Consider the following 43,633-nt stretch of genomic DNA (forward strand, 5'->3'; position numbering starts at 1 on the left):
GCAGGAAAAATTATATGCTGACGGAAGTCAGTCCTTGCTGGTGGTATTACAGGCTATGGATGCAGCAGGGAAAGACAGTATGATTGAGCATGTTTTCGGAGGAGTGAATCCTCAGGGATGTAATGTAACCAGTTTTAAAACACCAAGCTCCAAAGAATATTCTCATGATTTTTTATGGAGGCATTATCTGGCACTGCCACAGAAAGGAATGATCGGGATTTTCAACCGTTCTCATTATGAAAGTATTTTGGTTTGTAAAGTGCATCCTGAATATAATCTGAGTGAAAAGACATGGTCTTCCGTAAAAGATTTTGACAGCAAATTCTGGGAAAACAGGTATGAGAGCATCCGCAATTTTGAAAAGCACCTTTCACAGAATGGAACAACCGTTGTCAAGATTTTTTTACATGTTTCTAAGGATGAACAGAAACAAAGACTTTTAGACCGAATTGATGAACAGGAAAAAAACTGGAAATTCTCAGCCGGAGATCTTCCTGAAAGAGCGTTGTTTGGCCAATATATGGAAGCTTATGAGGAAGCCATCAATGAAACATCAAAAGATTATGCTCCATGGTATGTAATCCCGGCAGACAGTAAATGGTTTGCAAGAGTAGCAGCTATTCAGATTATTATTGATACCCTGGAGAAAATGAATCTCAAATATCCTACTCTTTCCGATAAGGACAGACAGGAATTACAGGAATCCAAAAGACAATTGGAAAGTGAATAAAATAGGGTTGGATGATGGAAGCGTGAAGACGGAGATTTAAAATCATTACGTTTTGAGAAACTTCATTCTTCAAGCCTATGACTTCCAGCTTAAAAAAAACCACGAGAAAATCTGTAAGCCGGATTCTGTACTTCCGAAGAAGTGCCTGTTATTTATCTACGTATTACATTGCTGCAATACTTGAGCTGATTACCCCTCGGCTTTCAGGACGAGCCGCCCCTATTTTCATTGCTGAAAAGAACCGATATACTTATCATTGCACCGCAAAGAGTTTACCTGGTTTCACTACAGCCGAACTGTACCTGCTTTCTGTTGCACTTGTCCTACCCTCACGGGTGACGGATGTTATCCGCTTTGCTGCTCTATGGTGTCCGGACTTTCCTACCTCCCGTAAAACGGGAAATCAACAAGCCGATTTTCTCGCGGAGGCAAAGGTACACAAATTTTGTGGTAAAAAGGCAAAACGGTAAAATGGCTAAATGGTCTTAGTACTGAGTAAACGATATAGATATATCAATACTATTCTTGCGTTTTTTTACCTTTTTACTATTTTACATGATAATTTTCCCCTAATTACCAGTTTATTATTATCTTCGTGCCATTATATATCTATGGATTCCAGAGAAAAAGAATTTGCGCAGCTTATCAAAGATAATCAGGGACTGATTATTAAAGTATCGCGTTTGTATACCAATTCTCTGGAAGATGAAGAGGATCTTTTCCAGGAAATCGTGTTACAGCTCTGGAGAAGTTATGATTCTTTCAAAGGAAACTCTAAAATTTCCACATGGATGTACCGTGTAGCGCTCAATACAGCCATTACCCTCTTTAGAAAAAAAAGCAAAAGTCTTCCTACCAATGAGCTTGATATCAACCACAGAGATTTTGTGGAAGATGATGACGAAAAACAGCAGCAGGTATCACTTTTGTATACGGTAATCAAGACTCTTCCTAATGTAGAAAGAGCCATTGTCATGATGTATCTTGACGATCTGCCTTACAAGGACATTGCAGAAAACCTCGGAATCACTGAAGTTAATGCACGTGTAAAAATGAACAGATTAAAGAAAACCCTTAAAGAACAGATGGAAAAATATGCCTGAATTTGATTTAGATAGCTTTAAGAAAACATGGCAGGAACAACCTGTCCAGCCTAAATATGACAACAAGGAGATTCTTCAGATGTTGAATAGAAAATCACGTAATTATGTGAAGTATATTTTCTGGATCAGCGTTATTGAATTCCTGTTCTTTTCTGTATTTGGGTTGTTCTACTTTTTTCAGGAAGAAGAGTCGGAAAGTTTTCGTAAAATGCTGACAAGATTGGGTGCGCAGGAAGCTCCTGAAGTAGAAAGCAACTTCGGCCATGCCTATCTGGCTATAAAAATCTTAAGCTTGTTGATTACAGCTTATTTCGTCTTGAAATTCTATCAGAATTACCGGAAAATAAAGATCGAGGAAAATCTGAAAGGGCTTATCACACGAATCATCAAGTTCAAAAGAACGGTGAATGCCTTTATTCTGATCAGCATTGTATTGCTGCTGCTATTCACTTTTGTGCTGATCGCTTTTATATTATATATATTAGATTCCCAGAATATACAGCCTACCAGCTCCAGTCTCACCATCATTATTGTTGGAATTACTGTCAGCACACTACTGGCAGTATCTATGATCTGGGTTTATTACAGACTGGTATATGGTACTATTATTAAAAAGCTTGATAAAAATCTTAAGCAGCTTAAAGAGATAGATTCTCAGGAAAATTAATATACATAGGCATAGTTCGGGATATAATCAGTAATTTTATTCCACCAAATCTTAAACTATGCCCTTATCTTATGTGTATGGAACTTCTGACGTTTCATTATTAGGACAGACCATCGGAGCCAATCTTAAAAGTACTGTCGAAAAATACCCTCACCAGGAAGCACTTGTCTGCGTTCATCAGAATTACAGAGCGACTTATCAGGAATTTTACAATCAGACCACAGCTGTTGCAAAAGCTTTATTGTTTTTAGGAGCAAAAGCAGGTGACAGAATCGGGATCTGGTCTTCCAACCGTTATGAGTGGGTACTTTTACAGTATGCCACTGCCAGGATAGGAACTATTTTAGTGAATATCAATCCGGCTTACAGAACTCATGAACTGACCTATGTACTCAATCAGTCCGAAGTTCGTTTTATTTTTTCTTCTTTAAGCTTTAAAACCAGCAATTATAAAGAAATGGTTGAATATGCAAAAGAAGTTTGTCCAACCCTGGAGCATGAAATATTCTTTGATGAAAACTGGGAATATTTTGTGAATAACGGCCAGGAAATTTCAGACGAAGTACTTCACAGTTTTGAAGAACATGTACAGTTTGACGATCCTGTTAATATCCAATATACTTCCGGAACAACCGGTTTCCCGAAAGGGGTCACACTTTCTCATCATAATATTCTCAATAACGGTTATTTTATCGGGATCAGATTAAAATATACTGAGAAAGACCGCGTCTGCATTCCGGTACCCTTTTACCACTGCTTTGGGATGGTTATCGGAAATATGTGCTGCACAGCTCACGGAGCCTGTATGGTAATTCCGAATGACAGCTTTGATCCGGAGATTACTTTAAAAGCTGTTTCAGACGAAAAATGCACTTCTTTGTATGGCGTGCCAACCATGTTTATTGCGGAACTGGCAGTAAAAGATTTTGACAGCTATGATTTTTCAAGTTTAAGGACCGGTGTTATGGCTGGTTCCGTATGCCCTCCGGAGATTATGAAAAAAGTGGAAAGCCTGATGAATATTAAAGAAATGAGCATCTGCTATGGGATGACGGAAACTTCACCAGTATCTACTCAGACTTTAATAGGAACACCGCTGGAAAAACAGGTCAGCACTGTAGGAACCGTTCAGGATCACCTTGAGATCAAAATCATTGATGAAAACGGAAGGACTTTAAAACGTGGAGAGCATGGTGAACTTTGCACCAGAGGATATTCTGTCATGCTGAAATACTGGAATGATCCTGAAAATACAAAGAAAGTACTGGATGATGCCCGCTGGATGCATACCGGAGATATGGCTGTAATGGACCAAGACGGTTATATTACCATTTCAGGAAGAATAAAAGACCTCATCATCCGTGGCGGAGAAAATATTTCGCCTAAAGAAATTGAAGACTTTTTATATACGTATACCAACATTCTGGATGTTCAGATCATTGGAGTTCCGAGTGAGAAATTCGGGGAAGAAGTAATGGCCTGGATAAAGGTGAGAAAAGGATTTACCATCACGGCAGAAGAACTTCAGGAATACTGCAAAGGAAGGATAGCCCACTATAAAGTTCCGAAATACTGGAAATTTGTAGATGAATTCCCAATGACCATTTCCGGAAAAATAAGAAAGGTGGAAATGAGGGAAATTTCAATGAGGGAGCTGGGCCTGGAACATGTAAAACAGGGCTAAAATTAAAAAACAAAAAGCATTTCAGTCTGAAATGCTTTTTTATATTTTAAAGTTCTTTTCTTAATCTTGCGACAGGAATATTGAGCTGTTCACGATATTTTGCAATCGTTCTTCTGGCAATATTATAGCCCTGCTCTTTCAGGATCACCACCAACGCATCATCTGTTAGCGGCTTTCTTTTATTTTCTTTACTGATCACTTCCTGAAGATGGGTTTTGATCTCTTTGGTAGAAACTTCTTCTCCATCGTCATTGGTTAAACTGTCTGAGAACAGATCTTTAAGGTATACAATCCCGTTAGGCGTATCAGCATATTTGCTTTTTACCACCCTTGAAATGGTAGAGATATCAAAACCTGTAATATCAGCAACATCTTTTAAGATCATCGGTTTCAGAGACTTTTCGTCACCTGTAATGAAATAGTCCTTCTGGAACTTTACAATCGCTGTAATCGTTTGTAATAAGGTATTCTGGCGTTGATTAATTGCATCAATATACCATTTTGCAGCATCCAGTTTTTGCTTGATAAATAAAGCAGCCTGCTTGTGTTCCGATGAGTTTTTATCATGGGAATAGGTTGTCAGGATATCTTTATATTCTTCAGACACTCTTAAAGTAGGCGCATTTTTGCTGTTCAGCATAGGAATTACCTGCCCGTCTTTCACCTGAATTACAAAGTCCGGAATAATTTCCTGATTGATCGTAATTGTCTGGGTATCAAAGTTTCCTCCAACTTTCGGAGATAATTTTGAGATTTCATCCAGCGCATCTTTCAGATCATCTTCTTCAATATCATATTTCTGAATGATCTTGTTATAGTGCTTATTGGTTAAGGCATCAAACTGATGTCTTAAGATATTGGCAGCCAAAGAAACGGCTTTATCAGAGCTTACTTTCTTTTCGATCTGCAGTAAAAGACACTCCTGAAGACCTCTTGCTCCCACTCCCGGCGGATCCAGCTTCTGAACATAATTTTCAAGGATATCTTCCACTCTTTCTTTAGTGGTATATATTCCCTGTGAGAAGGCAAGATCGTCAACAATTGATTTGATCTCTCTTCTCAGGTATCCGTCTGTATCTAAATTTCCGATAAGGTATTCTGCAATCTTAAGATCTTCCTCACCGATATTCACCAGGTGAATCTGTTCTGTAAGATAATCATATAAGGACTGTCCTTCCGTTAAAAGACTCTCATTATCAAATTCTTCATCATCCGGAGAATAGTTGCTGGATGCGGTTTTATAGCTAGGTTCATCGTCATAGATATATTCGTTGACGTCGAAATCTGTCTCAATGCTGTCTGTACCCTCATCCTGATAAGCGTCTTCAAGGGAAGAATAGTCATCTTCCTTAGAATCTTCTTTTGCAATTTCCAAAGCTGGGTTTTCTTCCAACTCTCTCTCCAACTCCTCTTCAAATTCAAGAGTATGAAGCTGAATAAGCTTCATCAACTGAATCTGCTGAGGGGCCAGCTTCTGTCCTAATTTGAGTTGTAAGTGTTGTTTAAGCATATTCTTATTTGGCGTTTTAACATAACATATTCTACGAATTTAATAAATTTATTTGACAAAAAACACATTTAGCATGATTTTTGCATTACTTGTCCTAATATAATAAACTATTAAAGAATAAAAAAAGCCTTAACTTGTGATTAAGGCTTTTTTTATTGTTCTAGAATTCAGCACTTTTCGGTGTTCTAGGGAAAGGAATTACGTCTCTGATATTCGTCATTCCTGTTACGAAAAGAACCAGTCTTTCCAATCCTAAACCGAAGCCTGCATGCGGCACAGAACCGAATTTTCTGGTATCAAGATACCACCAAAGTTCATGCTCATCTACGTGCATATCTGCCATTTTCTGTTTTAAGACATCTAATCTTGCCTCTCTCTCTGATCCTCCGATGATTTCACCGATACCAGGGAAAAGAACATCCATAGCAGCAACGGTTTTGTTGTCATCGTTCAGTTTCATATAGAAAGCTTTGATTTCTTTCGGATAGTCAAATAATACTACCGGGCTTTCAAAGTGTTTTTCAACAAGGTATCTTTCATGCTCAGACTGAAGGTCTGTTCCCCATTTTTCAACAGGGTAAACAAATTTTCCTTTTTTATTTTCTTTAGAGTTCAATAAAATTTCGATCGCCTCCGTATAGCTTACACGCTTGAAACGCTTCGCTACCACATTCTGAAGTTTTTCGATAAGACCTTCTTTTGCTCTTTCTTTTTCCGGTTTTGTCTTTTGTTCTTCCGCAAAACGGTTATCCAGGAACTCAAGATCATCTTTGCAGTTATCCAATACATACTGGATCACATATTTTAAGAAATCTTCCGCAAGGTCGATGTTATCTTCAAGGTTGTTGAATGCTACTTCCGGCTCAATCATCCAGAACTCGGCAAGGTGTCTTGTCGTGTTGGAATTTTCAGCACGGAAAGTAGGTCCGAATGTATAAATTCTTCCCAATCCCATAGCTGCAGTTTCTCCTTCAAGCTGTCCTGAAACGGTAAGGTTTGTTTTTTTACCGAAGAAATCCTGTGCAAAATCAATTTCACCTTCTTCAGTTTTCGGCATGTTGTTCAGATCAAAGTTGGTTACCCCAAACATTTCACCTGCACCTTCTGCATCTGCTCCTGTAATGACTGGTGTGTTGATATAGAAAAACTGATTCTGGTTGAAGAATGAGTGAACAGCAAAACTTACTGCGTGACGCACTCTGAACACCGCTCCGAAAAGGTTTGTTCTGAATCTTAAGTGAGCCTGCTCACGAAGTTTCTCAAGACTGTGTTTCTTAGGCTGAAGAATTGTACTCTGAAGTTCTTCTGTAAAGTTATCTCCTAAAATAATGATCTTTTTAGCAATAATTTCCACAGATTGTCCTGCTCCCTGGCTTTCCACCACTTCTCCTACCACTTTCAGGGAAGAAGCCGTACTGATATTCTTGATGATTGCTTCATCAAAATTTTCGAAATCAACAACTATCTGCAAATTATTAATCGTAGAACCATCATTAAGCGCAATAAAGCGATTAGCACGGAAGGATCTTACCCATCCGTAAACAGTAATGTCATGATGTAATACTTTCTTGTAATCCTTTAGGATTTCTTTGATCGTTTGCTTTTTCATTTGTTGATGATAAATTTTTTATATAAAAATTAATGTCTGCAAAGTTACAAAAAAACAGCGCAACTTGATGATTGCGCTGTCTTTAAAAATCATTTAACTGGTATTTAAACTCTCCGTTCAGGAAATTCACCTTCTCTTCTTCGAACTCTTCTTCATTTTCAGGTACATTTCCACTCAATATTATCCTGAACTTCAATAAAATCCGGAATACCCGGAATGAACACTTCACTATCACTTTTAAAAAGAATAAAATATGATTTTATTCTGAGTTTTCATGGAATTAGTTATTGAAATGGTTATTAGTTTTTAGGTGATACGTTCGTGGTCATTACCGGGGCTTACATCCATTTTTAGACTATACTATACTTTTAAACTGTGGCGGATTCACCGGATTTATACTGTTTAATGATTTTTAAATGATCACTACACTTTATATTCTCAATTTCTAAACAAGTACTCCATTATTTACATTTAATTTTCTGGTTATTATTTCTGTTTTTATCCTCATTTGTTATTCATTTTTCTGATAGAATTCCAGACCTGAATTTTAAATAATCAGGAGTTTGAAACTGATATCTTGTATTGTGCACATACAAAATAAATGGTTGTGTTTTTACCTGAAGCAAAGATGCAGGAAGTGGAAGAATGATACAAGTGAATGGTTTATAGATTCATAAATTTATATACCTAAAAACATGAATTTATAAACAATAAATAATTAAAAGCCAGTTGATTAAATTAATATGAAGACATATTTTCAATTTCTTTCAGATAGATAGAAAGTGGTGTTCCGGTTCTTTTTTTAAAGGCTAAAGTGAAAGCCTGTTCATTATTATACCCTAATTCTTCGGCGATAAAAGGAATTTTATAAGACCTGAACTTTTTGTCATTGGCCAGTCTGCTGATGGCATAATCAATACGAAGATCATTGAGATAGGTTGCAAAATTTTTCCCTTTGTAAGTATTGATAATTTCTGACAGATATTTTGAGTTTGTTTTTATTTTTTTGGCCAGACTTCCCAACGTGATTCCTTTATTCAAAAACTGATCATTGTTTTCAAATATTTCAAGTTCATGTAAAATATTCCTGGCAATATCTTCAGAAATAGTTCTTGATGCTTTATCTTCTGTATTTTCTGTGAGAAGAGGTTCTGATAAAATTTCCTTTTTAATTTCCCCGTCACTTTTTTTCCCTACCCTGTTTTCATTAACGGATTGAATAAGATCCTGAGCGATCTTTTTATAGTTCTTTTCAGATTTTTTATATTTAAAATAAACGTTTATAAACAGCAAATGGGAAATCAACAAAAGACTCAGCACGATATAAAAGAGGCTTTTTCTTTTTGTAAGTTCATTGGTAATATCTTCTTTCTCCTGCTGCAACTCCGGAGTATCATATCTTCTGGGAAGCTCTCTGGAAATATACCTGAACTGAGTATACAGCACCTGATCCACTTTTAAAAAACGGTCCACATAATACAGCTGTTTTTCTTTATCATTATTTTCTTTATAATAATCAATCAGGTAAGTGTAAACATCTCTCAGCTCGGGATAAATATAATTCGTTTTAAGAACCAAAGAATCGATCCTGTGGAAAAATCCTGCTGCTTTTTCTTTTTCCTGAAGCCCGGCATAGGATTTTCCCAGATATAAAAGAGTGTAATTCTGGTCTCTTTTATCATTAGTATTTGTAAAGAAATATTTTTCGCACTCCAATAAGGCATTAATTGCTTTCTTATAATTTTTCAAATGCAGATGATAAGATCCCAGCAGCCCAAGGTTCTGATGATAGCGGTAAGCATCTTTGTTTTTTTGGGAATCCAGCATACCCTCCTGTATCAGCACATAGGCAGAATCCATTTTATTGATCTCTATATAGGCGTCTGCCAGATTCAATTTAAGGGATTTCTTTTCATCTTCATTCATATAATCGGTATCATAAGCATAGTGCCTCAGTACTTTTGCTGTTTCCTGATGTTTTCCGATATAATTATTCAGGTAGGCAATATTGATATGTGCCATGGCAATCTGCCTTTTATTTCCCTTTTCTTTTGCATATTTTAATCCCAGGATATAATTGTTTAATGCAGCCTGGAGATTATCAGTCTTGAAATACAGGTTTCCTCTTAATAAATAGGTTCTTGCGGGATAGGTATTTTCTTTGGAATTCCTGGTGATCTGTTGTAAGCTGTCAAGATATTTTAATGCATTGGGTAAATCTTCGTCAAAATGAAGCATAACATATCCTTCAGCAATATGATTAACCGCTTTTTCAGATTTTGCCTTTTTAAGATAACTTTGTGCAATAATTTTACTGTTTCCCTCTCCCACACGGTTACTATAGAATTCTTTTTCCAATTCCTCATAAGTCCGTTGTCTCAGGTTATTTTTTTCTATACTTTGGGCTTTTGCATGAGAAAACACCATTCCCATAATCAAACACAGTAGTAAATATTTTATTTTCATCAGTCATCCTGGCTATATTACAAAAATATTATTTTTCTTCAGTAGATACACCACAGCTTTTGCTTTTTTCGTGTATTTATCCATATTTTCATTAGAAGTAATGGAAATTAATCAACAAAAAGAGAGAACAGCCTTAAAAAACTGTACCCTCTTCAAAAATTATTTCCATTCTACTTTACCTTCCATATAATATACCCTTCCGTTGTTTTCATAGAGAAGATCATATCCTTGAGAGGTCAGATAAAAATGACATACCTTCATTTCATTGTTTCTATCTCTGAATTGAATTACTGCAGGACACATTTTCGCCCTATCCATTTTCTTTACAATAAGATTAAAATTCTTCTGAATATTTTTCCTACTATACAAGGACAGCATTCTGTCGTCAATAAAGCGGACATATTTCAAAGATGACAGAGGATAGGTAATTAATTTAAAGGGCTGTCCTGCGAGCTTCGCAGCATTCTCATTGAAAAAATTTGTGATCGAAATACTGTCCAAGGTAATACTTTTCACCACACTTGATTCATACCTTTGCCCATCCTCAAATTCCATACTGTAGATGGCTTCCATTTTAATGGCAAAACCTTTCCCGGATTTTCTTAAATCTGTCAGATCTGTAAATTCTTTTCCTTTTTTAATGACAATCAAAACATTCCCTTCTCCAAAATCACACTCATAATATTTTTTATAATCGAAAGGTTCTTCAATATGGGTTTTCAAGGTATCATTCACTGTATTTTGTGAAAAAACACGTATTGACAGCATCAGTAAAAATAAGATCAGCGTATAATTTTTCATGGCTTGATGATGTAATGGTTAAAACTTATTATGGTGGCTCTTCTGCAGCGCCTTTTTTGTTTTCTGATTCTTAAAATTCCAGTTGATAAGAGGAAGCTTCCTTCTTCCGTTCTCATTCCAACCACCAATCTGGATGCCCCGGAAATCCTTACATTGATTATACAAACCGATCTGGATTCCTCTGCATTTCTGCCCGATATTGGCCAATGGCGCTACAGAAACACCTTTCATCTCGTGATGCACATTAAAAAAGGGAGAAACAGACATTCCATTGGTCACCGCATACGTATTGATATTACTCGATACATTAATTTCCAGTCCGTTTGTGACGGTAGGTTCCATATTGATAAGCGACAACTGCAGACCGTTAATAGTATTCATTTTTTTGCGGGGAACTACCACATAATCATTATTACCTGGTAATTGTAGGTTGAAAAGCATTAATGGCGGCAAGAAAATGCCCACAAAATTGAATCCCATGCCTAAGCCATTTACCTTTTTAGGCTTAAAATGATCTTCATCATCATAATATTTAAATAAAATTCCGTTGACATTTTTTACAGTCTTTGAGGGTGAAGCGGCAATCAGTCTTGGTTTCAAAGAATCTACTTTCAGGCTGTCTGAGGCATACATCAGAGTATTGACTAAAAGAACTGCTATTAATAAGATCCGTGTTTTCATAACTCGTTATTTTAAAATTACAGTTCAAAATTATCTGCTGAAGATCCAGTTCCGAATGTGAAAAAAAATTAAAAAAAACATCCTGTTTGCGAAAATCGCAAAATGCGGGTTGGAAGCAGGAAGAAGGGTCCTTTCGACATCCAATACTTCCCTTCTCCCAGCTTCAAGCTTCCAGCCTTCTAAAAACAAACAATCAAAAACTCTTTCCACAAAAAATACTACATTTGTGAAAATCACAAAACTATGCACCAGGAGGCTTTATTGAAGGAAATCCGAAGAAAAATTGGTGAGAAATCTTTGAATGATGAGATCGCCAACATTCTTAATATCAGTTATGATGCCGCTCACAGAAGAACTTCTATGAAAGCCAGGTTCAGTTTTGAGGAAGCACTGGAGCTCGCCAAATACTATCAGATCTCATTGGATCAGTTTCTGGGAACGGAAAATCAATTGGTTGTCAAAAGAACACAGCCTGTAAAAACTACGGAAGATCTTTTAAACTATTTTGAAAACTCTCTGAAGATTTTGAATGTTTTTCAGAACATTAACAATTCCAAAGTATTTTATTCTGCAAAAGACATCCCGTTTTTTTATACCATTTCAGATTCAATGTTATCCCGTTTCAAGTTTTATGTCTGGATGAATTTATTAAATCAGGATAAGTTCTTAAGCCCTTTCCATGAGTTTACTATGGAATACCATTCTGTAAAAAACGAGATGCTGAAAGATCTTTATGATAAACAAAATGTAACGGAAATATGGAATGACACTACCATTATGAGTGTATTGAGACAAATTTCGTTCTATTATGAAATGGGATTATTAAAGAAAAATGAAGTGGATCTTATTCTGGAAGACCTAAGAACATTACTGGAAGAACTGGAGACTAAAACACTGGAAAAAAATAATTTTCAGATCTATGTCAATGATTTAGTAATTTTAAACAACAGTATTTTATTCAAAAATAAAGAACAGTGTTCCTTTTTTGTGCCTTTCAGCATGTTTGGATATATGATGACCAATGATAAAATGACGTGTGAAGATTCTCTGAGCTATTTTGAACATCAGATCAAAAACTCAAGATCACTGAACGAATCCGGAAACAGAGAGAGGAAAATATTTTTTAATAAGATGTATGAGCAGATCGACAGATTAAAACAAAATTTATCATGAACAGTCTTCGTAGCGGCGAATATTTCGGGGAAACCAATCAAATGGTCAATTTGGAAGGATTGACCATCACCGATACGGAGTATACTCATCCTTACGTAGACTGGCACTATCATGAAAATGCTTATTTCACTTTTCTTCTACAGGGCACCATGACAGAAGGAAACAGAAAAGAAACCTACGGCTGTTCTGCAGGGACATTATTGTATCATCATTGGGAAGATCCGCACTATAATCGTAAACCGGATATTTTCACAAGAGGCTTTCACATTGAGCTTTCGCAAAGCTGGTTTGATCGGTTTGATATTCAGAAAAATAAAGTGGAAGGAAGTTTTAATATCAAAAATCCTGCTTTAAAACTATTGGTTTATCAGATGTTCAAAGAAACCAAAACCAATGATATTTCTTTTGATCTAAATATTAATCAGTTATTACTGCATCTTTTCAACCAGTTAACTCATCAGAAGGAAAATACAGAAAGAAAACCTTTGTGGGTAGGCCGGATCAATGAAATTCTGCATGAAAGCTTTACAGAAAATCTCAGTCTTACAGAACTTTCCAAAACACTGAACATCCATCCTGTTCATCTCAGCAGGGAATTTCATAAACATTTCCATTGCAATCTGGGGGAATATCTCAGAAAATTAAAGATTAATAAATCAATGGAACTTCTCAATTCACCTTCTTCTTTAACGGATATTGCTCTGGAATGTGGTTTTTCAGATCAGAGTCACTTTATCCGATGTTTTAAAGAAAATATCGGAATTACTCCTTTGAAATACAGGAATCTGTTGAAAAATCATTGAAACTTGATTGTTTGAGATTCTTCATTACATTTCATTGAGACTGACACGCGTTAAATAACATCATTCACGATTTGGATACATCATTCCCCGATTTGGATACATTTCCCTTTTCGTAAGTTTTCATCTTTGTACCATCATTTAAACAAAAAAATATTTAAAAATGGAAACAAAAAAAGTATGGTTCGTGACAGGAGCTTCAAAAGGCTTAGGATTCGAGCTGGTAAAAAAATTACTCTCAGAAGGATTTCAGGTTGCTGCAACAAGCCGTACCGTTGAATCCCTGATCTCCAACATTGGAGAAAGTTCAGAAAACTTCCTTCCGCTCAGCGTAAACATCACAAACAATAATGATATCAAATCTGCTATTGAAAAAACAGTAAACCATTTCGGACAAATTGATGTAGTGGTCAACAATGCAGGCTACGGCCAGATCGGAACGCTTGAAGAACTTACTGATGAGGAAGCAAGAGAAAATTATGCTGTAAATGTTTTCGGAACTTTAAATGTGATCCGAAACGCCATGCCTTATCTGCGTAAACAAAGGTCAGGAAACATTTTCAATATTTCTTCTGTCGGAGGATATTCTGCTAATTTTCCAGGCTGGGGAATCTACTGTTCTACAAAATTTGCGGTTGCCGGATTTACGGAAGCTTTGGCTGAAGAAGTAAAAGATTTCGGAGTTCATGCTACCGTGGTTTACCCGGGATATTTCCGTACCGATTTTCTAACTAAGGATTCTGTGAAAACGCCTGCCAATCCTATCCAGGCTTATGAAGCAGCGAGAAATTCGGAACAGGTTCACCTTAATGAAATCAATGGAAATCAGCCTAACGATCCTGAAAAAGCAGCGGATGTTCTGATTCAGATCAGTAAAGAGAAAAATCCTCCGGTACATTTATTATTGGGTGTAGGAACGATGGAATTTCTGAATAACAAAATTGATATTTTAAAGAAAGATGCTGAGAAATGGGAAAGCCTGACTGTTTCTACTGCAATTTAATAAAATAATCATGTCTTTCGACTCCGCTCAGGATGACATTTCTAATACTGAATGTTTTAATTTATATTCCTGAATTCAATATAAAATTTTAATGAGGTCAGTCTTAGCGGAGCCGAAGACTTTTTGAATCAATGTGTTATCATTTTGAAAAAACAACTAAATTAGCTATTATGAAACAACCTGTTCGTTTTAATTCTATATCCGATTTTCATGCTTTCTGCGGACTTCCGAATCCTGAGCATCCGCTGATCAGCCTGATCGATTACAGCAAGGTCCGGTATGTTGTGGAAAATGAAGAATTGAGATGGATTCAGAATTTTTATTCCATTGGTTTGAAAAAAAATGTTACTCCAAAGTTCAATTACGGGCAGCAACAATATGACTTTAACTCCGGAGTGCTCTGTTTCGTTTCCCCGCAACAGTATTTAAGCCTGGAAATCAATCCGGATATAGAAGCAGAACCTACAGGATATTTATTGCTTATCCATCCTGATTTTCTGTGGAATACTTCATTAACCCGGAAAATAAAGTCTTACGATTTCTTTAGTTATAAGGTGAAAGAAGCACTTTTCCTTTCTGATAAGGAAGAGAAAATTCTTGTTGATCTATTTAAAAATATCGAACGGGAATATATGGCCAATATTGATAAATTCACACAGGATCTGATTATTGCCCAGATTGAATTGTTACTGATTTATTCAGACCGCTTTTATGAAAGGCAGTTTTTCACCAGAAAAAAATCAAGCCACGAATTGTTATATAAATTTGAAGACATTCTTTCTCAATATTTTGAAAACGGAAACCTCCTTGAAAACGGAATTCCCACAGTGAAATGTATTGCCGGGCAGATGAATATTTCACCTAATTATCTTGGAACGCTTTTACGTCTTCACACCCGGCAAAATACACAGCAGCATATTCAGAATAAATTAATTGATGCAGCAAAAGAACGTTTAAGCACCACCAGTTTGTCTGTCAGTGAAATTGCTTATGAGCTGGGCTTTGAGCATCCGCAGTCTTTCAGCAAACTTTTTAAGCAAAAAACAAATCAGTCACCAGGAGAATTCAGAAAGCTTTTCAATTAGCACTGCTTTGTAATGATCATTATAAAAAAGCAATGTTAATTTCATTCTATTTCACTCTAAAGAAGTTTATTATTTTTGATTAAATACTTCTTTGATATGAAATCATTTCTACTATTGATCTTTATTTTTATATTTTGTCTACATCACGGGCAAAACAACAATATTGTCAATCCTGAAAAAATTGAAAATCCGGTTCAGAAAAAAAATAATGGAAGGATTCTTTTTCTTTCACAAAATACGCCGCTGGAAAACCTGAAAGATTCAGATATTCTCACTTCTGCGGTATTTCAGGAAAACGGAGATCTTGGTATTCATGCTTTTTTTGATAACTCGCTGATCAATTATCTTCATCAGCTTGAACCCGGCTGGACTATGGATGAATTGTTGAAAAAAGGAAATTATCAGTTCTCATTTTATGTAGACGGAAAACTTATTTATCAGGAAAATATCAATACAGGAGCGGGAACTTCCGACCATAAAAAATTCAAAACCAGCTTACGAATTCCTCTTCTCAGCAGCAAAAATGAAGATTCCTGGGGAAGGTATTTATGGATGCGTTTTTATATGGCTCATAACGGAATTGATGCGCTGACAGCAGGAAATCATATTTTAAAAATTGAAATCAGACCTTATATCAATACTTCTACGATCCAAACGGGATCAGTCATTGCAGAAGGACAAATCAATCTTACTGTTCCTGCTCAAAACACTACAGAGCAGCAAATCGCCATTCAACCTATTCAGTCCAATAGCGGTTGGAATATTTCACAGGAAAGAATCAATACGGAAAGCATCAGAACTCTGAATAAGAAAATTGCAGAAAACAGGTTCAAAAATATCACCGGAATAGCTGTTATAAAGGAAGGAAAATTACTCCTTGAAGAATATTTTAACGGATCCGGAAGAGATTCATTACAGGATACGCGCTCTGTGGGAAAATCATTTTCTTCTGCTTTAACGGGAATTGCAATCCAGGATGGATATTTAAAAAGTGAAAATCAAACTCTGAAAGAATTTTATGATCTTAAACTTTTTAAAAATTATTCTTCTCAAAAAGAAAATATTACTATAAAAAGCTTACTGACAATGAGTTCAGGATTTGACGGAAACGACGAAGATTCTGAATCTCCGGGAAATGAAGAAAATATGTACCCGACAGAAAACTGGGTAAAGTTTACGCTGGATCTGCCTTTGACAGGGAATAAAACCGGTAAAAACTGGTGTTATTTTACGGCAGGTGTTGTATTATCCGGAGATATTTTGGATAAAACAGTTCCAAAAGGTTTAAAAAATTATGCAGATAAAACATTATTCCAGCCACTCGGAATCACCAGCTATAAATGGCAGTTTACACCACAGCAAAAGCCTTCTTTGGCGGGAGGACTCCGTATGAGACTACTGGACCTTGCAAAATTCGGGCAGTTGTATCAAAATAATGGCGACTGGAATGGAAAAACGATATTGAGTAAGGAATGGATTAAAAAATCCTTCACCAACTATTTTCCTGATCATCCTGATTTCGAAGGATATGGCTATCTGTTCTGGAGAAAAGTCTACACATCCGGCGGCAACCGTTATGAAGCTTTCCAATCCAGTGGAAATGGAGGAAATAAGATTATTATTTTCACTCAGATACCAGTTGTCATAGTAATTACAGCGCAAGCCTACAACAAGCCCTACGCGCACCGGCAATCTGAAAAAATAGTACAGGATTATCTTTTACCCGCCTTAAAAATGAGTAATGAATAATCAGTAATGAGTAATGTAGAAAAGTGAGAAAGAATAGCTTATTGCTTATTGCTTATTGCTTATTGCAAAGCTATTCGTCTTTCTTTGAAGGAACCAGAAAAACATCAATAAGACCTTCAGGAAGTTCCATTTTGATGGTTCTTTCTTCTCTGTCTACCTCAAGAATCCAGTCTTTGATCATTGGAATAACCACTTCTTTTCCATCCAGATTGGTAATGAAATACACCTGCGCTGTCTGATCGTTCACAGATCTGATCACGCCACAGTTACTATCATTCTGATCAAGAATTTCAAATCCGATGATTTCGTGGTAATAGAATTGTTTTCCTGAAAGTTTAGGCAGTGAAGCAAGCGGAAGGTAAACACTTTTACCCAGCACCTGATCTACCATAGCTTCAGAAGAGTTTTTGAATGCAAGATTCAGAGCATCCAGTTTGCTCCATGATGATTTTTCAATAAAAAATGGAACCAATAATCCGTTGATTTCAACGAATATTGATTCCAATTTATTGTAAAGCTCGGGTTGGTCGGTATCCAATTTAAGGATAACGTTACCCGCAAGTCCGTGTCTGCGTGTGATTTTTCCTAAAAAATAGCAATCTTCTTTACGCATAACAGGGTTTGTTCTTAAGCTTCAGTGTTTTCTTCAGTTTCAGCAGCAGGAGCTTCTCCTTCTGCAGCTTCAGCAACAACTTCTTCAGCAGGTGCGTTAGCAGCTTCTTCAGCAGCTTTAGCATCAGCTTCAGCTTGTGCAGCAGCAGCAACTCTAGCTTCGTTTACTTTTACTTCAGCTTCTAAAGCAGCTTTCTTAGCATCAGCTTTAGCAGTAGCTAAACCTTCTACTTTACCTTGTACTTTAGCATCTTTAGCTTCTACCCAAGCATTGAATCTTTTTTCAGCTTCAGCTTCGTCAAAAGCACCTTTAGCTACACCACCTTGTAAGTGTTTTTTGTAAAGAGCACCTTTGTAAGATAAAATAGCTCTAGCAGTATCAGTAGGCTGAGCACCATTGTTTAACCACTTTACAGCAGAATCAACGTTCAATTCGATAGTTGCCGGGTTAGTAATTGGGTTGTAAGTACCTAGTTTTTCGATGAATCTACCATCTCTTCTAGCTCTAGAATCTGCAACCACGATGTGGAAAAAAGGTTTTCCTTTTTTACCGTGTCTTTGTAATCTGATTTTTACTGACATAATGTTTGAATTTTACGGGAACTCGTCCCAGTTAAATATTTAAGAGTGCAAAGATAGTAAAAAAGTTTGAAGTAAAAAGCTCCAGATGAAAAGTTTTAGAAATTCAAATTATTTTTTTAACTAATCAGCACAAAAGAGAGTACTGTTGAAAGAACAACAGAAATTAAAACAGCCATAAAAACAACAAAATTATCTCTTGTCTTTCCTGTAATCCCATAGATCACCAAATAGTTGATGATGTAAGCAGGCACCAGCAGAAAAAATGAAAACTGTCCGGTAGATGTAATTAATCACAGCCTTAAAAAAAAGACTCCCGGTAACAGAAGCTATTACAAGTCCTAAAAGGCTTTTGAAAATTATTTTCTCATCTATCTTATCGTTTTCTCTAACTTTTGAAAACTGATCAAATTTATTCAGAATAAAAATCTTCAAATCGCTGCTGCCAATTATTTCTGAAGATATATTTTCAAGGATAACATCCATCTTTTCTCCCTTCTGTACCCTTTTGTGTATTTCAAAAGAAATTCTTCCTTTTTCTTTAACTACTATTTTTCTGTATTCTGCTGCTTTTACAAATTCATCATAATTGAATTTCTGACTGATGGCCTCACGCAACTCATCATTGACTTTTCCAGTATGATCTGTCATATGAACATAAGCGGCATGCAGATCTTCCTCATTATAATTTCTGTAAATATTCTTCATTTCAGACTTCTCCCATATAGAAAAGCCCCAGACATTTCTGGTTTTCTTCAATAGTAAGAGATTCTTTCAGTTCGTCTACAATCTTGGGAGAACTCCAGTAACACCCGATATTATTTGCAGTGCAGGTAAGGTACATATTCTGAACTGCCATTGAAGTAGCTGCTATTTCTTCCCATTCCGGAACCATACCGCTGAAGTTGACAACAATGGAAACCACTACATCAGCTTTATTGATTTTGAAACCAATATCATTGTATTTTTTTTCCAGGAAAAGCTGTTCGGGGGTACTGGTTTTATAGATAGCCTGCATTTCTGCTGCCAGCTTAGTTTTTTCATCCCCTTTGAAGATTTTAAAACGCCATGGCTTGGTACGTTTGTGGTTCGGAGCCAATGTTGCTGCATGTAAAATTTCCTCCAAAACTTCCTGAGGAATTTCCGCATCAGTATAATCTTTCGGGAAAATACTTCTTCTCTCCTCTATAATTTCTTTTAAAATGGTTGCTTTACTCATACCTGCAAATTTACAACATGAAATTCAATCTTCATTTTAAAATGTTAAGGATGTACAGCCATTTTACGGTTTTTATACGCCTGATAATTGCTTACGATAAATGTTGCGGCAATGATTAAAGTAATCAGAATGCTCAGCCATTTTTCATAGACTTGCCCTTTTGCCGGGTTCAGCATAAATAACACAATAAAACTTATGGAATATACTACCCCGGCAATGATCCATCTGTTGTCAGGATCCGGATATTCCTTCACCGTACTTGCTTTATTGTAATTAAAAACAGGAAGCAGTTTATGTTGATCCCAAATGACCAATATCAGTACGGCAACCATCATTAAGGAGGTGATTATCCAGGTTCCCGAAAAGGAAAGACTGAGGGTAATAACCCAGATATTACTCAATATAGCCAGAAACATCAATGCTCCCAGTGTTGCAAAGCGCTGTGTCATCAGTAAAATTCCGGCTGCCACCTGTGCCAGTCCTAAAAAATTCCAATACAATCCGGATTGATATAAAGCTTCAAAAAAATATCCTATCGGGTTATCAGTTGAAATTCTGGTAAACCTCTCTCCCATAAGCTTTATTAGACCTGATGGGAAAAAAGCAGAGCCTACGAGATAACGAAGGTGAATAATGATCCACTGATTAATTCTGCCTTTTCTTAATTGTTCAAATTTCATAGTATAGTATTTTGCATAACAAGGTACTAAATAAAAATAAAACTTCAAATATAAATCTGAAGTTAATCCTTATCCTGATGAATAACTGTATGCTTGAAAAGAGATATCGCTGAATCTTATTTACAGTACCTCTACAATCTTCTGATGGATTTTATTCAGGGTAAACTCGTCTCCGGGTTTCATTCCCATCATTTTTTTTGCCATAGGACTTTCAGGAGAAATGGCATAAAACCGGTCTCCTTCAAAAAAGAACTCTCCTAATGACACTGAAATATAAAACCTTGCCTTGTTGGTAATGACCAGTGAGCCGAGCTGCACTCTTACAGTAGCTGTATTGAGAACTTTTGCCATATTCCTCCTAAGATCATTCAATGCTCCGAGCTGCCGCTGCATCTGATAAATTTCCTCCTGCATCTCTTCTCTCATGCTGTCATATTTTGGTGTCTTTTTAATATCGCGGCTCGCTTCCAGGGTAAATTCTATAAAGTTTTTCAATTTTTCAATTTTCTCTGCGATGGTGGTCTTCACAAAGTCTCTGATATCACTTTTTTCAAATACAATCTTCTCCATATAATCTATTCTTTATATAAAGATAATATTTTTAGAATAATATTTCAATGACTTAACACAAAATAACGCTTCCTCAATCAACATGATGGGTAAAAAGAATTTAATAAAAAAGCCCTGTACATTGTACAAGGCTTCCTATTATTTTTCAGCAAGTTTCTTCAAATCTCCCAGTCCCAGGCTAAACATTTTGTCCATATTACTGTCCATCATAGGCTTCATGATTTTCATCATGGTATTCAGCTCATTATCTATCATCCAGGTCACTTTTGTACCGCTGCCCTCAGGAGTCAGTATGATATTACTTTTAGCAGTTCCCTCAAAAGGTTGTATGAAATGAAGCTGGGTTCCCAGTTTTTCATTCGGGATAATTTCTGTGATAGACTGTTCTCCTTCACTGCCGTCACCTTTCCAGTGATAAGAGTTGCCAGGCTGGTTACCCGCACCTGAATAAGTGACAGAAAAATTTTTGATTTCTTTAGAAAAAGGATCCCAGGTATTGTATGCTTGTAAAGAGCTGGTATGCTGCCATACTTTTTCCTTTGGAGCATTAATGACAATTGATTTTTCATAGTGATAATCTTTACTGAAAGCCAGCATGGCAATGACAGCATAGATAAGAATCAGTACGATGATAATACCGATAATTTTTAAGAGTGTTTTCATAGTCTGTATATTTAAGGTTACTTATTTAATGATGACTTTTTAAATCTGTTCTCAAAATTAAATATTCCCACATCACTCCTTCTTTCCATATGACAAGATTAATTAAAGATAAGGTATTTTTGTCATACCACACCAGTAAGGCATTATTTTTGAGCGTTTCAGCTGTGATTCCCGATGAATCATTAAATTTACCTTATCTAAAAAAGATCAAAAAAATGAATATTTTAACAGAAAAATTTAACACTCCATATCATTCGGCTCCGTTCAACAGTATTAAAAATGAAGATTATCTGTCTGCATTTAAAGATTTAATTCAAAAATCTGAAGCGGAAATTGATGCTATTGTCAACAATCCTGATGCTCCCACATTCGAAAATGTTATTGAAGCTTTGGCCTATTCGGGAGAACAGCTGGATGTGGTTTCTAATATTTTTTTCAACTTAAATTCGGCAGAGACCAGCGATGAGATCCAGCAGATTGCCCAGGAGGTTTCTCCGATCTTAACGGAATATTCTTCAAAAATTTCTCAAAACGAGGCTCTTTTCAACAAAATCAAGAAAGTATATGATGAAAAGGGAAAATATAATCTTAACGAGGAACAGGAAATGCTTTTGAATGAGACCTACAAAGGTTTTGTAAGAAGCGGAGCTTTACTGAATGAGGAAGACAAAGAAAAATTAAAGAAAATCAGCATGGATCTTTCTGTAAAATCTTTACAGTTCGGACAAAATGTTCTGGCTTCTACCAATGCTTATTTTAAACATATCACCAATAAGGAAAATCTAGCAGGAATTCCTGAAGCCATCATGGATCAATATGCCGAAGAAGCCAAAGAAAGAAACCTTGACGGTTGGGTGGTCACGTTACAGTATCCAAGTTATATCCCGTTCATGACGTATGCTGAAAACCGTGAACTGAGAAAGGAACTGGCTTTGGCCAATGGTAAAAAATCTTTCGACGGTGGTGAATTTGACAATCAGAATTTGATTAAAGAACTTCTGAATTTAAAACAACAAAAAGCTGAACTTTTAGGATATAAAAACTACGCTGATTTCGTTCTTGAAGAAAGAATGGCCAAGTCTCCGGTGAAAGTTTTCGATTTTTTAAATGAACTTCTTACCAAAGCAAAACCTTATGCTGATAAAGAAATTGAAGAATTAAAATCTTTAGCAAAAGCCGACGGAATTGAAGAAATGCAAGGTTATGACCATGCATTTTATGCTGAAAAACTTCGTAAGGCGAAATTTGATCTTAATGATGAAGAATTAAAACCTTATTTTCCATTACATCAGGTTCAGGATGCTGTATTCGGGCTGGCTGGAGAACTTTTCGGACTGACATTTGAGGAAAGAAACGACATTCCGAAATATCATGAAGATGTAAAGGTATATGAAGTAAAAGAGAACGGAAATTACAAATCATTATTATATGTTGATTATTTTCCAAGAAAAGGAAAAAGAGCCGGTGCATGGATGACCAGCTACAAAAACCAGTATAAGCGAAACAGCGAAAATTCCCGTCCGCATATTTCAATTGTCTGCAACTTCAGCAAACCGACAAAAGATACCCCTAGCTTATTGACCTTCCAGGAAGTGACGACTCTTTTCCATGAGTTTGGGCACGCTCTTCACGGAATGATGGCGGATACTCAATATCCTACTCTTTCCGGAACTTCTGTGAAATGGGACTTTGTAGAACTTCCTTCACAGTTTCTGGAAAACTTCTGCTATGAGCCTGAGTTCCTAAAAACTTTTGCAAAACACTATAAAACAGGAGAAGTTCTTCCTGACGAAAAAATTGAAAAAATTGAGCAGTCGAAAAATTTCATGGAAGGTTACCAGACTTTAAGACAGCTAGGTTTCGGACTTCTGGACATGAATTATCACACTAAAGTGGCAGAACTGGAACATGAAAGTGTAAAAGAGTTTGAAGATAAATATACCAAAGCAACCACTCTTTATCCTTCGAATTCTGAAACAGCGATGAGCCCAAGCTTTTCTCACATTTTCCAGGGAGGATATTCGGCAGGATATTATTCTTACAAATGGGCGGAAGTTCTGGATGCTGATGCTTTCCAGTATTTCAAAGAAAACGGAATTTTCAATCCTGAGATTGCAGCCAAATATAAAGTATTGCTTTCTTCGGGCGGAACAAAAGATCCAATGGAGCTTTACAAAAGTTTCAGAGGCAGTGAGCCTAAAGTGGAAAGCCTGTTGAAAAGAGCATTTGGATAGGATATACCTTGAAAATTATGACAGAAGAAATCAACAAGTTAGAAGCTGTTTTTAATCAATCTTTAAAAACAGTTTTTGAACGTATAACTCCTGAAAAGATTGATGAAATTCTTGACAACAGAGATTCTGCAGAGTTTTCTGATGAATGGATGAAAGCCTATCAGGCAATTGAAGAAAAATCTTTAGATGAGGAAACAGAAGACAAAATAAGTGATATCCGGAAGGAAATTTTTATTTCCACCTTCAGAACCACCGGCTCTTCAGATCTTCCCGCTTATATTTCCGATGATTTTGGTTTGATCTGCTCTTACCATATTCATCAGATTGAAAATAGCTGGGTAACCAATTTGCTTTTCACTTATCTTCATCATCAGATTCCAGATGGTGAACTGCTGAAAACAGAGAAAACAATAAAAGAATTGATCCCATAGATCAGAAAACACAATAAAAGAACAGCGTTTGCTGTTCTTTTTGTTTTAAATTAGCCGCTCGAAAACCTCAAAATAATTCCTGATCCATGACCATTCAAGAACAAATCCAGGACTATATCAACAGTCAGCCGGAACTGAAACGCAATGATATGCAGGAACTCCACAACATTATTGTAGAGCTCATGCCGGAATGCCAGCTGTGGTTTCTGGATGGTAAAAACGATGACAATAAAACAGTTTCCAATCCTAATATCGGATATGGATTTTATACATTACAATATGCTGACGGAAAGACCAGAGATTTTTACCAGATTGGGATGAGTGCCAATACTACAGGAATTTCCGTTTATATTATGAATATCAGTAACAAAACTTACCTGTCAAAAACGTACGGAGAAAAGATAGGTAAAGCTGGTGTAACGGGATATTGTATTAAATTTAAAGCTTTAAAGGATATTAATATTGAAATACTGAAAGCTGCCATACTGGATGGACTCAAAGAATAACTTTTTTAATTCTGTAAAAAATAACCTATTTTTTCCAGGAAAGCTAAATTTGTACAGGAAGCGATCCATTTTGTAATTTTAAATAATGAGCACGATAAAACAAAGATTAGAAAACGTAAAAAAACTTCAGGCCAAAAGATGGGAAAACGAAGATCACTGGGATACTTTAAACGATCTGCTGATCAGGGAACTGGATGAAATCTTACTGGCTGAGCCTGACAACACTCCGGCTTTAATTAATATGGGTGCTGTTTATTCCGATATGGGAGAAAATGAAAAAGCACTGGAATATTTAAATACAGCATTAAATTTAGGTTCTGAAGACAAAAATCTGTTTGTCAACCTTTCCATTGTGCTTGTTTATATGGGAAAACATCAGGAAGAGTATCTTGAATATCTTGAAGAAGCTGAGGATAAAACTGAAGATCCTCTTACTTTTAAAGCATATTTTGATCCGCAATCCCTTTAAAAATCATTTTAATTACAATCATGTTACTGGCTATATTATTACCCTTTTTATCTTTTATCGTCCGGGGAAAAGTTTTCACCGGAATCATCTGTCTGATTTTACAAATTACCCTTATCGGATGGCTTCCTGCGGCAATCTGGGCTGTACTTTCTTTAAATAATGAAAGAGCAGACAAAAGAAATGACCGATTGATCAAAGCCATGCGGGAAAATAAAAGATAAAACTTACCAAGACTACACAAACACCTGATTTAAAATCAATTAATAAACATTATCTATTGTTTTTCAGTTTCTGATTTATAAATTTCATCAAAAAAAATTGCGAAACCGAAAAGTTGCACATATATTTGCAACCATATAGTTTCATTTAAAAATTATCACCTATGAGAAGAGATATTTTTCAGGCTATAGCAGATCCTACACGAAGAGCTATTATTGCACTGATCGCAGTACAGGCGATGACGCCCAATGCCATAGCAGAGCATTTTGATACGACTAGACAGGCCGTTTCAAAACATCTGAAAATTCTGACAGAGTGTGAATTGGTGACTCAAAATCATCAGGGAAGAGAAATTTATTACTTTCTAGAAATTGATAAAATGAAAGAAATAGACCATTGGCTGGAACAGTTCAGAAAGATATGGGAAAGCCGTTTCGAACAGCTTGACACGTTACTGGCAACTTTGAAAAGCCAGCAGAAATAAAGTTTAATACGACAACCAAACTATAAAAATATTAATATGAAACATCTTCTTCAGTTCGATTTCCTTGCAGATAAGGAAAAGAACACCTTAACCATCAGACGTGAGTTTATAGCGAACAGACAATTGGTCTGGGATTGCTACACGAAAAGTGACCTTCTTGATCGTTGGTTCGCCCCCAAACCATTTACTACCAAAACAAAATCTATGGAATTCCGTGAAGGTGGACACTGGCATTATGCAATGGTAGAACCTGACGGAAAAGAATACTGGAGCTGGGTTGGCTATCACAAGATCAGTCCAATTGATTCTTATACTTCAAGTGATGCGTTTTGCAATGAAAAGGGAGAAATCAATATAGATCTTCCCCAGGCAGAATGGACAGTAACTTTCACGGATAAAAATGAGAATACCCTTGTAGAAACAATTGTACACTATCAGTCCTTAGCTGATCTGGAAACCATTATCGAAATGGGAATGGAACAGGGAATGATGGCAACTCTTGAAAAACTTGACGAATTATTATTAACATTAAAACCATAAAAATGAGCCACAAAATCACAGTTTCTGCAGCCATCAATGCAGATGCACAAAAAGTATGGAATTATTACACCCAACCAGAGCATATCACCCAATGGAACTTTGCTGATCCTTCCTGGCAATGTCCTTCCGCTTCAAATGATATGAAAGTCGGAGGAAAATATGCCGCAAGAATGGAAGCAAAAGACGGAAGTTTCGGTTTCGACTTTGAAGCTGTTTATAATGAAATAAAAGAAGGCGAAAACTTTACCTATACCATGCCGGACGGAAGACAGGTACATGTTGACTTTAAAGAAAACAATGGCCAAACCCATGTAGATGTAGCTTTTGATCCTGAAAGCCAGAATCCTGAAGAAATGCAGAAAGGAGGCTGGCAGGCAATTCTTGATAATTTCAAAAAATATACGGAATCAAATTAAAAATTTTCAATTGAGAGTTGGTATAAAGCTGGATGTTTTACATTCAGCTTTTATTTTTAAGGGATCGGAAACCTCTCATCTCTGATATTGTCGTAAATTTATATTTCAAAATGTGAAATATCTGAGATTAATATCAGAAAGAACTACAATCCTTGTCAAGATTTAAAACCTAGAACCACAATTTTTTGAAGCTATGAAAGAAAATAAATACGATAATCCTTCATTTTTTGATCAATACGAGAAAATGCTCCGTTCTCAGATAGGATTAGAGGGAGCAGGAGAATGGCACACCTTAAAAAATATGCTGCCTGATTTTCAGGGAAAAAATGTTCTTGACCTTGGCTGTGGTTTCGGATGGCATTGCCGCTATGCGATAGAACACGGAGCAAAATCTGTAACCGGAATTGATCTTTCAGAAAAAATGCTGGCAAAAGCTATGGAAATCAATAATCTTAAAGGAATTCAATATGAAAGAAAAGCCCTTGAAGATGTTGACTATCCTGCAGAACAATTTGACATCATATTGAGCTCTCTCACCTTGCATTATATAGAATCATTCGATAGTAGCGTTCAAAATATTCATAAGTGGCTTGTTTCCGGCGGATCATTTATATTTTCGGTAGAGCATCCTGTTTTCACGGCAGAAGGCGGTCAGGATTGGGTATATGATAAAAATGGTGAAAAAACCTGCTGGCCGGTAGACCGTTATTTTGTGGAAGGAAAAAGGAACACTACTTTTCTGGGAGAACATGTCATCAAATATCACCGTACTTTAACTTCTTATTTAAATACATTATTAAAAGCAGGTTTTAAAATCAAAGAAATTATTGAACCTCAACCAGGCGAAGAGATGTTGAAAGAAATTCCGGAGATGAAAGAGGAACTCCGCAGACCGATGATGTTGCTCATTTCAGCTGAAAAATAATTTTCAACCAGAAATTTGAATTTATTTCTCTTAGAATCTGATGATCTATCAACATTAAAATCCAGTATCATTTTCTGTTTCTCAGTTCCGGAAGAACATGATCCGGAACTTTAAGAATACAGATCATTACCAAAATCAGACAGAGAATATTAATCAGCAAAGCAACAGAGAAAGCATTGTGATAATGTTGTGCATCAGGTTTTTCTCCAAGAAAATAATAGAAAACACTTCCTACAGCAACAATTCCGATAATGGCAGCAATCTGCTGAAAGGTATTATAAACACCTGAGGCATTGCCAATCAGCTTTTCAGACATTCCGGACAGGGCTATATTGGCCAGGGAAGGAATAACTGATCCTATTCCCATTCCATGTAAAAATAACAGCAGACAAAAAACAGGAAAATTCGTCTGCCTATTGAATAAAAACAATTGAAGGATTAGGATAACCATAATACAGCTAAGTCCTGCTATCAGGGATTTCTTTCCATACTTCAAAATCAGTTTTACAGAAACGAACGATGCCAGGATAAAACCTAACCCTTGAAAAACAATAATCTTCCCTGCATCCAACGGGCTGATCTTTAGTCCGTTCTGAAAGAAAAGGGATAAAATATAAAAATAGGAATCCAGCATAATAAAAAAGAAAGAAACCGCTATGATTCCTAGATTAAAATTTTTACATCTGAATAATTCAAAATCAATGAGATAAGAACGATTATTGTGAATTCTTTTCTTCTGATTTTTTATAAAAGTGAATAAAATCCCGCCAGAAATAATCATTAAAGAAACATTTTTGAAATGCAGCCCTTCATGCTCAGATGTGGTTAAAGCATAAGTAGCACAGAACAATCCTGCAGAAAGAATCAGAACACCCGCCACATCAAAGGACTGTTTCACAGGAATTTTAGATTCTTCCAATAATTTCAAGGTAAGAAAAACTGCCGGCAGGCCAATTGGAATATTGATCAGAAAAATGAGTCTCCAGGGTTCATCCATCATGCTCAGAGACGAAAAATAACCACCCAGAAACTGTCCCAAAACAGTTCCTATCCCAATGGTTATCCCGTACCCGCCCATCGCTTTGGTCCGTTCGTGATGATCAGGAAACAGAATCTGTATCATAGAAAGTACCTGGGGCGCCATCATTGCTGCACTGATTCCCTGTACAAATCTTGAAATAATCAACTGACCTGCTCCTGCAGAAAATCCGCAAACCACCGAGCTTATCATAAAAGCCAATAACCCGATCATATAGATCTTTTTTCTCCCGTACAGATCACCCAATCGCCCTCCTGTAATGAGTAAAGAAGCAAAACCGATAAGATAAGCTGCAATCATCAGCTGCATTTCTCCGTTGGAAGCCTGAAGATCACGCTGTATGGAAGGTATGGATACATTAATGATAAAAATATCCATAATTGTCAGCAACTGACCAAATAGCACTACCAATAATTTCAAATACTTACGCTTCATTTTTATATAGATATATCTATTTTCAATAATTTAAAAAATTAAGGTAATAAGCCCTGTATCATTTTTTTCACCTGATCAAATGAATCGTTCTGTCTGTTGATTGTGGAAGTAACAACCGCTCCTTCTATTAAAAGGAAAATATTTTCTGTTACTACATCCGGATCTGTCAGTTTTGTTTCTGCTGTGTATTCGTTAACGATTGCTTTAATCAGCTCTTTTTGTTTTTCTTTATGTTGTTTTGCAAAAGCAGAAACGGCAGGATTTCCCTCTCCGGTTTCAGAAACAATTTTAATGAAATGACAGCCTGCAAACTTTGAAGTCTGCTGGAGTTTCTTCCGGTAATCAATAAGTGCAAGAATCTTTTCTTTCGGGTCTGAAATTTTGGATGTACTGTTTTCAAATCCTTCAAACCATTCATGCTCTTCTTTAACAAGATAAGCCTGGAGAAGATCATTTTTAGAGGAAAAATGATTGTATAAAGACCCAATGGCAATATCAGCTTCCGCAATAATCTGGTTGATTCCTGTAGAATTATACCCTTGTTTGTAAAACAGATCTGAAGCAACCCTGATAATCCTTTCACGTACTTTTTCCTTTTTCATCTTGAAAATTTTTACAAATGTAGATAAAAAATAGATAAGTCTATCTATTTTTAAAATTGAGATAAAAATTATTTTAGAAGATCAATACAATCTGTTCAAAATGGAGGTTCTGTTTTTTACCCCAAAAGAATTGATGAAAATATGAATTTGCTGCAGCAGAGTTCGAAGACCCGGAAGGAAACAGAATTGCAATGCAAAAAACAGCACAATAGCATACCATTCATTGCATATTATTTTTTTTAATACAGTTGATGCATATTTTGTATATTTAAACAACCATTTGAAATCTAATTTGGTAAATAACTATGGCGGAAGAACTATATTTCATCAAGACCAATCCCACTATTGCCAAAATTAATTTGTACAATAAGCTCAGCCGTGAAGAAGAACATATTCTGAAATTTCTTCAGCCTGAAGCGAAAAACAGCCTTGAAACCATTAAAGAAAAAGTAAAAAGTTCTGTTGAAGAGCTTACTCAGGAAGAGCTTCTGCTTATTTTTCAATGGTTTCACAAAGTATATTCTTCAGATCACGAAGAGACCAAAACACAGCTTTTCATCAATGGTATTGATCTTTTTTATGAAATTCCAACAACCGTTCATGCCGAAAATTTCCTTCAGATCCTTTCCGATTATGAAAAACTGCTGAAACAGGACATGAATTATATTGTGGATGCTAAAAATTTCAATCAATTTCTGATCTACGGAATATTTCTGACAGAGATGATCAACAGAAAACAAAATTCTGATAATATCCTTTGTGAATATCTGAAACCGGATAACCAGTCTTTGTACCTTATGGCAGAAGACCAATGTGGCTTGAAAGATTTTGATCCTGCCATCATCCCGGATCTTCAGCATTACTTTACCGATCTTTATGATCTGACCAGATTTTACAAGGGATCTATCATCAAGCTTGAGCAGGAATAGAAAATTATGCGGTTTATGTAACATCCTGCATTCAATAATTGCCTTTTATAGTATTGAACCAGGATAAAAACTATAACATAGCCGGCAGTTTCCTTTTACGATGCGGAACTGCTTGCTTTTTTATGAAACTTTCTGACATCAGATTAAAGAACAGCAAAAGCTTTATGAACAACTTTACATCAGATACTCAAATCATCATCAGAAAAGGAGTCAGTGATGATCTTCCGGAAATGCTGCAGCTTTTTACGGCAACCATAGATGAAGTATGTAAAAAAGACTATGATACTCAACAGCTTGAAGCCTGGAAATCCGGGGCTCAGAATGAGGAGAGATGGATGAAAGTGATCCGTGATCAATATGTTTTGATCGCGGTCATAAAAAATAAGATTGCTGGTTTTTGTACGCTTGATCACGGAAATTATATTGATCTGCTTTTTGTACACAAAGATCATCAGCATCAAGGTATCGCAACCATGCTTTATCGTCAGATTGAAAAAGAAGCTTTGCTGAATTATGAAACAAAGGTTACTGCAGATGTAAGCAAAACGGCCAGACCATTTTTTGAAAAAGCAGGCTTTCAGGTTGTTCAGGAAAAAACGGTCTATGTAAAAGGAGTTCCTTTGACCAACTTTACAATGATCAAAAACCTCATCGTTTAATTTTCAGGCTTATGGAATTACATTCTGAATACAAAGAGTATAGAATTTCAGTCCCTCAGGAATTTGAAAATGTATTTACTCATTTTTATTTTGCTGAAAATACTTCCGAATCCTCCGTTACCAAGACGCTTTTACCTACTTATCAAACAATTCTGTTATTTTGTTTTGGAGAAGATGCTACGATGTCTACGCGGGAAAAAACGATGATAAGTGTGGACAAATGCATGGTATTCGGACCGGTAAGACAAGCTTTTGAATACACACTTCCCGCAGGATGCTCTATTTTGGTTGCCAATTTTAAGGATGATGCATTCTTCAGATTTTTTGGAAAAATATCTATTGAAAAATCGCTAAAACATCCGGATGAATTACTGGAAAAAAATTGTTTTACAGACCTTTGGCATCAGCTTACAAGATTAGATTCAGTCACAAAACGGGTAGATTACATTCTTGAATTCTGTAAACCTTATCTGCAGGATCGGGACATTACAGGACAGCTTTTGAGCAGTTTTGAGAATGATCTGTTAAATCCCGTTAAAGTAATTGCAGAACAGACTCAGCAGACAGAAAGAAACATCCAGCGAAAGCAGAAAGAGCAGTTTGGCTATTCTTTAAAAGAACTTACCCGCTACCATCGATTTCTAAAAGCTATACAATTCATTGAAAAGGAAACAGAAAGGCAAAACCCTGTCAAGTGGTTTACGATCATTGATGAATGTGGCTATTATGACCAAAGCCAGCTCATCCATGATTTCAGACATTTTATCAACATCTCGCCGGCTCAGTATTTAAAATTCCAGCAGGAAATCTGTAATCCCAGGTCCGGATAGACCGTTTCGTTTTCTTACAATTTTTGAAAAGAGCACTGCGCTACTTTTGTCTCATTAATCTTAACAATCAAAACAATGAGACATTTAATCATTTACGCGCACCCTAATGAAAACAGTTTAAATCATCATCTTTTAAACACAGTTGTTGAAACCCTTCAGCTCCATAACGAGGAAGTTGTTGTGAGAGATCTTTATACCATAGGCTTTGATCCTATACTTTCACTGGAAGACATGCAGGGACAACGTGTGGGAAAAGTTTCGGATGATGTAAAAACTGAGCAGGAGCATATTTCATGGGCAGAACAGATTACTTTTATCTACCCAATCTGGTGGACCGGACTTCCTGCGATAATGAAAGGATATATAGACCGTGTTTTCAGCTATGGTTTTGCTTACCGATATGACCAGGGTATACAGAAAGGGCTTCTGGAAGGTAAAAAGACGGTGATCATCAATACCCATGGAAAATCCTATGAAGAATATGAAAAAACAGGAATGGATAAAGCATTGACACTCACTTCTGACAATGGCATTTTTATCTATTCAGGGCTTGAAATTATCAGGCATTTATTTTTTGATAAAGCAGATAAAGCTTCTTCCGAAAATCTGGAAATCTGGAAAGGTCAGATTAGAAATCTATACTCTGAACATGTTCTTAACTATTAATTTTTTTCATGAAAACAATGATAGAAAAACAGAGAATAAGCCCTATTTTAAAGACTTCTTATCAGGTGACAAAGAAAATAATACAATACAGTTTTTACATCTTTATCCTGTATTTTATTTTTAAGGGATTTATGGCATGAAATTAGCTTCAAAAACCGCAAGTAAAATTGTTTTGAACCATTATTTTAAGCCATTAAGATTGATGGATGGTTAAGTTTTTCTTTTAAAACAAATCTTGTTATAACCCTGCAATGCGTCTTAATGGTTTAAATATTGGATCCTCAGGAATTCCCTGTATATTTGCATCACAATGAAACATCTGAACAGTATATTACGTCTTCCATTCTTCAGTGAATATTACACTCCGGGCTATCGTTCGGGAAGACTTTCTATATCTGTAATCCAATAAAAATAATCTAACGTATATATAGAGCCCGGACAGTACCTGTCCGGGCTTTTTTTCATTTTAAAACTATTCAACATGATTCATCCATTACAAGAAAATGTGGCTATCATCCTACCGGAAAACGGTCTGGAAGAAAAACTGGCTGTGGCCTCTAAAGAAAACAGAAAACTTTCCATCAAACTGGGATTTGATCCCACCGCTCCGGATCTCCATCTGGGACATGCGGTAGTATTGAAAAAGCTGAAACAGTTTCAGGATCTGGGGCATCAGATCATTATTGTTGTAGGAAGCTTTACGGCAAGGATTGGCGATCCTACAGGAAAAAATAAAGCAAGAAAACCTTTAAGTGCCGAAGATGTTCAGCATAATGCCCAGACTTACATCAATCAGCTTTCAAAGGTTATTGATGTAGAGAAGACGAAGATTGTTTTCAATTCCGACTGGCTGGATGCTCTTGATTTTTCTGAGGTCATTCAACTGCTTTCAAAAGTGACCGTGGCTCAATTGATGCACCGAAATGATTTTAATAAAAGGTTTACAGAAAATACGCCTATTGCCATGCATGAACTGGTTTACCCGATTCTTCAGGGTTTTGATTCTGTAAAAATTGAGTGCGATATCGAGATGGGAGGCACAGACCAGCTGTTCAACTGCACGATGGGAAGACAGCTTCAGGAGGTGCATCAAATGCCCGCTCAGATTGTCATGTGTACGCCCTTACTGAGAGGTCTTGACGGAAAAGAAAAAATGAGTAAATCCCTGAACAATATTATCGGACTGACGGATGAGCCTAATGAGATGTTTGGAAAAACCATGTCTATTCCTGATACTTTGATTGAAGAGTTTATCAACCTGACTACCGATTTTTCGATGGAAGAAAAAACAGCGATTTTTTCCCGGTTAAACGAAGGCGAAAACCCAATGAATATTAAAAAAATCATTGCTAAAAATATCGTCAGCCAGTACCATGATTCTACTTCAGCTGAAGATGCAGAAAAGTTCTTTATCAACCAGTTTCAGAATAAAAATTTTGAAGAGAAAGTGTATGAACCTGTAGCTATTGGTTCATTGAAAAGCATCAAAAATAAAATTTCTATTGTTGAACTTTGTCACCAGCTTAAAAATGACCTTAGCAAATCTGCCATCAGGAGATTGATTGAGAGTGGAGGAATTCAGATCAATACCATTAAAATAACAGACGCAAATGAAGAGATGGAGTTGATGCCTCAAACTAAAATTAAAATCGGGAGAAGGGGCTTTTTTGAGCTGGTGTAAGGCTGGAAGACGGGAGCTGGGAGATGGAAGTTTCCGGCAGACGTCGAACATATGAAGTTTTTTGATTGGAATATTTTTAAAAAAACAGAAGTTACAATAAAAAATACAGAAATGCTCTACAGCACAATAATAGCTTCCAGCTTCCTTCTTCCAGCTTCCACCCTTTACAACCTTTAACCTATGCAAGAAGAAATAGGACTGAAAATTGCATTCAAGTAAGAGCTTATTTTTTTATTTTTGACTATGAATCTTAACCTGCGCTATCAACAAGCTGATGATACTGATATTGATTTTCTTCTCGATCTAAGAATGAAAACCATGAATCCTCATTATGAAAATTCCGGGCTTTCTACCGACAGGGAAACAACTTTGCAAAGAGTTCTGTATCAGTTTGAAAAAGCCAATATCATTTTTTTAGATGACCAACCCATCGGGCTGTTAAAAGTAGACAGAACATTTACCAATATTGAGGTTCTGCAGCTTCAGATTGATCCCAGTCAACAGGGCAAAGGGCTTGGAAAAAAGATCTTGTCAGATATTTTAGAAGAAGCTTCTTTAGCAGGGAAAACGGTTTCATTAAGTGTTTTAAAAACAAATAAAGCACAGCATCTTTATCAAAGTCTTGGGTTCAGAATTGTGGGGGAAGACCAGTATTCTTATTTTATGGAAACGGAAAGACAATAGATGCTTTTTTTAAGTTTTGACTAAAGCCGTTGAATGTTCCCCTTTGATTTAAACACAAATCTCACAAATAAATGAGCATAAATAGCCACGATCATCTGTGAGATTCTTAATTACATTTCATTCCATTCAGAATGACACTCCGGAAACAAGCCTTGATTACCCGTTAGTCTTTACTGGTTTGCCATGGTTACGTAAATCAATCTTCCGCCTTCTTCTGAGGAAAGCAGTATTTTTTTACCATCGGTAAGTTCAACCATAGAGCCTGGTGGAATTTCTTTCTGTTCTGTGACATCCTTCATTCCTGATAAGCTTTGGTTGACCAATACCCATCTTCCCTGGTGGAACGTAAAATATCCTACCGGCATTTTATCCTGCATCGTCAGATTTTCATTGCGTATCACTTTCCTGGAAACATGCCATTTGAAAAGATATTGATTATGATAAACCATGAGCCTGTGATTTTCCGGTTTCCAGACCTCATCATCAAATTTAAAATATAAGTCTAAAACGGGTAATGTTCCCTGATGTGGTATTCCGCAAAACGGGCATTTGGGATTACTCGTATTATCAAAGACGTACCATTTTTCTGTACAATCCGGATTAAGACATGGTTGGATCAGATCTACTGTTTTCAGTAAAGCAGTTTCCCACTCATTGGCTGTGGGACGCCTGATGGGATCATGTAATCCGTCTACGAATGTTTTCCTGAACAGTTCTGAAATATATGGCCCTGTAACGGTATATGGAATCTTTTGAGGATCTCCCCAGAATGCATCCCACTTTCTGAGATGATCGGACTTCACATGATTGGAATTATTTTGCGGATGTTCTACAAACATTGCTTTTTCTCCCATGGACAGAATTTCATCTTTTTCAGAATCCAGATCCCAGATTTTACCTCCACGCAGCGGATGCCTTCTCAGCAGATACATATAAATGAGAACCGCAAGAGCATGCAGGTCTGTTTTTTGATTGGGTAAATGCCTGTCCGGATCCTGAAGTTTCAGATGTTGGGTTTTCAAAACTTCAGGCGCAATAAAATCAGAAGTTCCTATCACTTCCGGTGGAAAGAGTTTGGGTACCACAAGGCCGTCAATATCGATGATACAGGCAGATTTTGTAACAGGATCCACCAGAATATTATTGTAAGATAAATCGGAATGTGCAAGCCCCATCTGATGCAGCTTTTTTACTCCCCGGCTGATATTGACTGCAATCTGAAAATAGCTCAGCCAATCTCCCAATTCTGACCGATCCAGTCTCAACGGATACTGCTGATTCCGGAACATGGGAGCGGTAAACCACTTCCCCACTTTATCCTGTCCCTGGATATTATCCGAACCAATATAACCTTTGGCAAAATAAAATTTATGGTGATAAACAGGAACTACAATTCCTGTGAGTTTATTTCTTTCAACAATATCATAAGGCCATCTGAATATTTCGTTCAGAAAGTACTCTGAAGCATTTCCACTCTGTAAACTTTGCAGATAAGTGGAAACAATTCTCATGATTCTTTCTTTTTGTCCTTCATCCAGCGGATTCCGGTAAAAAGCAACTACATATTCTTTATCAGGCGAAAAATAAACATCCTTCACCCCGCCCCGGATAGGGTTTTCATCTACATATTCATAGGATTTGGCTGTGTCCAGAACAGAAACAACCTTAATGGTCTTTTTCATTCGTATTAATAGATTATTGCCAATGTACGGTCATCGTGGTTTCCTCTGCTCCAGAAATCGCTCCAGATTAAAAGTTCTTCATCAATCTTTTCATCGTTGATAAAATCTACTTTCGCCCTGTCATCATTATTCCCGGCAAGGTCTTCAAAAAGTGCTTTCCAGTTTTCTGTGTCTTCCAGTTTGTTTTCGGTGGTAAATTTAGGATCATAAATACCATCTGTCATCAGCACCAGATAAGAAAAATCTTCTACACAGGTAATCCGGAAACGGGAAGCTATTGTATCATTAAAAATTTCTTTCATGGTGATGAAACGTGTCCCTCCACCAAACTCTCCCACATCCATCCGGTTTAAAAGCTTAACTTCAGAAAAGTCTGTATTAATAAGATTGATCGGGCAGTCTCCCACTCCAAAGCTCAGAATGACATATCCGAAACTGAACTTTTTAAGTAAAGTAAAAATAAGAGTAGCGTGCAGATCATTTACTGAAAAATCATTTTCCACTGCTGTTTTTTCCAGTGTGTGATAAACATGTAAAACACCTTCTGATAAGATATTGATGATATCCTGCTTGGCTTTCAATTGTTCTTCATCAGAAAACTGATTGATATATAAAACATTGATGTTATTTTCAATCTGATTTAAAGTCTCCTGTGAGTTAAAAAACCGGTTGATTGTTTCCGTTGCCAGTCTGGAACCTTCTCTTGCAGCTTTTGCTGAGCCTGCTCCATCTGAAACAGCAATAATATTCCAGCCATCGGGAAGCCTATTTACAGCAAAATCGTCTTCACGAAATTTGCCTTCATGCGCATGGGAACGTCCTCTTTTCGAAGCGACAACATTTTTTTTGTCTGAAAAAGAACCTTTGAATGAGTCTTCTTCCGGTTTATAAAAAGCGGCGTTTGTATCGCTTGGAATATTCTTCCATAAATCTTTTGGATCTGCATTGACGAAGAGCTGTATTTTCTTAGTCTCCATCTGATGCTGATCATGAATATGATAAAACTGAATATCCAGATGGTACATATTATTGGTAACCGGGATTCCTGAGATTCTATTGTTTTCAAAAGTAAGCCCTGTTTCTTCAATGTTTCCGATATTCTGAATCTGTATGTTCGGGAAATCTTCCATATCGAAAGTGAATTCATAGAACTGCTTTGCACTGGCATTTTTCAATACCCAATGAGCATCTTTGAACTCTTCTTTTTCTTTAAAAACAACAGCCTGTTCCATCGTCTTTGGTTTGGATTCTGCGGCAGACTTCCTGAAAAATTTCCCCATCATTAGCCCAGCGTTCTGTTAATATCAAATCCTCCTCCGGAAAATCCGTAATAATCCGAAGTTCCACACCAAGGACATTTGCTGTATCCTTCCCCTCTCAGACAGTGAATTCCTCCACACGAGCAGGTAGCTAATGCAATAGGATTGGCACAATGAGGACATGAAGTACCTCCATCCAGTTCTTCGATATTGATTTTAAGATGCGTTTTCTGATTGGAAGAAAGTCTGTAGTAGGCTTTTTCATCAATTTTATACGCTCCGTCCAATCTGTAATATCTTGTAGCCATTCCCGGTATGCTTGATTCTGCGAATGCTTTTTTAAACTTCATCAGATAAAGCTTTTCCGTTTCCTGGCATTTTCCGTTCAATACTACAAAATTATTATCCGGGAATCTCTGTTCCATTTCTGGATCTACTTTCTCCAGAATCATGGAATCTATTTTAGACAAATTAATTCCTTCTTTTTTGGCTTCTGTGACACTCTGGCTGGTTGTTTTAATAGAATCTGTTACCCATTTGAAAAACTCTTTGTAAGAATTCTCATCAGAATTATTGAACAGTAAAACATGGTCTGCCAGAGATCCGAGAAGTTTATAATTGGTATTTTCTCCAATAGAAACAGCAATAGTGTTAGATTTTCCGTTGTATTTGTTATTCCATCTTTCAATGGCTTTGGTCGCATCATCAGTGGGCACTCCGTCTGTAAAAAGAAACACTATAGGTTTCCAGTCGCCTTTTCTTTCATACGTTGTTTTCACAATATCCCTGTCAATACAATCCATTAGTTTAATTAAACCCTGGGAAAGTGATGTACCACTTCCGACCGGAATTTTAGGCGGATAAAAACTGATAATATCCTGCATCGGCGTAATGATTTCAGCTTCTCCCGCAAAACCAATCACGGAAATGTAGACAGTTTCAAGTGAATAAGGATCTTTTTTTAATTCCCTGATAATATTAGCGATCCCTTCCTGCACCTGCTCAATAGGTTCTCCTACCATAGATTCGGAGACGTCTACTAAAAAATAAATAGGCAGTCTTCTCATGCTGTAAAGACAATTTTTTAAATAATAATAGTAAGCTCCGATGGTGGCGGAGGTAATGTGATGTTTTCTCCTGTATTCTGAGATTGTCCTCCCTGCGTAATGGAAGAACTCACCCATTTGAAAAAGGAAGAGAGGGTAATGGCATCCGTAGTATCAAGCTTTACCACATGATCTGTGAGTTCCTTCAGAAACTTTTCATCAGCTTTCGGGCCTGCTGCACATCCTACGATAGCACCAAATTCCAGTCCTCTGATCACCGGGATCATCTGCCTGTATTTCTGAATATCCGAAGGTTTTCCATCCGTAAATATAAAAAGCAGCGGCTGCCAGTCTCCCTTTGTATCGGCAGATTCTTTTACAATTTCCTTCTGCATCAATTCTGAAACCATTTCCAGGGCTGCTCCTGTATGCGTCGGGCCACTGTCCGGACAGGTAATTTCCATGGGATAAAAGCTCGCCAGATCTGTTAAGGGTATCATATTTTTAACATCTCTATCGAAGGTTATAACACTCAAATGCAGGCTGTCCATTGCCTGCGGATCTGCACGAAGCATACTGATAAGGCCGTTGAAACCATTATTCAGTGCCTGAATAGGCTCTCCGTTCATAGAACCTGAAGTATCTAATAAAAAATAAGCTAATAATCTCCTGCTCATTATAGACAAGTATTAATTCTGAAGCCGTCGGCGGAAGTCGGAGACTTCCGCCGACGGCTTTTATTATGGTTTAATAAAATTCGAAAATCTAGTTGGAATACGCGTATTGCTGTCTCAGAATATCGATAAAATTATCTGTATTGTGTGGTTCTCCCACAGCACGGAATTTCCAGTCTCCGTTGTGGCGGTATGCTTCTGCAAAAACCATTGCACATTTACCATTCATACTTGAATCACCGGAAAGGCTGTATTTTGTAATTTCTTTTCCTGAAGCATCTACGGCACGGATAAATGCATTTTCAATCATTCCGAAGTGCTGGTTATTGGTTCTTCCCTGATAAATAGTAACAAGGAATACTATTTTCTGATAACTCTGATCCAGCTGATCCAATCTTACAATGATCTGTTCATCATCTCCATCTCCTGCACCGGTTCTGTTGTCTCCGGTAAGCCATACATTTCCGCTTGGATGCTGCATGGAGTTGAAGAAAACCACATCTCCCTGGTAAAGCCCCATCTGTCTTCCGTCATTGGTCTGTACCGTTCTTCCCAAATTGGCTACTTTTCCGTTGCCATCTAAAAGAAATGCTACTGCATCAAGGTCGTATTCTGCTTCTTTACTGAATAGTTTTCCAAAAAAACCGCTGCTTTGTTTTCTTACATCCCATCCTAAACCGATGGTTACTTTTGAAAGATCATACACGCTTTCTCCGCGGTCATTCTTTCTTAAATCTATCGTTTGTCCTTTCTGTAAATTAATTGCCATAGTTATAGTTTTTGTGTATTTGACGATTTATTTGATGATTTGCCCTTTGTAGTATTTTTCAAGGAAGAAGCCAAGATCTGCTCTGTATCCTATTCCTGAAGCTTCAAATTTCCAGCTTCCGTTTCTTTTGTACAGTCTTCCGAATTCTACACCGGTTTCAATAGAGAAATCCTCATCCAGTTCGTATTTTGCAATTTCCTGGTTAGAATGGTTATCTACTACTCTGATATAGGAATTTCTTACCTGTCCGAAATTCTGTCTTCTTCTTTCAAAGTCTTCTATGGTTACCACAAAAAGGATCTCTTCTACTCTTGAATCTACTTTATCAAGGTCTATAATGATCGCTTCATCATCGTCACCATCACTGTTTTTACCACTCGGATCATCTCCTGTATGGATAAGGGCTCCATCCGGAGAATTTAAGTTATTGTAAAAAACGAAGTATTCTTCGCTTACTAATTTTCTGTCAGAATCAATCATGATTGCAGAAGCATCCAGGTCAAAATCGTAGCCGGTTCCTTCATTCGGATCCCAGCCTAATCCAATCGTCATTTTCGTCAATCCTATCTCGATCTTTTGTCCTTTCTGTAGATTAATTGCCATAGTGTTTTATATTATGATTATTTTTTGCATTAAGATAGAAGTGATTTATGAACTGACCAAATTTATTGATGAAAAAATGCTATAGACCGCTTAATTAAAACGATTTAAGTTAAAAAACAGCTATAAAAAAAGGTCCAATTAAAAATTGAACCTTGTATTATGTAAAAACGAGTAAATTAATTTTCAAATTCTTTATCTGAAACAGCATTGTTTCTTGCTTTGGCCAGCATGGGAATGGAGATTAATCCCATCACCAGCATAATCACAATCTGCAGCGGTAAAGAAATAAAGGAATAGGTAAGCCCCATTTCACCTCCAAAATCTGCACTTTTCCCTACTGAAATAAACAGCGCCATAAAACCATACTTCATGGCAAGGTTATACGCTCCGATTCCTCCACTGGCAGGAATAATCATTCCCAGTGTTCCCACTACAATAATGAAAAATCCATCTGCAAAGGTAAATGCTGAAGTTTCAGGAAGGGCAAAGCACACCAGATAAGCTGCTAAATAATAGCAAATCCAGATTCCTAATGTATAAAGAATGAATTTCCCTTTTTCTTTTAATTTAAAGATGGAAGTTATCCCCTGAAAAATCCCGTCAATAAAGCTAACCACTTTTCCTAAAAACGGAACTTCTGCCAGTTTCTTTCTAAATACAAAAAATAAGACTGTTCCTATTACCAGAATGGAAAGGATCAATATTATTTTAGTAGGATTAATATTGACTCCTGAGTTTTTATAGAATGACAGAATGGCTTCGTATTTAAACAATAATGTCAGTCCTAAGAAACCAAGCATACAGATCAGGTCTACTACTCTTTCCAGAATAATAGTTCCGAAAGATTTATCTACAGGTACTTTTTCCACGCCATATAAAGCGGTTGCCCTTGCTACTTCGCCACTTCTGGGAATCGTAAGATTCATCAGGTAACCAAATGAGATAGACCAAAGCGCATTGGAATTGGAAATTCTGTGTCCCATCGGCTCCAGCATCAGATTCCAGCGGATCGCTCTGAACCAGTACGCCAGAAGACCAAATACGGAAGCAAACAATACCCAGATATAATTAGCTTTTGCCAATGACTTTTGAATGACTTTAAAATCCAGACCTCTTAAGGCAAGCCATAAAAAAAAGCCTGCAAAAGCAAGCGATATTACTATTGTAAGTATTGATTTTACCGGACTTTTTGATGTTTTCTCCATGTACTACGTAAGAAGATTTGTTTTTTCATCCGGGAAAACGATCTTTGGCTGGAAGTCTTTTGCTTCTTCCGGAGTCATCTGAGCATAGGCAATGATGATAATGATATCATCTTTCTGTACTTTTCTTGCTGCAGGACCATTCAGACACACTTCCCCTGATTTTCTTTTCCCTTTGATCACGTAGGTATCAAAACGTTCTCCGTTGTTCACATTCACGATATAGACTCTTTCTCCCACTACCAGACCGGCAGCTTCTATAAGATCTTCATCGATCGTTATACTCCCTATATAATTAAGGTCAGAGGCAGTTACTCTCACCCTATGAATCTTAGACTTGAAAACTTCTATTAACATGTTGCAAATTTATTAATAAAAATTAATAAAACAGGCGTTTATTATCATTTTAAAACTCCCACAAACACAGGGGTTTAATTTAACAAAACACAAGAAATATAAAAATTACTTATAAATTTAATAATCATATGGTCAAAAAAATTAATTCTTCATACACAATTTAGGATTTAATAAATACGAAAAATAATATTAACTTTTTGCTAAAGTCAATACACATAAGCATTTGGCATGATTTTAGTAACCTGTAACGTAGATTTTCTGTGAAAAGTGGAATTATCATATTTTAACTGATTTCAGTGAAATGCAAAAAAATTTCACAAGTTTTAATAAAAAAATTGCACAATTAGAAAATAGTACTATATTTGCTATAATTACGAACTAACTTTAATATTAAAAATTATGAACAAGTCTGAATTAATCGACGCAATCGCAAAAGATGCAGGTATCACTAAAGTTGCAGCTAAAGCTGCTCTAGAGTCTTTCATTGGTAACGTTACAACTACATTAAAGAAAAAAGACGGAAAAGTTTCTTTAGTAGGTTTCGGTACTTTCTCAGTAGCTGAGAGAGCGGCTAGACAAGGTATTAACCCTGCAACTAAAAAACCGATCAAAATTGCTGCTAAAAAAGTTGCTAAATTCAAAGCTGGAGCTGATTTATCAAATGCAGTTTCAGGTGCTAAGAAAAAATAATCATTCAGATTACAAAAATTCAGGGCTGTTTCTTAGAAACAGCCTTTTTTATGTTCAATGATGATAGAAAATTAACCATTAAGAAGTTTTAAGGGTTTAGAAATATTAAGTTTTGGCTCCTATGTTTGCAAAAGAATAAATTTACATACAAAGCAAAAGGGGTGAGAGAACAGTTTTGGCTAAATAACTCAGGAAGTATATTGTGCTTTAGAAATGTC

At 36.5% G+C, this 43,633-nt stretch carries 47 protein-coding genes and 1 other RNA gene (1 of these 48 only partly in view); 25 read left to right on the top strand and 23 right to left on the bottom strand.

Features of this window, described 5'->3' with window-relative positions; genetic code table 11:
- Window positions 1–730 carry the 3' portion of a polyphosphate kinase 2 family protein gene (locus FFS26_RS11630; RefSeq protein ID WP_137905093.1) on the top strand. Its footprint begins 140 nt before the window's first position, so the window shows 730 of its 870 coding nt (coding positions 141–870); the start codon falls outside the window, past its left edge; it ends in the stop codon at window positions 728–730.
- Between the two features lie 98 nt (window positions 731–828).
- Here the strand turns inward: FFS26_RS11630 and rnpB are convergent.
- Window positions 829–1,153: RNase P RNA component class A (gene rnpB, locus FFS26_RS11635), an RNA gene on the bottom strand.
- A gap of 188 nt (window positions 1,154–1,341) precedes the next feature.
- Here rnpB and FFS26_RS11640 point away from each other — a divergent pair.
- The 3 genes from FFS26_RS11640 to FFS26_RS11650 are packed head-to-tail and all read left to right on the top strand — an operon-like array spanning window position 1,342 to window position 4,184.
- The gene (locus tag FFS26_RS11640; protein ID WP_002976998.1) at window positions 1,342–1,833 is read left to right on the top strand and encodes an RNA polymerase sigma factor; all 492 of its coding nucleotides are present in this window, start codon (window positions 1,342–1,344) and stop codon (window positions 1,831–1,833) included.
- Window positions 1,826–2,500: a beta-carotene 15,15'-monooxygenase gene (locus tag FFS26_RS11645; RefSeq protein WP_110010055.1), complete on the top strand. Its 675-nt coding sequence runs from the start codon at window positions 1,826–1,828 to the stop codon at window positions 2,498–2,500. The genes FFS26_RS11640 and FFS26_RS11645 overlap by 8 nt, the downstream gene beginning before the upstream one ends.
- Before the next feature lie 58 nt (window positions 2,501–2,558).
- Window positions 2,559–4,184, top strand: a complete 1,626-nt coding sequence (locus FFS26_RS11650) for an AMP-binding protein (RefSeq protein WP_110010056.1) — start codon at window positions 2,559–2,561, stop codon at window positions 4,182–4,184.
- A gap of 46 nt (window positions 4,185–4,230) precedes the next feature.
- On the opposite strand, the gene rpoN is transcribed toward FFS26_RS11650, so the two are convergent.
- From rpoN to FFS26_RS11675, 5 genes are all read right to left on the bottom strand, one after another.
- Entirely contained in the window at window positions 4,231–5,694 is a 1,464-nt protein-coding gene (rpoN, locus tag FFS26_RS11655) for an RNA polymerase factor sigma-54 (protein ID WP_110010057.1), read from the bottom strand.
- A 160-nt stretch (window positions 5,695–5,854) separates the two neighbouring features.
- The gene (gene asnS / locus FFS26_RS11660) at window positions 5,855–7,303 is read right to left on the bottom strand and encodes an asparagine--tRNA ligase (protein WP_110010058.1); all 1,449 of its coding nucleotides are present in this window, start codon (window positions 7,301–7,303) and stop codon (window positions 5,855–5,857) included.
- A gap of 738 nt (window positions 7,304–8,041) precedes the next feature.
- Window positions 8,042–9,769 carry a helix-turn-helix domain-containing protein gene (locus tag FFS26_RS11665; RefSeq protein WP_137905094.1) on the bottom strand — a complete coding sequence of 576 codons (1,728 nt, stop codon included), beginning with the start codon at window positions 9,767–9,769 and terminating at the stop codon, window positions 8,042–8,044.
- Between the two features lie 159 nt (window positions 9,770–9,928).
- Window positions 9,929–10,570: a hypothetical protein gene (locus FFS26_RS11670; RefSeq protein ID WP_137905095.1), complete on the bottom strand. Its 642-nt coding sequence runs from the start codon at window positions 10,568–10,570 to the stop codon at window positions 9,929–9,931.
- An 18-nt stretch (window positions 10,571–10,588) separates the two neighbouring features.
- Entirely contained in the window at window positions 10,589–11,251 is a 663-nt protein-coding gene (locus FFS26_RS11675) for a hypothetical protein (protein ID WP_137905096.1), read from the bottom strand.
- 243 nt (window positions 11,252–11,494) lie between these two features.
- On the opposite strand from FFS26_RS11675, the gene FFS26_RS11680 reads away from it, so the two are divergent.
- The 5 genes from FFS26_RS11680 to FFS26_RS11700 all read left to right on the top strand — a co-directional run bounded on the left by FFS26_RS11680 (window position 11,495) and on the right by FFS26_RS11700 (window position 17,061).
- Window positions 11,495–12,424 (top strand): helix-turn-helix domain-containing protein, encoded by a 930-nt coding sequence (locus FFS26_RS11680; RefSeq protein ID WP_137905097.1) that lies wholly within the window; start codon window positions 11,495–11,497, stop codon window positions 12,422–12,424.
- The gene (locus FFS26_RS11685) at window positions 12,421–13,227 is read left to right on the top strand and encodes a helix-turn-helix transcriptional regulator (protein ID WP_137905098.1); all 807 of its coding nucleotides are present in this window, start codon (window positions 12,421–12,423) and stop codon (window positions 13,225–13,227) included. The genes FFS26_RS11680 and FFS26_RS11685 overlap by 4 nt, the downstream gene beginning before the upstream one ends.
- Before the next feature lie 160 nt (window positions 13,228–13,387).
- Window positions 13,388–14,227 carry an SDR family NAD(P)-dependent oxidoreductase gene (locus tag FFS26_RS11690; protein WP_137905099.1) on the top strand — a complete coding sequence of 280 codons (840 nt, stop codon included), beginning with the start codon at window positions 13,388–13,390 and terminating at the stop codon, window positions 14,225–14,227.
- Window positions 14,228–14,397: 170 nt separating this feature from the next.
- On the top strand, window positions 14,398–15,312 hold the full coding sequence (locus FFS26_RS11695) for a helix-turn-helix domain-containing protein (protein WP_110010098.1): 915 nt from the start codon (window positions 14,398–14,400) through the stop codon (window positions 15,310–15,312).
- A 96-nt stretch (window positions 15,313–15,408) separates the two neighbouring features.
- Window positions 15,409–17,061, top strand: coding sequence for a serine hydrolase domain-containing protein (locus FFS26_RS11700; RefSeq protein WP_137905100.1), 1,653 nt, complete (start codon window positions 15,409–15,411; stop codon window positions 17,059–17,061).
- Window positions 17,062–17,131: 70 nt separating this feature from the next.
- Here FFS26_RS11700 and rimM read toward each other — a convergent pair whose 3' ends face one another.
- The 7 genes from rimM to FFS26_RS11735 form a co-directional block, all read right to left on the bottom strand.
- Window positions 17,132–17,674, bottom strand: a complete 543-nt coding sequence (gene rimM / locus FFS26_RS11705) for a ribosome maturation factor RimM (RefSeq protein ID WP_137905101.1) — start codon at window positions 17,672–17,674, stop codon at window positions 17,132–17,134.
- Window positions 17,675–17,688: 14 nt separating this feature from the next.
- Window positions 17,689–18,255 (bottom strand): 30S ribosomal protein S16, encoded by a 567-nt coding sequence (locus FFS26_RS11710; RefSeq protein WP_137905102.1) that lies wholly within the window; start codon window positions 18,253–18,255, stop codon window positions 17,689–17,691.
- Between the two features lie 189 nt (window positions 18,256–18,444).
- Window positions 18,445–19,011 (bottom strand): hypothetical protein, encoded by a 567-nt coding sequence (locus tag FFS26_RS11715; protein ID WP_171006294.1) that lies wholly within the window; start codon window positions 19,009–19,011, stop codon window positions 18,445–18,447.
- Window positions 18,962–19,471, bottom strand: a complete 510-nt coding sequence (locus FFS26_RS11720) for a nitroreductase (RefSeq protein ID WP_110010068.1) — start codon at window positions 19,469–19,471, stop codon at window positions 18,962–18,964. The genes FFS26_RS11715 and FFS26_RS11720 overlap by 50 nt, the downstream gene beginning before the upstream one ends.
- Window positions 19,472–19,515: 44 nt before the next feature.
- A complete protein-coding gene (locus FFS26_RS11725; protein ID WP_110010069.1) occupies window positions 19,516–20,151 on the bottom strand; it encodes a DoxX family membrane protein in 636 nt (211 codons plus the stop codon).
- Between the two features lie 120 nt (window positions 20,152–20,271).
- Entirely contained in the window at window positions 20,272–20,721 is a 450-nt protein-coding gene (locus FFS26_RS11730) for a hypothetical protein (RefSeq protein ID WP_110010070.1), read from the bottom strand.
- Window positions 20,722–20,859: 138 nt separating this feature from the next.
- The gene (locus FFS26_RS11735; RefSeq protein ID WP_137905104.1) at window positions 20,860–21,384 is read right to left on the bottom strand and encodes an SRPBCC family protein; all 525 of its coding nucleotides are present in this window, start codon (window positions 21,382–21,384) and stop codon (window positions 20,860–20,862) included.
- 215 nt (window positions 21,385–21,599) lie between these two features.
- Here FFS26_RS11735 and FFS26_RS11740 point away from each other — a divergent pair, with 215 nt between their 5' ends.
- The 9 genes from FFS26_RS11740 (at window position 21,600) to FFS26_RS11780 (ending at window position 27,608) form a co-directional block, all read left to right on the top strand.
- Complete coding sequence (locus FFS26_RS11740; protein WP_137905105.1) at window positions 21,600–23,618, top strand: M3 family metallopeptidase; 2,019 nt, start codon at window positions 21,600–21,602, stop codon at window positions 23,616–23,618.
- A gap of 17 nt (window positions 23,619–23,635) precedes the next feature.
- A complete protein-coding gene (locus tag FFS26_RS11745; RefSeq protein WP_137905106.1) occupies window positions 23,636–24,049 on the top strand; it encodes a hypothetical protein in 414 nt (137 codons plus the stop codon).
- Window positions 24,050–24,135: 86 nt separating this feature from the next.
- Window positions 24,136–24,555, top strand: coding sequence for a DUF1801 domain-containing protein (locus FFS26_RS11750; protein WP_137905107.1), 420 nt, complete (start codon window positions 24,136–24,138; stop codon window positions 24,553–24,555).
- Between the two features lie 85 nt (window positions 24,556–24,640).
- A complete protein-coding gene (locus FFS26_RS11755) occupies window positions 24,641–25,024 on the top strand; it encodes a tetratricopeptide repeat protein (protein ID WP_137905108.1) in 384 nt (127 codons plus the stop codon).
- Window positions 25,025–25,044: 20 nt separating this feature from the next.
- Complete coding sequence (locus tag FFS26_RS11760) at window positions 25,045–25,245, top strand: YqaE/Pmp3 family membrane protein (protein ID WP_228449431.1); 201 nt, start codon at window positions 25,045–25,047, stop codon at window positions 25,243–25,245.
- Between the two features lie 161 nt (window positions 25,246–25,406).
- Window positions 25,407–25,727 carry an ArsR/SmtB family transcription factor gene (locus FFS26_RS11765; RefSeq protein WP_047378845.1) on the top strand — a complete coding sequence of 107 codons (321 nt, stop codon included), beginning with the start codon at window positions 25,407–25,409 and terminating at the stop codon, window positions 25,725–25,727.
- 36 nt (window positions 25,728–25,763) lie between these two features.
- On the top strand, window positions 25,764–26,267 hold the full coding sequence (locus tag FFS26_RS11770) for an SRPBCC domain-containing protein (RefSeq protein WP_137905110.1): 504 nt from the start codon (window positions 25,764–25,766) through the stop codon (window positions 26,265–26,267).
- A gap of 2 nt (window positions 26,268–26,269) precedes the next feature.
- Window positions 26,270–26,683 carry an SRPBCC family protein gene (locus FFS26_RS11775; RefSeq protein WP_110010077.1) on the top strand — a complete coding sequence of 138 codons (414 nt, stop codon included), beginning with the start codon at window positions 26,270–26,272 and terminating at the stop codon, window positions 26,681–26,683.
- A 193-nt stretch (window positions 26,684–26,876) separates the two neighbouring features.
- Window positions 26,877–27,608, top strand: a complete 732-nt coding sequence (locus tag FFS26_RS11780) for a class I SAM-dependent methyltransferase (RefSeq protein WP_137905111.1) — start codon at window positions 26,877–26,879, stop codon at window positions 27,606–27,608.
- A gap of 67 nt (window positions 27,609–27,675) precedes the next feature.
- On the opposite strand, the gene FFS26_RS11785 is transcribed toward FFS26_RS11780, so the two are convergent.
- Both FFS26_RS11785 and FFS26_RS11790 read right to left on the bottom strand, forming a co-directional pair.
- Window positions 27,676–29,082 carry an MFS transporter gene (locus FFS26_RS11785; RefSeq protein ID WP_137905112.1) on the bottom strand — a complete coding sequence of 469 codons (1,407 nt, stop codon included), beginning with the start codon at window positions 29,080–29,082 and terminating at the stop codon, window positions 27,676–27,678.
- Window positions 29,083–29,120: 38 nt separating this feature from the next.
- Entirely contained in the window at window positions 29,121–29,684 is a 564-nt protein-coding gene (locus tag FFS26_RS11790; protein WP_110010081.1) for a TetR/AcrR family transcriptional regulator, read from the bottom strand.
- 305 nt (window positions 29,685–29,989) lie between these two features.
- Between FFS26_RS11790 and FFS26_RS11795 the strand changes: the two genes are divergently transcribed.
- The 6 genes from FFS26_RS11795 (at window position 29,990) to FFS26_RS11820 (ending at window position 35,133) form a co-directional block, all read left to right on the top strand.
- On the top strand, window positions 29,990–30,613 hold the full coding sequence (locus FFS26_RS11795; RefSeq protein WP_110010083.1) for a hypothetical protein: 624 nt from the start codon (window positions 29,990–29,992) through the stop codon (window positions 30,611–30,613).
- Window positions 30,614–30,735: 122 nt separating this feature from the next.
- Window positions 30,736–31,272, top strand: a complete 537-nt coding sequence (locus tag FFS26_RS11800; protein ID WP_228449432.1) for a GNAT family N-acetyltransferase — start codon at window positions 30,736–30,738, stop codon at window positions 31,270–31,272.
- An 11-nt stretch (window positions 31,273–31,283) separates the two neighbouring features.
- Window positions 31,284–32,102 (top strand): helix-turn-helix domain-containing protein, encoded by an 819-nt coding sequence (locus FFS26_RS11805; protein WP_137905113.1) that lies wholly within the window; start codon window positions 31,284–31,286, stop codon window positions 32,100–32,102.
- Window positions 32,103–32,177: 75 nt separating this feature from the next.
- Window positions 32,178–32,768, top strand: coding sequence for an NAD(P)H-dependent oxidoreductase (locus FFS26_RS11810; protein ID WP_137905114.1), 591 nt, complete (start codon window positions 32,178–32,180; stop codon window positions 32,766–32,768).
- Between the two features lie 481 nt (window positions 32,769–33,249).
- On the top strand, window positions 33,250–34,449 hold the full coding sequence (tyrS, locus tag FFS26_RS11815; protein WP_137905115.1) for a tyrosine--tRNA ligase: 1,200 nt from the start codon (window positions 33,250–33,252) through the stop codon (window positions 34,447–34,449).
- A gap of 243 nt (window positions 34,450–34,692) precedes the next feature.
- On the top strand, window positions 34,693–35,133 hold the full coding sequence (locus FFS26_RS11820) for a GNAT family N-acetyltransferase (protein WP_110010087.1): 441 nt from the start codon (window positions 34,693–34,695) through the stop codon (window positions 35,131–35,133).
- Between the two features lie 170 nt (window positions 35,134–35,303).
- On the opposite strand, the gene FFS26_RS11825 is transcribed toward FFS26_RS11820, so the two are convergent.
- The 8 genes from FFS26_RS11825 to panD all read right to left on the bottom strand — a co-directional run bounded on the left by FFS26_RS11825 (window position 35,304) and on the right by panD (window position 42,725).
- On the bottom strand, window positions 35,304–36,815 hold the full coding sequence (locus FFS26_RS11825; RefSeq protein WP_137905116.1) for a helix-hairpin-helix domain-containing protein: 1,512 nt from the start codon (window positions 36,813–36,815) through the stop codon (window positions 35,304–35,306).
- Between the two features lie 5 nt (window positions 36,816–36,820).
- Window positions 36,821–38,098 carry a PP2C family serine/threonine-protein phosphatase gene (locus FFS26_RS11830; RefSeq protein ID WP_137905117.1) on the bottom strand — a complete coding sequence of 426 codons (1,278 nt, stop codon included), beginning with the start codon at window positions 38,096–38,098 and terminating at the stop codon, window positions 36,821–36,823.
- Window positions 38,098–39,141 carry a TerY-C metal binding domain-containing protein gene (locus FFS26_RS11835; protein ID WP_137905118.1) on the bottom strand — a complete coding sequence of 348 codons (1,044 nt, stop codon included), beginning with the start codon at window positions 39,139–39,141 and terminating at the stop codon, window positions 38,098–38,100. Before FFS26_RS11835 ends, FFS26_RS11830 begins: the two co-directional genes overlap by 1 nt.
- Before the next feature lie 17 nt (window positions 39,142–39,158).
- Window positions 39,159–39,797: a vWA domain-containing protein gene (locus FFS26_RS11840; protein WP_110010091.1), complete on the bottom strand. Its 639-nt coding sequence runs from the start codon at window positions 39,795–39,797 to the stop codon at window positions 39,159–39,161.
- An 88-nt stretch (window positions 39,798–39,885) separates the two neighbouring features.
- A complete protein-coding gene (locus FFS26_RS11845) occupies window positions 39,886–40,563 on the bottom strand; it encodes a TerD family protein (RefSeq protein WP_110010092.1) in 678 nt (225 codons plus the stop codon).
- 27 nt (window positions 40,564–40,590) lie between these two features.
- Complete coding sequence (locus FFS26_RS11850; RefSeq protein ID WP_047420681.1) at window positions 40,591–41,166, bottom strand: TerD family protein; 576 nt, start codon at window positions 41,164–41,166, stop codon at window positions 40,591–40,593.
- Between the two features lie 176 nt (window positions 41,167–41,342).
- Window positions 41,343–42,371 (bottom strand): lysylphosphatidylglycerol synthase transmembrane domain-containing protein, encoded by a 1,029-nt coding sequence (locus FFS26_RS11855; protein WP_137905119.1) that lies wholly within the window; start codon window positions 42,369–42,371, stop codon window positions 41,343–41,345.
- 3 nt (window positions 42,372–42,374) lie between these two features.
- Window positions 42,375–42,725: an aspartate 1-decarboxylase gene (gene panD, locus FFS26_RS11860; RefSeq protein ID WP_002976902.1), complete on the bottom strand. Its 351-nt coding sequence runs from the start codon at window positions 42,723–42,725 to the stop codon at window positions 42,375–42,377.
- Window positions 42,726–43,124: 399 nt separating this feature from the next.
- Between panD and FFS26_RS11865 the strand changes: the two genes are divergently transcribed.
- Window positions 43,125–43,415, top strand: coding sequence for an HU family DNA-binding protein (locus tag FFS26_RS11865; protein ID WP_002976900.1), 291 nt, complete (start codon window positions 43,125–43,127; stop codon window positions 43,413–43,415).
- The last annotated feature ends 218 nt before the right edge of the window (window positions 43,416–43,633 follow it).

This window comes from Chryseobacterium sp. 2VB (assembly GCF_005503635.1).
GTDB lineage: Bacteria > Bacteroidota > Bacteroidia > Flavobacteriales > Weeksellaceae > Chryseobacterium > Chryseobacterium cupriresistens.

Bases quoted from the DNA above. Each gene is read 5' to 3' on its own strand.
- FFS26_RS11640 (WP_002976998.1), top strand. From the start codon at position 1,342: ATGGATTCCAGAGAAAAAGAATTTGCGCAGCTTATCAAAGATAATCAG.
- FFS26_RS11645 (WP_110010055.1), top strand. From the start codon at position 1,826: ATGCCTGAATTTGATTTAGATAGCTTTAAGAAAACATGGCAGGAACAA.
- FFS26_RS11650 (WP_110010056.1), top strand. From the start codon at position 2,559: ATGCCCTTATCTTATGTGTATGGAACTTCTGACGTTTCATTATTAGGA.
- rpoN (WP_110010057.1), bottom strand. From the start codon at position 5,694: ATGCTTAAACAACACTTACAACTCAAATTAGGACAGAAGCTGGCCCCT.
- asnS (WP_110010058.1), bottom strand. From the start codon at position 7,303: ATGAAAAAGCAAACGATCAAAGAAATCCTAAAGGATTACAAGAAAGTA.
- FFS26_RS11665 (WP_137905094.1), bottom strand. From the start codon at position 9,769: ATGAAAATAAAATATTTACTACTGTGTTTGATTATGGGAATGGTGTTT.
- FFS26_RS11670 (WP_137905095.1), bottom strand. From the start codon at position 10,570: ATGAAAAATTATACGCTGATCTTATTTTTACTGATGCTGTCAATACGT.
- FFS26_RS11675 (WP_137905096.1), bottom strand. From the start codon at position 11,251: ATGAAAACACGGATCTTATTAATAGCAGTTCTTTTAGTCAATACTCTG.
- FFS26_RS11680 (WP_137905097.1), top strand. From the start codon at position 11,495: ATGCACCAGGAGGCTTTATTGAAGGAAATCCGAAGAAAAATTGGTGAG.
- FFS26_RS11685 (WP_137905098.1), top strand. From the start codon at position 12,421: ATGAACAGTCTTCGTAGCGGCGAATATTTCGGGGAAACCAATCAAATG.
- FFS26_RS11690 (WP_137905099.1), top strand. From the start codon at position 13,388: ATGGAAACAAAAAAAGTATGGTTCGTGACAGGAGCTTCAAAAGGCTTA.
- FFS26_RS11695 (WP_110010098.1), top strand. From the start codon at position 14,398: ATGAAACAACCTGTTCGTTTTAATTCTATATCCGATTTTCATGCTTTC.
- FFS26_RS11700 (WP_137905100.1), top strand. From the start codon at position 15,409: ATGAAATCATTTCTACTATTGATCTTTATTTTTATATTTTGTCTACAT.
- rimM (WP_137905101.1), bottom strand. From the start codon at position 17,674: ATGCGTAAAGAAGATTGCTATTTTTTAGGAAAAATCACACGCAGACAC.
- FFS26_RS11710 (WP_137905102.1), bottom strand. From the start codon at position 18,255: ATGTCAGTAAAAATCAGATTACAAAGACACGGTAAAAAAGGAAAACCT.
- FFS26_RS11720 (WP_110010068.1), bottom strand. From the start codon at position 19,471: ATGAGTAAAGCAACCATTTTAAAAGAAATTATAGAGGAGAGAAGAAGT.
- FFS26_RS11725 (WP_110010069.1), bottom strand. From the start codon at position 20,151: ATGAAATTTGAACAATTAAGAAAAGGCAGAATTAATCAGTGGATCATT.
- FFS26_RS11730 (WP_110010070.1), bottom strand. From the start codon at position 20,721: ATGGAGAAGATTGTATTTGAAAAAAGTGATATCAGAGACTTTGTGAAG.
- FFS26_RS11735 (WP_137905104.1), bottom strand. From the start codon at position 21,384: ATGAAAACACTCTTAAAAATTATCGGTATTATCATCGTACTGATTCTT.
- FFS26_RS11740 (WP_137905105.1), top strand. From the start codon at position 21,600: ATGAATATTTTAACAGAAAAATTTAACACTCCATATCATTCGGCTCCG.
- FFS26_RS11745 (WP_137905106.1), top strand. From the start codon at position 23,636: ATGACAGAAGAAATCAACAAGTTAGAAGCTGTTTTTAATCAATCTTTA.
- FFS26_RS11750 (WP_137905107.1), top strand. From the start codon at position 24,136: ATGACCATTCAAGAACAAATCCAGGACTATATCAACAGTCAGCCGGAA.
- FFS26_RS11755 (WP_137905108.1), top strand. From the start codon at position 24,641: ATGAGCACGATAAAACAAAGATTAGAAAACGTAAAAAAACTTCAGGCC.
- FFS26_RS11760 (WP_228449431.1), top strand. From the start codon at position 25,045: ATGTTACTGGCTATATTATTACCCTTTTTATCTTTTATCGTCCGGGGA.
- FFS26_RS11765 (WP_047378845.1), top strand. From the start codon at position 25,407: ATGAGAAGAGATATTTTTCAGGCTATAGCAGATCCTACACGAAGAGCT.
- FFS26_RS11770 (WP_137905110.1), top strand. From the start codon at position 25,764: ATGAAACATCTTCTTCAGTTCGATTTCCTTGCAGATAAGGAAAAGAAC.
- FFS26_RS11775 (WP_110010077.1), top strand. From the start codon at position 26,270: ATGAGCCACAAAATCACAGTTTCTGCAGCCATCAATGCAGATGCACAA.
- FFS26_RS11780 (WP_137905111.1), top strand. From the start codon at position 26,877: ATGAAAGAAAATAAATACGATAATCCTTCATTTTTTGATCAATACGAG.
- FFS26_RS11785 (WP_137905112.1), bottom strand. From the start codon at position 29,082: ATGAAGCGTAAGTATTTGAAATTATTGGTAGTGCTATTTGGTCAGTTG.
- FFS26_RS11790 (WP_110010081.1), bottom strand. From the start codon at position 29,684: ATGAAAAAGGAAAAAGTACGTGAAAGGATTATCAGGGTTGCTTCAGAT.
- FFS26_RS11795 (WP_110010083.1), top strand. From the start codon at position 29,990: ATGGCGGAAGAACTATATTTCATCAAGACCAATCCCACTATTGCCAAA.
- FFS26_RS11800 (WP_228449432.1), top strand. From the start codon at position 30,736: ATGAAACTTTCTGACATCAGATTAAAGAACAGCAAAAGCTTTATGAAC.
- FFS26_RS11805 (WP_137905113.1), top strand. From the start codon at position 31,284: ATGGAATTACATTCTGAATACAAAGAGTATAGAATTTCAGTCCCTCAG.
- FFS26_RS11810 (WP_137905114.1), top strand. From the start codon at position 32,178: ATGAGACATTTAATCATTTACGCGCACCCTAATGAAAACAGTTTAAAT.
- tyrS (WP_137905115.1), top strand. From the start codon at position 33,250: ATGATTCATCCATTACAAGAAAATGTGGCTATCATCCTACCGGAAAAC.
- FFS26_RS11820 (WP_110010087.1), top strand. From the start codon at position 34,693: ATGAATCTTAACCTGCGCTATCAACAAGCTGATGATACTGATATTGAT.
- FFS26_RS11825 (WP_137905116.1), bottom strand. From the start codon at position 36,815: ATGAAAAAGACCATTAAGGTTGTTTCTGTTCTGGACACAGCCAAATCC.
- FFS26_RS11830 (WP_137905117.1), bottom strand. From the start codon at position 38,098: ATGATGGGGAAATTTTTCAGGAAGTCTGCCGCAGAATCCAAACCAAAG.
- FFS26_RS11835 (WP_137905118.1), bottom strand. From the start codon at position 39,141: ATGAGAAGACTGCCTATTTATTTTTTAGTAGACGTCTCCGAATCTATG.
- FFS26_RS11840 (WP_110010091.1), bottom strand. From the start codon at position 39,797: ATGAGCAGGAGATTATTAGCTTATTTTTTATTAGATACTTCAGGTTCT.
- FFS26_RS11845 (WP_110010092.1), bottom strand. From the start codon at position 40,563: ATGGCAATTAATTTACAGAAAGGACAAACGATAGATTTAAGAAAGAAT.
- FFS26_RS11850 (WP_047420681.1), bottom strand. From the start codon at position 41,166: ATGGCAATTAATCTACAGAAAGGACAAAAGATCGAGATAGGATTGACG.
- FFS26_RS11855 (WP_137905119.1), bottom strand. From the start codon at position 42,371: ATGGAGAAAACATCAAAAAGTCCGGTAAAATCAATACTTACAATAGTA.
- panD (WP_002976902.1), bottom strand. From the start codon at position 42,725: ATGTTAATAGAAGTTTTCAAGTCTAAGATTCATAGGGTGAGAGTAACT.
- FFS26_RS11865 (WP_002976900.1), top strand. From the start codon at position 43,125: ATGAACAAGTCTGAATTAATCGACGCAATCGCAAAAGATGCAGGTATC.